Here is a 56710-nt window from a genome sequence, read left to right as displayed (position 1 = left end):
GAGCGTTATGGCGCGCCCGCGGTGGCCGGGCATGTGGCGGCCCAGTTCGGTATCACCCATAGCTTCATTGATATCGATAACCCGGCCTGACATCCGGTGCAGCGCCACGCGCCTGGCGGGGGCTCAGGCGGCAGATTTGCGGTGCCGCAAATGGTGCGGCGCGCGCACATGATGAGGCCGCGACGCGCGCAATGCGTGCCAGCTGGTGCCGAGCTCGGCGTTTTCCACGGGCACAGGTTGGCCACTGAGTTCGTCCAGCAAGGCGGCGCGTGAGCGCATGCCGCGCGCTGCGCTGGCCATGGTTTCGGCGTCATGCAGCGCTTGCGCCACGTCTTTGCCTGCGCCGGTCAGGTGCACCATGCCGACGCCGATGTCCACGTTGAGCTTGATGCGCTCACCACCGATAGAGGCGACTTCCATCGGCCTGCGCAGGCTGGACGCGACGCGCAAGCCCAGCGTGCGAATCCAGCCCGGCGAGTGCAGGCTTTCAATCAGCACCACAAAGCAGCGGTCGTAATATCTGCCGGCCGGGTTAACGACACCCGTGTGGCGCTGCATGCGCCTGGCCAGCTGGGCGTAAATTTCGTTCAGGCCGTGCTGGCCAACCTGAGCCAGCAGACGCTCGGGTTCAAACACCAGCACCGCCATCAGCGCGCCGTCGCGCCGGGTTCGCGCCAGACGGCGCTGCGCCCTTATGATTTTTTGCACCATCACCACGCTGCTGTAGAGCTGTGTGGTGGGGTCACGCCGCGATTGTCCGGCGTGGCGGATTTGCAGATCCTGGTGGTTGCGCAGCCACAGGGTCACGCCGATGACCGAGACGCTGAGCAAGCCCAGCAAGGCCACTCCAGCCTGTAGCAAGATCGATTGCTGGCCAGGTTGCAAGGTCAGCCAGTAAAGACCGAGTTGCAGTGGTAGCGCCAGCATGCAGCCGGCGGCCAGCCCCCAGGCCAGGCGGTCACCCTGCTGTGTGGCGCGTACCGCTGCCCACAGCGCTACCGACAGGCTCAGCACGGTCAGCGCGCCCGAGGCGGGAAGCTGCAAGCCCGACGGCAGCAGCAGACACAGTGGCCCGCCCGCCAGGCAAACCGCGCTGATGCTGCGAAAGCTGACATCGGTCAACCGGTCACGTTTGGCGGCTGCGAGCCAGTGGCCGGCGCCGTAGGTGCCCAGGCTTCCACACAGCGGCCCTACCAGCACCTGGGCGGTGTGCAGCCAGGACTGTCCGGTGGCGCTGGCCAGGCTGGCCGGCAGTCCACTGAACAGGGTGAAAAAAAGCCAGCAGGTACTGAGGTAAATCAGGCTTTGCACGCTGGCCTTGCTGCGGCTGTAGAGCGCGTCAGCAGCGCCCAGCAAGACCACCAGGCCAATGGAGCCGGAAGCTGCGCTCCAGACCATGGTCTCTGCGGCGTTCATGGAGAGGGCCACCCGTTCGCAGACGCAAAGGCAAGGGTTTGCGCGAGAATACCGACAGAATGCATTTCTTCGCTTCTCCCTGTTCGGTGGCTTTGCCGCCCATCCGTGTTCGTAGCTACTGGATGCTGGGCATTTGGGCGCGCCCGCGCCCTGCAAATCATTATGGGCTGTTCCCATGGCATGTGGAAGGCATGAGAAACCCTCTGATCAACCTCCGGGGTTCTCCGTGGCTGTAGCCCTGCCGCTGGTCATCACCATGGGCGATCCGGCAGGCATAGGCCCGGAAACCATTGCCAAAGCCTTTCGCGATTGCCCCGCCGACCTGATGGGCTGCGTGGTGGTTGGCGATGTGGCCAGCCTGCGCCGGGCAGCCGCGCTGGTTGGCGCCGGCCCGGTGGCCGTGCTGGATGCGGTCGCCGACTGGCAGTCGGTGCCGCCGCACTGCCTTCCTGTGCTTCAAAAATGTGAGCTGCCGGCGCTTGTCCCGTATGGACAAATCAGTGCTTTGGCTGGCAGGGCGGCGGCCGAGTGTATTGTCTGGGCGGCGCAGGCTGCGCTGCGCGGTGAAGTGGCCGCCTTGGTCACAGCGCCCATCCACAAAGAGGCGCTGGCCGCTGCTGGCGGGGCGTGGTCGTTTTACCCCGGCCACACCGAACTGTTGCAGGCCCAGGCCGCAGCGTTTGTGGGCAAAGCGCTTTCGGCGCTACCCGTGCGCATGATGCTGGCCAACGATGAACTCAAGACCGTGCTGGTGAGTATTCATTTGTCGCTGCGTGACGCCATCGAAGCAGTCACTTTGGAGCGCGTGCTGCAGACCTTGCGGATCACACACCAGTCGGTGCGCAGCGCCTCGGGCGGCCCGCCCCGTATTGCGGTGGCCGGGCTTAATCCGCATGCCGGTGAAGGCGGGCTGTTTGGCCGCGAAGAGCAGGATGTGATTGCCCCGGCCATCGCCCAGGCGCGCCAGGAAGGCATGGACGTGAGTGGCCCCTTCGCGCCCGACACTGTGTTCATGCGGGCCCGTGCCAAGGCGGGCCAGCCCGGTGAGTTTGATGTGGTGGTGGCGATGTACCACGACCAGGGTTTGATTCCGGTCAAATACCTCGGGGTCGAGCAGGGCGTCAACGTGACGCTGGGCTTGCCGATGGTGCGCACCAGCCCGGACCACGGCACCGCGTTTGACATTGCCGGTACGGGCCGGGCCGACGCAGCCAGCCTGATCGCCGCGATTCGCATGGCGCGCCAGCTGGTCGCGTCCCGGTTTAAAGCCAAACAGGGCCTCGGCCTAATCGGGACAGGCGCAGAAAGCTATTAATTCGATAGCCTTGCGCCAGTTTTACCGGGCTTTCAGGCTGTCACGAATTTCACGCAGCAGCACCACGTCTTCGGGTGTGACCACCGCAACCGGCGCCGGTTCGGGCTGCTGGCGCTTGAGCCGGTTGATCTGCTTGACCATCATGAAGATGATGAACGCCAGAATGAAAAAATTGAGCGACACAGTGAGGAAGTGGCCATAAGCAAACACAGGCACACCGGCTTTTCGCAGCGCGTCCAGCGACATGTCCGTACCAGGAGGCACCGAGCCCAGCAGTATGTACAAGCTGGAAAAGTCAAGCTTGCCGAAGACCAGGCCGACCACCGGCATGATCAGGTCACTGACAGCCGCATCGACAATCTTGCCAAAGGCGGCGCCAATGATCACGCCCACGGCCAGATCCACGACGTTGCCCTTGACAGCAAATTCCCTGAATTCCTGCATCATGCCCATGGTGTGCTCCTTGTAGTGCGGCGGTGAAATATCAGTTATTGTGCCGTGCTTGAGAGCCGCGCTTTTTGCCCGCCCATGCCGCAGCCGCCGGGTCGGAATGGACGGGGCAGCTTGAAAATGCCATGCGCGCTCCGTTACAATCCCGGGTTGACCCCAATAAGCCCTTTTCAAGTTTTTCAAGCCCTGTTCTTGTAGGACATCCATGACGCAAGCAAGTATCAACGTGCCACCCGGCGCTCCGATTGACAAAGACAAAAGAAACTGGATCGTGACCACCGGCGTGATCGGCGGTGCCGGTGTGGCCGCTGCGGCGGTGCCGTTTGTCAGCACTTTTCAGCCCTCCGAGCGCGCCAAGGCCGCCGGCGCTTCGGTAGAGGTGGATATTTCGACCATGAAACCGGGCGAAAAGCTCACGGTGGAGTGGCGCGGCAAACCAGTCTGGATTGTCAGGCGCACGCCGGAGCAGCTGTCCGGCCTGTCCAAGCTGACCCCGCTGCTTGCCGACCCCAAGTCCGAGCGCAAACCCGATGAATTCACACCTGAGTACGCCCGCAACGAAAACCGCTCCATCAAGCCCGAATATTTTGTAGCTGTCGGCATCTGCACGCACCTTGGTTGCTCGCCCAGCGACAAATTCACCACGGGTGCCCAACCTTCGCTGCCGGACGAATGGGCCGGCGGTTTTCTGTGCGCCTGCCACGGCTCGACCTTCGATATGGCCGGCCGTGTGTACAAAAACAAGCCGGCGCCGGACAACCTCGAAGTGCCGCCCCACATGTACCTGTCAGACGCCAAGCTGCTGATTGGTGAGGACAAAAAAGCCTGAAGCTTTGCTGGACCCAGCCGGCGCCTTGTGCTGCCCGTACGGTCCCCCATCGACTAGCAATTAGGACCCTTTATGGCTGAATTCAAAGAACTTTCCCCCGACGCGCCAGCTGCAGCGAAGCTGATGAACTGGGTCGATAACCGCTTTCCGGCGAGCAAGCTCCTGAAGGAGCATGTGACCGAGTACTACGCACCAAAAAACTTCAACTTCTGGTATGTGTTTGGCTCGCTCGCAATGCTGGTGCTGGTCATCCAGATCGTCACTGGCATCTTTTTGACCATGCACTACAAGCCCGATGCCGCGCTGGCCTTCGGCTCGGTCGAATACATCATGCGGGACGTGCCCTGGGGCTGGCTCATCCGCTATATGCACTCGACCGGCGCTTCGGCATTTTTTGTGGTGGTCTATCTGCACATGTTCCGTGGTCTGATCTACGGCAGCTACCGCAAGCCGCGCGAGCTGATCTGGATTTTTGGTTGCGCGATTTTCCTGGCCCTGATGGCCGAAGCCTTCATGGGCTACCTGTTGCCCTGGGGTCAGATGAGCTACTGGGGCGCCCAGGTGATCGTCAACCTGTTTGCTGCCATTCCCTTCATTGGCCCCGATCTGGCGCTGCTGATCCGTGGTGACTACGTGGTGGGTGACGCCACACTGAACCGCTTTTTTGCCTTTCACGTGATTGCTGTGCCGCTGGTGCTGCTGGGCCTGGTGGTCGCGCACCTGATTGCGCTGCACGAAGTGGGCTCCAACAATCCGGATGGGGTAGAGATCAAGGCCAAAAAAGACGCTGCAGGTCATCCTCTGGACGGCATTCCCTTCCATCCCTATTACACGGTGCACGACATTTTTGCAGTCAGCGTGTTCCTGATGATTTTCTCGGCCATCATCTTCTTTGCGCCTGAAGCCGGTGGTTATTTCCTGGAGTACAACAACTTCATTCCAGCCGACCCGCTCAAGACCCCGCTGCACATCGCTCCGGTCTGGTATTTCACGCCGTATTACTCGATGTTGCGTGCCATCACCAGCGAGATGATGTATGCGTTGATCGCCTGCGTGCTGCTGGGCGCGGTACTGGGCGTGCTCAAGGCAAAAATCGCCAGCATCTTCAAGGCTGTCATTGTCGGCGCTGCTGTGGTGCTGATTGCCGCCATGCTGATGATCGATGCCAAGTTCTGGGGTGTGATGGTCATGGGTGGCGCGGTCATCATCCTGTTTTTCCTGCCTTGGCTGGACAACAGCGAGGTCAAGTCCATCCGCTACCGACCTGACTGGCACAAATACCTGTACGCCATTTTTGTCGTCAATTTTGTGGTGCTTGGTTATCTTGGCATCAAGCCACCGTCGGCGATCAACGAGCGTGTCTCGCAAGTCGGTACGCTGTTTTATTTCGGCTTCTTCCTGCTGATGCCGTGGTGGAGCCGTCTCGGGACGTTCAAGACGCCCCCTGATCGCGTCACCTTTGATCCCCATTGAGCCGGAGATTCCTGAAATGATGATGAAGACACTGAAAAAACTGGCCTTGGGCTGTGTTGCTGTGCTGGCTCTGGCGGGCAACTGCGCTTTTGCTGCGAGCGAAGGTATCGCCTGGGACAAGGCGCCCAACAAGACCAACGACCTGGGCGCCCTGCAAAACGGCGCCAAGCTGTTCGTGAACTACTGCCTGAACTGCCATTCGGCAGCCTTCATGCGCTACAACCGCCTGACAGACATTGGCCTGACCGAGCAGCAGATCAAGGACAACCTGCTGTTTGCCACCGACAAGGTGGGCGAAACCATGAAGGCGGCCATAGATCCGAAGCAGGCCAAGGACTGGTTTGGCGGCAACCCGCCCGATTTGACACTGATGGCCCGTTCACGCGCCGGGGCGGGGGGCAGCGGAGCCGACTACCTGTACACCTATCTGCGCACCTATTACCGCGACGAAACCAAGGCCACCGGCTGGAACAACCTGGCCTTTCCCAACGTCGGCATGCCGCACGTCCTCTGGGAGTTGCAGGGCGCGCGCGAGCCGGTGTATGACACCATCGAAGAACACGGCCAGAAAGTGGCTGTTTTCAAAAGCTGGAAGCAGATCAGCCCGGGCACCATGACACCCTTGCAGTACGACCAGGCGATGGGCGATCTGGTGGGGTATATGCAATGGATGGCCGAACCGGCACAGAACACGCGGGTCAGGGTGGGCGTGTGGGTGTTGATGTTCCTGCTGATCCTGACGTTTGTTGCCTGGCGCCTGAACGCTGCCTTCTGGAAAGACGTCAAGTAATTTTTCGCCGGGACGTCGTTCCCGGCATCTTCTGGAGTGGACGCCGTCAACGCTTCCACTCCTTTGCATTTAGGAGTTCTCACCATGATGGTCCTTTATTCAGGCACAACCTGCCCGTTCTCGCACCGCTGCCGCTTTGTGCTGTTTGAAAAAGGCATGGACTTCGAAATCCGTGATGTCGACTTGTACAACAAGCCCGAAGACATCAACGTCATGAACCCCTACGGCCAGGTGCCGATTCTGGTCGAGCGTGACTTGATTCTGTATGAGTCGAACATCATCAATGAGTACATCGACGAGCGCTTCCCGCACCCGCAATTGATGCCCGGCGACCCGGTGGACCGCGCGCGCGTACGCCTGTTTTTGCTCAACTTCGAAAAAGAGCTGTTTGTTCACGTCAACACGCTCGAAGCGCGCGCTTCCAAGGGCAATGACAAGGCGCTGGAAAAAGCCCGTTCGCACATCCGTGACCGCCTGACCCAGCTTGCCCCGGTTTTCCTGAAAAACAAGTTCATGCTGGGCGACAACTTCTCCATGCTGGACGTGGCGATTGCCCCACTGCTCTGGCGTCTGGACTACTACGACATTGACCTGTCGAAAAATGCGGCGCCACTGCTTAAATACGCTGAGCGTATTTTTTCGCGTCCGGCCTACATCGAAGCGCTGACCCCTTCCGAGAAGGTCATGAGGAAGTAAATGGAGCCCCCACGCTCGCTCACTGCGTGTAGCTCGCTGCCCCCCGGGGGGGCGCTGCGCCTGCGGCCCGGCCCTTCGACAGGCTCAGGACAGGCCGAAGCCGGTTCCGCGGCCCCGGCTGGTGAAGAGCGCGCGCACACAATGGTGTGGGTTTCCATTGGCTGATTTCATGAACGCGCTCGATTCCACGTCGACCCGCCCCTACCTGATCCGTGCGCTGTATGACTGGTGCACCGACAACGGTTTGACGCCTTATGTGGCGGTGGCGGTAGACGAGACCGTGCAGGTTCCGCGTGAATATGTGAAGAACAACGAGATCGTGCTGAACATCAGTTTTGATGCCACCAGTTCGCTCAAACTTGGCAACGATTTCATCGAGTTCAAAGCCCGCTTTGCCGGAAGCGCACGCGAGATCATGGTGCCCATAGGCCGCGTGATTGCCATTTATGCGCGCGAAAACGGCCAGGGCATGGCGTTTCCACTGGCGACGTCGCCTTCAACCGGCGTGCAGTCGCCGCTTGAGACCGGCGCGACGCTGGCACTGGCACCTGCCGCGCCAGCGCCGCCAGATGCGGTCTCGGGGCAGGACGCGAGGATCGTACAATTGGTGCTATCCAACAGTACCGGGTCGGGCCGTGAAGAAGAGCCGGAGCCGCCCGATCCACCCAAACCGCAGCAAGGCAAACGCCCCTCGCTCAAACGCATCAAGTAAAATAAGTTTTGTGCCGCTTTAGCTCAGTTGGTAGAGCAACCGCCTTGTAAGCGGTAGGTCGTCAGTTCGAATCCGACAAGCGGCACCACCCCTCAGATCCAGCGCCTCCAGGCACAGCGACTCCCAGTTTCATAGCAACGCCCCGAGGCCTGCAAAGCGCTGGCGGCGGATTGTCCTTGCGGCGCCTCATTTCCTGCTGATTAGTATCTTCAGCCGAATTGAGGTAACCTTCCAACCTTTGCTGATCAGTCGGGCCTGTATCAGGGGCAACAACTGGCGAACTTTTGCTGCCGCTGCATTGCTGCTGATCAACAGGCACCAGGCCTCGCCGTCGATGGGTCCGGCCTGAATGGCGGAGCGCAGTGCTTCAGGAATCAGCGACTCGATGTCCTTGAGCCTGCTGCTGGATTCACGAACCAGCTCGGTCAGGCGGGCCAGCGACGGGGAGTTGTCAGCGGCCTGGCTGAAGCTGACGGCCCGGTTCAGGCGGGGACTGGAGTTCACGGCAGTTGGCTCATGTAGTTAAGGAGATGGACCAGTGCATTTGATTATCACGGATGCGTGGCTTGCCCAAAGCCGTGCCATCTATCTCAGCGGCACCAAGCTGGTGGTTGCGGGTTTTGTGGCAGCGCTGGCGCTGATGCTGGTGGCGGCTGGCATGTACCACTGGGTTTTCCTCAAGGGCGCGCGCGAGGGCTGGCCGGTGATTGGCGGCCTCGTCAAACTGATGGTCAGGGACGAGTTCGAGCAACGCGACCGCTTTCTTCGCGAAAACCTCGATGCCATGGCCAAACGGCTGGGGGAAATGCAGGCCAAGATGATGCAATTGGAAGCGCTGGGTGAGCGGGTGTCGGGGCTGGCCGGTGTCAATCCGAACGAAATCAAAACCATGCCAGGGCGCGGTGGTGCACTGGTAACCGGGCGATCCCTCACCATGGAAGAGTTACAGGCCACCCTCGCCGATCTGGACAAGTTGACGGACCAGCGTGTGGATTTGATGACCGTCATGGAGTCCCGCCTGTTTGACCAGAAGATCAAGAAAATGATGGTGCCTACCCAGCAACCGGTAGCCAGTGGCGCCTTGGGCTCGTCGTTTGGCTGGCGCATTGATCCGCTGAACGGGCGTTCGGCACTACACACCGGCCTGGACTTTCCGGCCGAGCCCGGTACCCCCATACTGGCTGCTGCCGGTGGTGTGGTGGTGACGCAGGAGTACCACCCGGCCTACGGGAACATGGTCGAGGTTGACCATGGCAATGACCTGGTATCGCGTTACGCCCATGCGTCCCGGGTCTGGGTCAAAAAAGGCGATCTGGTTAAACGCGGCCAGAAAATTGCCGATGTCGGCACCACCGGCCGGTCCACCGGCCCGCATCTGCATTTTGAGGTGCTGGTACAGGGTGTGTTCCAAGACCCGCAAAAGTTTCTCACGGCGGGCCAGAAACTGCCGAACTCGGTGGCGCTTGCCGCGCCCCGGCCGGCGCCGGCACCGCTGCTACAGACGGCACGACCGAAATAGCCCTGCGGCACAGGTAAAATGCGCAGCTTGCGCGCGGTTGAAATCAGCCGGCAGCGCCCACATCTCAGTCGATACTCAACAAGGGATTTCGGCCCCCCTGCCGGCTCAAGCGAGCTGTCAGCGCGGCTTCGCATGTATGGCTTCCAATTTCCTGACCAAAATCTTCGGCAGCCGCAATGACAGGCTGCTCAAAACCTACCGAAAATCCATAGAGCGCATTGCCGCCCTGGAAGCGCCGATGGAGAAGCTCGACGATGTCGCCTTGCGCGCCAAAACCCGGGAGTTCATAGACCGCATTGCCCAGGGAGAGACGCTGGACGCCATCCTGCCTGAAGCTTTTGCAGTGGTGCGCGAGGGCAGCAAACGCGTCATGAAAATGCGCCACTTCGACGTCCAGATGCTGGGCGGCATGGCCCTGCACAACGGCAAAATTTCAGAAATGGGAACCGGTGAGGGCAAAACCCTGACGGCCACCTTGCCGGTTTACCTCAATGCACTGACTGGCAAGGGTGTGCATGTAGTGACAGTCAACGATTATCTGGCCGGCCGCGATGCGCGATGGATGGGCAAGCTGTACAACTTCCTCGGCCTGACCGTTGGCGTCAACCTGCCCAACATGTCACGTGGGGAAAAGCAGGAGGCCTACCGCGCCGACATCACGTATGGGACCAACAACGAATTTGGTTTCGACTACCTGCGCGACAACATGGTGTATGAGGTGGCCGACCGGGTGCAGCGTGGCCTGAATTACGCGATCGTCGATGAGGTCGATTCCATCCTGATCGATGAAGCCCGCACACCGCTGATCATCAGCGGCCAGGCCGAAGACCACACCGAGATGTACCTGGCCATTAACAAAGTGGTGCCGCTGCTCACGCGCCAGGAAGGAGAGGCCGATCCGCGCACCGGTGAGGGCGTCATCAAGCCAGGCGACTTCACGCTGGACGAAAAAACACACCAGGTTTTCCTGACAGAGCAGGGCCATGAAAACGCCGAGCGCATCCTGTTCAGCCTGGGCCTGATCCCCGAGGGCGCCACGCTCTACGACCCTGCGAATATCTCGCTGGTGCATCACCTGTACGCCGCGCTGCGCGCCAATCACATCTACCACCGTGACCAGCATTACGTGGTGCAGGAAGGCGAGATTGTGATCGTTGATGAATTCACGGGGCGACTGATGGCCGGTCGTCGCTGGAGCGAAGGCCTGCATCAAGCCGTCGAGGCGAAAGAGGGCGTTCAGATCCAGGCCGAAAACCAGACGTTGGCATCGATTACCTTCCAGAACTATTTCCGGCTGTATGGCAAGCTGGCCGGCATGACCGGTACCGCCGATACCGAGGCCTACGAGTTTCAGGAGATCTACGGTCTTGAGACCACGGTGATTCCACCGAACCGCCCGAGCCGGCGCGAAGACCAGCTGGACCGGGTGTACAAAACCACGCGCGAAAAATACGAGGCTGCGATCCAGGATATCCGCGAGTGTCACGAGCGCGGCCAGCCGGTGCTGGTAGGAACCACTTCGATTGAAAATTCAGAAATCATCGATCAGCTGCTGGAGAAGGAAAAGCTGCCGCACCAGGTGCTCAATGCGAAGCAGCATGCACGCGAAGCCGACATCGTGGCGCAGGCGGGGCGCCCCGGCATGATCACGATTGCCACCAACATGGCGGGTCGGGGCACAGACATCGTGCTTGGCGGCAATGTGGAAAAGCAGGTTGAAGCGGTCGAAGCGATGGAGGAGGTGCCCCAGGAGGGCAAGGCTGCAGAAATCGCGCGCCTGCGCGCCGAATGGGCGAAAGAGCATGAAAAAGTCAAATCGCTCGGAGGCCTGCGCATCATCGCGACCGAGCGCCATGAGTCGCGCCGTATCGACAACCAGTTGCGCGGCCGTTCGGGCCGCCAGGGTGACCCGGGCTCGTCGCGCTTTTACCTGAGCCTGGACGACACCTTGATGCGCATTTTTGCCGGTGACCGGGTGCGGGCCATCATGGAGCGATTGAAGATGCCGGACGGCGAGGCGATTGAGGCCGGCATTGTGACGCGCAGCATCGAGTCTGCCCAGCGCAAGGTGGAAGCGCGCAACTTTGACATCCGCAAGCAGCTGCTGGAGTATGACGATGTCGCCAACGACCAGCGCAAGGTGATTTACCAGCAGCGCAACGACATCATGGACGCGGTCAGTCTGCAGGATCAGATTGCATCGCTGCGTGAGGGCTGCTTCACCGATCTGGCGCGGCAATACATTCCGGTGGAAAGCGTTGAGGAGCAATGGGACATCGCCGGGCTGGAAAAAGTGCTGCGTGACGAGTGGCAGATCGAACTGGCGCTTCAGGCGGAGGTGCAGGCGGCCAGCGCGATCACCGATGAAGACCTGCTGGAAAAGGTGATCGCCGCTGCCAATGCAGCGTTTGATGCCAAGGTCGAGAAAATTGGCGAGGAAAATTTCACCCAGTTTGAGCGCATCGTGCTGCTGCAAAGCATAGACACGCACTGGCGTGAGCACCTGAGCTCGCTGGACTACCTTCGCCAGGGCATCCACTTGCGCGGTTATGCACAGAAGCAGCCCAAGCAGGAGTACAAACGCGAAGCTTTCGAGCTGTTTGGCCAGTTGCTCGACAGCGTGAAGAACGAGGTCACCAAGATACTGATGACGGTCCAGGTGCAGTCCAGCGAACAGCTCGGCCAGGCCGCCGAAGAAATGGAAGACCGGGCCGAGCGCATCTCCAACGTGACTTACACCGGGCCAACAGAATCCGGCGATGTGGAAACCACGGTGGACGACAGCGCCTACCAGCACAAGCAGCCCTTGCCCGCAGGCGCTGTGGCCCGCGTGGGCCGCAACGACCCTTGTCCGTGCGGCTCGGGCAAAAAATACAAGCTCTGCCACGGCAAGCTCAGCTAATTCCCGCGGCATCAACCGCAATCAACCGCTATCCGGGGAGTCCACAGACCATGCCTGTCAATCTGCTTGCCACGCCTGAGGCTGAGCTTTATCCGGTGTCGGGTGTGCGCTGGGGTATCGCCGAGGCCGGTATTCGCAAGGCGGGCCGCAAGGACCTGTCGGTGCTGCTGCTGGCCGAAGGCGCTTCGGTCGGTGCGGTGTTCACGCAAAACCGTTTTTGCGCCGCGCCGGTACAAATCTGCCGCGAGCACCTGGCCAAAAATGGCGGTAAAAGTCTGGGCATACGCGCGCTGCTGATCAACACCGGTAACGCCAACGCCGGCACCGGTACAGATGGCCTGAGCCGCGCCCAGTCCAGCTGTATCGCGCTGGCGCGCGAGCTGAATATTTCACCTGAACAAATCCTGCCGTTTTCTACCGGCGTGATCATGGAGCCCCTGCCGCACGAGCGTATTGCGGCGGGCCTGCCTGCCGCATTGGCCGATGCCCAGGAAAACCACTGGGCCAGGGCGGCTGAAGCCATCATGACCACAGACACGGTGGCCAAGGCATTTTCCAGCCGCATCACGCTGGGCGGCGCGGCGGTCACCATCACCGGCATCAGCAAAGGCGCTGGCATGATACGGCCAAACATGGCGACCATGCTCGGTTTTCTGGCCACCGACGCCTGTGTAGCGCAGCCGCTGATGGCGCGACTGGCCAGCGAGCTGGCCGAAGGTTCCTTCAACCGCGTCACGGTGGACGGTGACACCTCGACCAACGATTCTTTTGTCGTGATCGCGACGAATCAGGCCAAACATGCGCCCATCACCTCGCTGGACAGCGCGGACGGGCAGACCCTTAAGGCGGCAATGCTGGACATCGCCCGCAAGTTGGCGCAGGCCATCGTGCGTGACGGTGAAGGTGCCACCAAGTTCATCACCATCACGGTTGAAGGGGGCAAGACAGGCGCAGAATGCCGCCAGGTGGCTTATGCGATTGCGCATTCTCCGCTGGTCAAAACCGCGTTTTTTGCCAGCGACCCGAATCTGGGCCGCATCCTGGCCGCAGTCGGCTACGCCGGCATCAGCGATCTTGACCAGACGAAGATCGATTTGTACCTGGACGACGTGCTGGTGGCCAAAAACGGCGGTCGGCACGAAGCTTATGTTGAGGCCGATGGCCAGCGCGTCATGAAACAAAGCGAAATCACCGTGCGCGTGCTGCTGGGCCGGGGCACGACATCGGACACCGTCTGGACCTGCGACCTGTCTTATGACTATGTCAAGATCAATGCCGACTACAGATCATGAGCCGCCCCCGAATCGCCTGCGGCGCCTCCCCCTCGAGAGGGTGCCATCCGCGGCCCGGCAGAGCCGGTTCCGCGATAGCCCGCGCAGGGGGTAGCCTGTGAACGAAAAGTTTGAGCGATTGATAGACCGTGCGGAGCAACTCCTAGCGCGGATAGAGTCCGTGCTGCCGCAGCCCCTGACAGCGCCCGACTGGGGCCAAACCGTCGCCTGGCGCTACCGCAAACGCAGCTCTGGCCACGGCGCGCTGGAAGCCATCAAATACCTGGGAGTGATGCATCTGGCAGACCTGAAAGAGATCGACGGCCAGAAAGAAAAAATCCAGCGCAACACGCGCCAGTTTGTGGAGGGTCAGCCGGCCAACAACGTACTGCTCACCGGCTCGCGCGGGACCGGCAAATCCTCACTGATCCGCGCCTGCTTGAACGAATATGCTCCCCAGGGTTTGCGCCTGATCGAGGTGGACAAGGCCGATCTGACCGACCTGCCCGACATTGTCGATATCGTCACCGGACGGCCCGAAAAATTCATTGTGTTTTGTGATGACCTGAGTTTTGACGAGGGGGAGTCCGGCTACAAAGCGCTCAAATCGGTGCTCGACGGCTCGGTCGCTGCCAGTGCGCCCAATTTGCTGATTTACGCCACCAGCAACCGGCGCCACCTGTTGCCTGAGTACATGAAAGAAAACCTCAGCTACACCCACACCGACGACGGTGAAGTGCATCCGGGCGAAGTGGTCGAAGAAAAGATATCGCTGTCCGAGCGCTTTGGCCTGTGGGTCAGTTTCTACCCCTTCAGCCAGGAGGAATACCTGACCATCGTGGCGCAGTGGTTGTCGTCTTTTGGTGTGTCTCAGGAAGCCATTGCGGCGGCCAAACCGGCATCGCTGGTCTGGGCATTGGAGCGCGGCTCACGCAGTGGTCGTGTGGCCTACCAGTTCGCCCGTGATTACGCCGGCACTGACAGCGCCAGCCGGCCCGTGGTGGCGCCTGCCATCGCCGCCTATGAGCGGCCTGGCGCGGCAGTGTTGCCCGGCGAAGGCGATCAGGCCCCTGATCACTCAACATGAAGGTGCTGGTCGCCGATGCAGAGCGGCCGCGCGAGGGCGGCGCGGACCGCGCTGTGGTGGACGTCGCGGTCGGCGTGCTGGTGCGTGCCAACGGTGATTTCCTGCTGACGTCGCGGCCAGCGGGCAAGGTGTACGAAGGCTACTGGGAGTTCCCGGGCGGCAAGCTGGAAGCCGGCGAAACGGTAGAGCACGCCCTTCGCCGCGAGCTGCACGAAGAAATCGGCATCACGATAGACGCCGCCCATCCGTGGAAGGTGGAGCTGGTGGACTATCCACACGCGCTGGTGCGGCTCAATTTCTGCAAGGTCTTTCACTGGGCTGGTGAATTGCACATGCGGGAGGGCCAGCAGTGCGCCTGGCAGCGTTTGCCGGTGGAGGTTCAGCCGGTCCTGCCCGGTACGCTGCCAGTGCTGACATGGTTTGCCGAAGAGCAGCGCCTCACGCAGGCAACGCTGTCGCCTGTTTCACTGAAGACCTCCTGAGCCCCTTTGGGGGCGTAGTTTGCTATGTAATTTATAGCTGCTTGCTCAGGTGGGGTAAGGGCTGGGAGCAGATTTGACATGATAGTCCGCGTGCCCACCGGGTCATCTGGCTTTTTTTCTGCCGGTGAGACATCACGACCACGCGCATTCAGGGATGCGGCACCGACATGCAGGGCCGTTGCCAAGTCAGCGGCAGTGTGCAAGGATTGCCCGCATGACAGGCCACCAATTCAGCCACACCCTGGGCACGACGACCTATCGCTTTCATGACCTGAAAGACCTCTTGGCCAAAGCCTCGCCCCTGCGTTCGGGCGATGTGCTGGCCGGTGTGGCGGCTTCCACCGATGAAGAAAGGGTGGTGGCGCAGATGACGCTGGCTCAGTTGCCGCTGGTCACCTTCCTCAGCGAAGTCTTGGTGCCTTACGAAGATGACGAGGTCACGCGCTTGATCATAGATGGCCACGATGCCGCTGCGTTTGCGCCCATCAGCCACCTGACGGTCGGCGACTTTCGCAATTGGTTGCTGAGCGATGGGGTGGACAGCGCTGTGCTGGCCCGCGTCGCTCCCGGTATCACGCCTGAAATGGCGGGCGCAGTTTCCAAGCTCATGCGCAACCAGGACCTGATTCTGGCAGCGCAGAAATGCCGTGTGGTCACGGCGTTTCGCAACACCATAGGCCTGCCGGGGCGGCTGTCCACCCGGCTGCAGCCGAATCACCCGACCGATGACACGGCCGGCATTGCTGCCAGCCTGCTAGACGGGCTGCTGTACGGGAGCGGTGATGCGGTATTCGGTATCAACCCCGCCACCGACAACGTGCCGCAAGTGGTCCGGCTGCTGGGCATGCTTGACGAGATCATCCAGCGTTATGCGATTCCGGCGCAATCGTGTGTGCTGACGCATGTCACCAACACCCTGGCGGCGATCGAGCGGGGCGCGCCGGTAGACCTGGTGTTTCAGTCGATTGCCGGGACCGAGGCCGCCAATCGCAGTTTCGGCATCGACCTGGCGTTGCTGGCCGAGGCCCGCAGCGCCGCATTGTCATTGGGCCGCGGCAGCGTGGGCAACAACCTGATGTATTTTGAAACCGGGCAGGGTAGCGCACTGTCGGCCGGTGCCCACCACGGCATGGATCAGCAGACTTGCGAGGCGCGGGCCTACGCCGTGGCGCGCCACTTCAAGCCCCTGCTGGTCAACAGCGTGGTCGGTTTCATCGGGCCCGAGTACCTGTACGACGGCAAGCAGATCATCCGCGCCGGACTCGAAGACCATTTTTGCGGCAAGCTGCTGGGCCTGCCCATGGGCTGCGACACCTGCTACACCAACCATGCCGAGGCCGACCAGAACGACATGGATGTGTTGCTGACGCTGCTGGGCGTGGCCGGCTGCACTTTTGTGATGGGTGTACCGGGATCGGACGACATCATGCTGAACTACCAAAGCACTTCGTTTCACGACGCACTGTATGCGCGGCGCGTGCTGGGCCTCCGGCCGGCGCCGGAATTTGAGGCCTGGCTGGAAAAAATGCAGATTCTCAAGCCAGGCAAGGCCGGCGGGTTGCCCCAGCTTGTCGAGCAAATACCGCCAGCGTTTCGCGATGCCCTGCTGCGCGTGTCCTGAATCACATCAGCGCCATGAAGCCTGTCCCCGCCCCCGTGCCGACCTCGGTGATCGACAACCCCTGGCAGCAGCTGCGCCAGTTCACGGCGGCACGTATTGCGCTTGGCCGCAGCGGGGTCAGCCTGCCGACGCAGCCGCAGCTGGCGTTTCAACTGGCCCATGCGCGAGCGCGCGACGCGGTGCACCTGGCGCTGGATGTGCCGCAGCTTTTGCAAGAACTTGAAAGCGCGGGTCTGACCCAAGCCGGGGAGGCTTTGGTGCTGGAGAGCGCAGCAGCTGACCGCCTGCAGTATTTGCAGCGGCCCGATCTGGGCCGTCGCCTGAGCGATGCCTCGCGCGGGCGCCTGAAAGCATTTCCAGACGAGGCAATGGCGCACGGGTTCGATCTGGCGGTGGTGGTTGCCGATGGTTTGTCCGCGCTGGCTGTGGCGCAACAGGCGGTACCGCTGTTGCGGGCCCTGCAGCCGCACTTAAGCGCTGCGCAGTGGTCGCTGGCGCCGCTGGTCATCGTCAGGCAGGGGCGCGTGGCGGTGGGCGACGAAATCGGCCAGTTGCTGGGGGCCAGGGCGCTGTTACTGCTGATCGGCGAGCGCCCCGGTCTGAGCTCACCCGACAGCCTGGGCGCCTACCTGAGCTGGATGCCGCGCGTGGGCCTGACGGACGCCAGCCGCAACTGCATTTCCAACATCCGGCCCATGGGCCTTTCCTGTGAAGAGGCGGCCATCAAGGTGCACTACCTGATCTCGGAAATGCAAAGGCGCCAGCTGTCGGGTGTACTGCTCAAAGACGAAAGCAGTGCCGATTCGGGCTTGCCGGGCAAAACAGCACGCGGCAACTTCCTGCTAGCCGGTCCTAGCTGAAGTCCCAGACTTTTTTGGCGCCCAGTACCGCGTCAGGGTAGGGCGCCTTGCCGCGCGAGCCGTTGTAGCGGCCCAGTCCCATGAACAGGTCGCCTTTTTCCCGGTCCAGGTAGTGGCGCAGGATCACGCAGCCAAAACGCAGGTTGGTCTGCATGTGAAACAGCTTGCCGGCGTCGCCGTCGCCGATCACACGCGTCCAGAAGGGCATGACTTGCATGTAGCCGCGCGCACCTACGCGGCTGACGGCGAACTTGCGGAAGTTGCTCTCGACCTGAATCAAGCCCAGCACCAGCGCCACGTCAAGGCCGGCGCGTTTGCTTTCGTACCAGACGGTCTGCAAAAACTCCTTGCGGATCTGCCACTCGGGTTTTTTCTTCTTCAGCCGGTCGCTCATCGCGCCGAGCCAGCGCAGGTAAACCAGGCGGGTTTCGGTGTCACGAAATTCAGGCACCGGCGGCGCCTGGTTGGCCACAGCCGAGCTCAGCGCCGTACGAACCGAGTCAATCAGCGGCTCCTCTATCTGTGCACCAGCCCAGAGTTGCTCTGAAAATAATAGCGATCCGCCCAGTACTGACAGGGACTGGAGGCACTTTCTTCTTGATATCTCCGCTGCATCGGTAGCTGGCGTGGCGGCACCGCCGGGCCAGCACAAGAGTGAGTCGTAAGCAGCCATGTATCTCAGACGGCCAGCTTTCCCTTGAGAAAGGTGAATGCTTCGGCAACGCCTACCTTGGTGGAAGCCTCATCACGGCGGTGCTGGTATTCGAGCTGCCCGTCTTTTATGCCCCGGTCGCCAATCGTGATGCGGTGTGGCACACCAATCAGCTCCCAGTCGGCAAACATGGCACCGGGCCTCTCGTTGCGGTCATCAAGAATAACGTCCACGCCCGCAGCCAGCAGTTCTGCGTAAAGTTTGCTGGCGGCAGCCGCGACTTCGGGGAAGCGGTCCGGGCTGATTGGGCAGAGCACCACGGTGAAAGGCGCAATCGCGTCCGGCCAGACGATGCCGCGCTCATCGTGGTTCTGCTCAATCGCCGCAGCGGGCAGGCGCGTGATGCCGATGCCGTAGCAGCCCATTTCAAAAAATTGCGGCTTGCCGTTTTCGCCAAGAAAGGTCGCGTTCATGGCCTGGCTGTATTTGGTGCCGAGGTAAAACACATGACCGACTTCAATACCACGCTCGATCGCCAGTACCCCTTGGCCGTCGGGTGAGGCATCACCTGCGACCACGTTGCGGATGTCGGCGATCAGCTCAGGCTCGGGCAGGTCGCGGCCCCAGTTGACGCCGGTGAGGTGAAAGCCCGCTTCATTTGCGCCACAGACCCAATCGCTCAATACCGCTACCTCCCTGTCAACCACTAGATGAATAGCTGTTTGGTCCTGAAGGAGACCGGTAGCCCATCCTCCTTGACGATTGATAGGCCCCAGATAACCTGGTCTACAGCCGAAACAACCTTCAATTTCGTCTGAAGTAGCCATGCGGAAATTGCTCAGACCTTTAATCTTGCGCACTTTGACTTCGTTCATATCGTGATCTCCCCTTAGGAGAAGCAGATAAATGGAGGGTCGTGCGGTCGTGGCTCCGGATAAACCCAAATCCATTCGAACCGTAGGCTCACCGGGATCCACTGCTAAGACCAACGATTTCACCGTACGTTGAATTGGTATATCTAGCAACTCAGCGACGTCGGTGCAGGTCGCCTTGCCGGGCGTCGGAGTTTTGGTGAGTGGCTGTAAAGCAGCCTGGCGCGCACCCTGGGGCGCCAGTGCTTCGGCCTTTTCCATGTTGGCGGCGTAGTCACTCGTTGGGCAATAAACAATCGCGTCTTCGCCGGTGGCGGCAATCACCTGAAACTCTTCACTGAGGTCGCCGCCGATCGCGCCGCTGTCGGCTGCCACCGCGCGGTAGCGCAGGCCGAACCTGTCGAAAATCCGGCGGTAGGCGGCCGCCATAACCTGGTAGCTGGCCTTGGCCGCAGTCTGGTCCCGGTCAAAACTGTAGGCGTCCTTCATGATGAACTCGCGCCCACGCATCAGCCCGAAGCGCGGCCGGCGTTCGTCGCGGAACTTGGTCTGGATCTGGTACAGGTTTTTCGGCAGCTGCTTGTAGCTCTTGATGTCCTGGCGCACCACATCGGTGACCACTTCCTCACTGGTGGGTTGCACCACAAAATCGCGGCCGTGGCGGTCCTTGATACGCAACAGCTCCGGGCCCATGGACTCGAAGCGGCCGGTTTCCTGCCAGAACTCGGCCGGCTGGATCACCGGCATGGTCATCTCGACGGCACCAGCGCGGTTCATTTCGTCCCGGACGATGGCTTCCACCTTGCGGATCACGCGCAGGCCCATAGGCATGTAGTTGTAAATGCCGGCGCCCAGTTTTTTGATCATGCCGGCACGCATCATCAGCTGGTGGCTGGCCACTTCGGCGTCGGCGGGCGCTTCCTTGAGGGTGGAAATGAAGAACTGGGAAGCTTTCATGGGCGATTTATGGGGTTCTGGACAGGAGTCGCCGCGGCAGGCGTGGCACGCGCTTGGCGCCGGGGCCTGCGCTGTGCATAATGGACTCAGTTAAAAAAATTTGAGGTTTGATTATGCTCGACCGGGACGGCTTCAGGCCCAACGTCGGCATCATCTTGCTCAACCAGAGAAGTCAGGTATTTTGGGGCAAGCGCATTCGAACCCACTCCTGGCAGTTTCCGCAGGGTGGCATTGACCGGGGCGAAAATCCCGAGCAGGCCATGTTCCGTGAGCTGCATGAAGAAGTGGGGCTGATGCCGCAGCATGTGCAGGTGCTTGCCCGGACCCGGGACTGGTTGCGTTATGAGGTGCCTGACCGGTTTATCCGCCGCGATGCGCGCGGCCACTACAAAGGCCAGAAACAGATCTGGTTTCTGCTGCAACTGGTCGGTCACGACTGGGACTTGAACCTGCGCGCCACCGACCACCCGGAGTTCGACGCCTGGCGCTGGAACGACTACTGGGTGCCGCTGGATGTGGTGGTGGAGTTCAAGCGCGGTGTGTATGAAATGGCCTTGACCGAGCTGTCGCGTTTTGTGCCGCGCTTTGACAACCGTTTCGAGCAACGTCCCGATCACCGCAACCGCTATCTGCGAGGCGGCATGCGTCAGCGCGACGCGCCAGGCCCTGAAGACCTGGCTATGCACGGCATGCCAGGCCCCTCGTTCGAGCTACCACCAGGGGCCAGCTTTGAGCCCGATCCGCAAACCGCCCAGATCAACCAGGTGGCCGCTTCCAGGAATGACAATCATGACGTTTAGATTTTGGGTGGCAGCGGGCCTGCTGGGCCTGTCGTGCTCGGTGTGGTCGCAGTTCAATCCCGATGCGCTGGACTGGAAAGAGGGAGAGGTGCCGCCGGCGCCCGCATTTGATGTGGGCAAACTGGTGGAGTTTGACGTTTCAACCGGCTCGTCTCTGGTGTATGGTGTTGACCCGGCCACTTTGCGCATTGGCAACGATGGCATTGTTCGTTATGTAGTGGTGGCCACCAGTCGTACAGGCGTGCGTAATGTGTCGTACGAAGGCATACGCTGCTCCAGCGGGGAATTCAAAACCTATGCCCGCCACTCTGCCGAAGGCGGCTGGCGTCCGGTGGACAAGCCTGAGTGGCGGTCGCTGTTTGGCAATATGCCCTCGCGGCACGCGGTACAACTTGCGAAGGCCGGGGCCTGCAACAACTCCGCCCCGACTTCATCAGTGGATGAAATTGTCAACCGCCTTAAAACTCACGGGTTCATCCAGTAAGGACCAGGTTGGTGCGGTGAATCATTTCGGCTTCACCGGTATAACCCAGCAAACCTTCAAACTCTGACGACGGTTTGCGGCAGATCAGCCGGGCTTCAGCGCTGGAATAATTGGCCAGGCCGCGGCCCAGCTCTGTGCCGTCCCCGGCGCGTACGGCTATCACATCGCCCCGGGAAAAGTCGCCAGCCACCGCTGTCATGCCAATCGGCAGCAGGCTTTTGCCCTCTTTCTGAACCTTGGCCGCGGCGCCGTCATCCACAGTGACCGCGCCGCGCACCTGTAGATGGTCGGCAATCCATTGCTTGCGTGCCTGTACCTTGGCGGTTTGTGCGACCAGCAAGGTACCAATGGCCTCGCCCTGCGACAGGCGGATCAGGACCTGGGGCTCGCGGCCCCAGGCAATCACGGTAGATGCGCCGGAGCCGGCAGCGCGCTTGGCTGCCAGGATTTTGGTGATCATGCCGCCCTTGCCAATGCTGGAGCCAGCGCCGCCAGCCATGGCCTCCAGCAAGGGGTCGCCAGCCTTGGCCTCATGCACAAAGCTGGCCTCAGGGTCCTTGCGCGGGTCGGCGGTGAACAGGCCCTTCTGGTCGGTCAGGATGATCAGGGCGTCAGCATCCACCAGATTGGCAACCAGCGCACCCAGGGTGTCGTTGTCGCCAAACTTGATCTCGTCGTTGACCACGGTGTCGTTTTCATTGATCACCGGGACCACGCCAAACTGGAGCAGACTCAGCAGCGTGGAGCGGGCGTTGAGGTAACGCTCGCGGTCGGCCAGGTCTGCATGGGTCAGCAGCACCTGCGCGCTGCCGACGCCGTTTTCCCGCAGCTGGCTCTCATAAACCTGCGCCAGGCCCATTTGTCCAACGGCCGCCGCCGCCTGCAACTCGTGGATGGCTTTGGGTCGGGTGACCCAGCCCAGGCGCTTCATGCCCTCGGCGATGGCGCCGCTGCTGACCATGATCACCTCACGGCCGCCTTGAACCAGCGCAGCCAGTTGCTGGCACCACTGGCCTATGGCCTCTGCGTCCAGCCCACGCCCCTCATTCGTGACCAGGCTGGAGCCCACCTTGACGACGATGCGTTTGGCGTTGAGGAGGACGGTGGAAGCTGGTTTTTCCTGCATATTCAGGTGATTTTTTGGCTCGTACCCTTTGGGGGTGTGCGTGGGTAGCTATGAATCAAATAGCGGCCGATGCGGGCTGGCAGGCGGTTCAGTCGGCTGCTGGCGGCTCTAAAGGCAGTTCGGCAAAACGCGGGTCGATCTCTTCCGGCGCCTGCTCGCTTTTCTGGACTGATTTGACATGCTGGTAAATGGTCTTGACCAGGTGCTCGCAGCCTTCGCGCGTCAGGGCAGAAATTTCAAACACCGGGCCCTTGAACTTGAAACGCTTGACGAAATCCTTGACCAGCGCGGCGCGTTTGTCGTCGTCCACCATGTCGAGCTTGTTGAGCAACAGCCAGCGCGGCTTGTCGTAAAGTGCCGCATCGTATTTTTTGAGCTCGCCCACAATGGCTTTGGCCTGGGCGACCGGGTCTACGCTGTCGTCAAAAGGTGCCATGTCAACAATGTGCAGCAGCAGGCGGGTGCGCTGCAGATGCCGCAGAAACAGGTGGCCCAGCCCGGCGCCTTCGGAAGCGCCCTCAATCAGGCCCGGCAAATCGGCAACCACAAAACTCTGCTCCGGGCCCACCCGTACCACGCCCAGATTGGGGTGCAAGGTGGTGAAAGGGTAGTCGGCAATACGTGGCCGCGCGTTGGAAACGGCGGTGATGAAGGTGGATTTGCCCGCATTGGGCATGCCGAGCAGGCCGACGTCGGCCAGTACCTTGAGCTCCAGCTTGAGGCTTTTGCGCTCACCGGGCCAGCCCGGTGTTTTGCTGCGCGGCGCCCGGTTGGTCGAGCTTTTGAAACGCAGGTTGCCAAAACCGCCATCGCCGCCCTTGGCTATCAACACCTCTTCACCTGGCACCAGCAGTTCAAACAGTACCTCGCCGGTCTCTGAGTCGGTGAGTATGGTGCCGACTGGCATCTTGAGGATGACGTCATCACCTTTGGCGCCGAACATGTCCGAGCCCATGCCGTGCTCGCCGTTGCGGGCCTCATGGCGGCGCGAAAACCGGAAATCGACCAGGGTGTTCAGGTTGACATCAGCCACCGCATACACATGCCCGCCACGCCCGCCGTCGCCACCATTGGGGCCGCCGAACTCTTTGTACTTCTCGTGGCGGAAGGAGACGCAGCCACTCCCGCCATCGCCAGCAGCGATGTCAATATAGGCTTCGTCAACAAATTTCATGAGGATTCTGGTTGGGGCCTGGGTGTGGCCGAGAGAGAGCTTAGTTTACAAACAACGGGGACCCAAACAACAAAGCCCCGACCAAGCGGGGCTTCGATGCCATCGAAGTGATCAGCTTACGCCGGGGTCACATTGACGGTGTGTTTGTTCATCGCGCCTTTGACTGCAAAGGACACCGAACCGTCCACCAGGGCAAACAGGGTGTGGTCTTTGCCGATGCCGACATTGACGCCCGGGTGAAACTTGGTGCCGCGCTGGCGCACAATGATGCTGCCTGCGTTGATCACTTCGCCGCCGAACTTCTTGACACCCAACATCTTGGGCTGCGAATCGCGCCCGTTTCGCGTAGAGCCGCCGCCTTTTTTCTGTGCCATTTTTCAATACTCCTTGGTGAGTCCTGGACCTTCTGTGCTTAACCGACGATAGCGCCGATTTGCAGTTCAGTGAAGTTTTGCCGGTGACCCTGGCGTTTTTGGTAATGCTTGCGACGACGCATCTTGAAAATGCGCACCTTGTCGTGCCTTCCCTGGGAAAGGACAGTAACCGTAACAGTGGCGCCGGACACCAAGGGCGTACCAACCGTGATTGTGCTGCCGGTTCCGACAGCCAATACCTGGTCAATAACGATCTCTTGGCCTACGTCCGCAGCAATCTGTTCTACTTTAATTTTTTCACCAGTAGCAACCTTGTATTGTTTGCCACCGGTTTTTATGACCGCGTACATGTAAGACCTCTTATGTGAGTTCTGCGGACGGATTTCCACAGAGCCTTCCATTCTAGCATGAGGCCTTAAAAACCGTGGTTCCGCCAGTCCGGCGAGGCCATGAACCGGGGCAGGCCGCGCCGCTTCCTATAATCAGAGCATTTCCTTGTCTGGACCGCCTTGACCGCTCACTCTTCTAGCACCGCCGCCGCGCTTGCCCTGATTTCCAGCGACATGCAGGCCATGGATGCGGTGATCGCGCGGCGACTGAGCTCTGAAGTACAACTGGTCAGCCAGGTGTCCCAGTACATCGTGGCAGCTGGCGGCAAGCGTTTGCGACCGGCTTTGCTACTGCTGATGTGCGGCGCGCTGGATTACCGCGGCGATCAGCGATTCAACCTTGCAGCTGTGGTGGAATTCATACATACCGCCACTTTGTTGCATGACGATGTAGTGGACGAGTCGACCTTGCGACGGGGCCGGGCAACGGCCAACGCGGCTTTCGGCAACCCTGCCAGCGTATTGGTGGGGGATTTTCTATATTCGCGGGCTTTTCAGATGATGGTGGATGCTGGCGACATGCGCATCATGAAAACCCTGGCCGAAGCGACCAACGTGATTGCTGAAGGCGAGGTGCTGCAGCTGATGAACATGCACGACGCTGGCTTGACTGAAGAGGGCTATTTGCGCGTGATTCGCTCCAAAACAGCGAAATTGTTTGAAGCAAGCGCCCGCCTGGCCGCCTTGCTGGCCCAGTCGTCTGCTGAGGTGGAGCAAGCTTGCGCCGACTATGGACAGGCATTGGGCACGGCCTTTCAGGTGATCGACGATGTGCTCGACTATGACGGCGACGCCACGGAAATGGGTAAAAACCTGGGGGACGACCTGCGCGAAGGCAAGGCCACTTTGCCGCTGATCATCGCGATGCAACGCGGCAACCCCGCCGAGCAGCAATTGATACGCCAGGCCATAGAGGCCGGGCAAACCGGGCAGTTGCCCGACATCATCGCCATCGTGCGGCAGACTGGCGCCTTGCAGGCCACTCGGGAAGCTGCCGCGGCGGAGGCAGAGCGCGCCGTTCAGGCGCTGAGCGTTCTGGGGCGCAATGCCTACAGCGAGGCATTGCTACAATTGGCTTCCCAGCTGCTGCAGCGTCGTTCCTGACGCCGGACCGGGCACCTGTCGGGGTGTAGCTTAGCCTGGTAGAGCGCTACGTTCGGGACGTAGAGGCCGGAGGTTCGAATCCTCTCACCCCGACCAAATTCACGTTTCCTGCTTTTTCGGTCGCTTCTGGTTCGACGTGCTTCCTTGCCCGCGCCATTTCGATTTACACCGCATGCGCTATCGGCGATGATGTCAATTTTGTCAATTTGAGGTAGATTCGCAAAACCCATGGCAGCTGTCGATACCGTTACCAACGCGCCCCCACCCGTGGCCTTGCCTGGCTTGGGCAGGGCTTTGGTCATTGCCGGCAAGCTGGGGCAGAAAGCGGCCGAAGACATATTCCGCAAAGCTCAGAGCGGGCGTACCAGCTTTATTGCCGAGCTCACCGGCTCAGGCGCTGTTTCTGCTTCGGATCTGGCACACACCATGTCCACCGCTTTTGCGGCGCCTCTGCTGGATCTCTCGGCCATCGATACCCAGCGCCTGCCCAAAGGGCTGCTGGATGCCAAAATCTGCCAAGCCTACCGCATTGTTGTCCTGAGCAAACGCAGTAATCGTTTGATTGTGGCCACCGCCGACCCCTCGGATCAGGAGGCGGCTGAAAAGATCAAGTTTTCCACCCAGATGGGTGTCGACTGGGTCATCGCGGAGTACGACAAACTGTCCAAGATGGTGGAAGCTTCGGCTACCACTGCTTCGGAGGCAATGGACAGCATCATTGGCGATGATTTTGAGTTTGACGAGTCAACGGCCGAAGCGGCAAGCACGGAGAGTAATGACACCGGCGTTTCTGAGGTGGAAGACGCGCCGGTCGTCAAATTCCTGCACAAGATGCTGCTGGATGCGTTCAGCATGCGCGCCTCTGACCTGCACTTCGAGCCCTATGAGCACACCTACCGTGTGCGGTTCCGGGTTGACGGCGAGCTGCGCGAGATTGCGTCGCCGCCGGTGGCGATCAAGGAAAAGCTGGCGTCGCGCATCAAGGTCATCTCGAAGATGGATATTTCCGAAAAGCGGGTGCCGCAAGACGGAAAAATGAAGCTGAAAATCGGCCCGGACCGCGTGATCGATTTTCGTGTCAGCACCCTGCCCACGATGTTTGGCGAAAAAATCGTGATCCGGATCCTCGACCCGAGCAGTGCGAAGCTGGGCATTGATGCGCTGGGTTACGAGCCGGTAGAAAAGGAACGTCTGCTCAACGCGGTCCAGCGCCCCTATGGCATGGTGCTGGTGACAGGACCTACCGGCTCCGGCAAAACCGTGTCTCTCTACACCTGCCTGAATATTCTGAACAAACCCGGCGTCAACATTTCGACGGCGGAAGACCCGGCCGAGATCAATTTGCCCGGCGTCAACCAGGTCAGCATGAACGACAAGGCCGGCCTGACATTTTCCGTTGCCCTGAAAGCCTTTTTGCGGCAGGACCCCGACATCATCATGGTCGGCGAAATCCGCGACCTGGAGACCGCAGAAATATCGATCAAGGCGGCCCAGACCGGCCACCTGGTGCTTTCCACTCTGCACACGAACGATGCGCCGGCTACCCTGACCCGTTTGCGCAACATGGGCATTGCGCCTTTTAACATCGCTTCCAGCGTGATCCTGATCACCGCCCAGCGGCTCGCCCGGCGCCTGTGCCCCGCATGCAAGGCGCCCGCCGACATTCCACGCGAGACCCTGCTCGAAGCCGGTTTCAAGGAAGAAGACGTGGATGGTTCCTGGACACCTTTCCGTCCGGTGGGGTGCTCGATGTGCAACAACGGCTACAAAGGCCGGGTTGGCATCTACCAGGTCATGCCTATCACGGAGGAGCTCCAGCGCATCATCCTGCGTGACGGGAGTGCGCTGGAGATCGCTGCGCAGGCAGAAACGGAAGGCGTCAAAAGCCTGCGCGGAGCCGGCTTGCACAAGGTCAAACTGGGCATGACTTCGCTTGAAGAAATCCTGGCCTGCACCAACATGTAGATACAGATCCATCAGCATTTGAAGAAGGCAATATGGCAACCGCAACATCCGGCATCAAGGAATTCGTCTTCGAATGGGAGGGCAAGGACCGCAACGGCAAACAGGTTCGTGGCGAAACCCGGGCTGTGGGAGAAAACCAGGTCAAAGCCGCTTTGCGCCGGCAGGGCGTGCTTCCGACCAAGATCAAAAAACGCAGCATGCGTTCGGGCAAGTCCATCAAGCCCAAAGACATCGCCATATTTACCCGGCAGCTGGCGACCATGATGAAGGCCGGTGTACCGCTGCTCCAGTCCTTCGATATCGTCGGTCGCGGCAACCCCAACGCCAGTGTGACCAAGTTGCTCAACGACGTGCGTACCGACGTGGAAACCGGCACCTCTTTGAGTGCCGCTTTCCGCAAATACCCGCTGTACTTCAACGCCCTGTATTGCAACCTGGTGGAGGCCGGGGAGGCCGCGGGTATTCTGGAGGCCTTGCTCGACCGCCTCGCGGTTTATATGGAAAAAACCGAGGCCATCAAGTCGAAGATCAAGTCTGCCTTGATGTACCCGGCGTCGGTAGTGGTGGTGGCTGGCGTGGTGGTTGCAGTGATCATGATTTTCGTGATCCCGGCGTTCAAGAGCGTCTTCTCCTCATTTGGCGCTGATCTGCCGGCGCCTACCTTGTTTGTCATGGCGATCAGCGAGTTTTTTGTGGCTTATTGGTGGCTGATTTTCGGAGGTATTGGTGGCGGCTTGTATTTTTTCATGCAAGCGTGGCAGCGCAGTGAAAAGATGCAGCGTTTCATGGACAGAGTCCTGCTGAAAATTCCTATTTTTGGTACCCTGATTGAAAAATCGTGTATCGCACGCTGGACCCGCACCCTGTCCACGATGTTTGCCGCTGGCGTGCCGCTGGTCGAAGCGCTGGACTCGGTCGGTGGTGCGTCGGGCAACTCCCTGTACGCCGATGCCACGCTGAAAATCCAGCAGGAAGTCTCCACTGGCACCAGCCTCACGGCGGCCATGGGCAACGCGAACCTGTTTCCCACGATGGTGCTGCAGATGTGTGCGATTGGGGAGGAATCCGGTTCAGTGGACCATATGCTCGGCAAGGCAGCCGACTTTTATGAAGCCGAAGTTGATGAGATGGTGGCCGGCCTTTCCAGTCTCATGGAGCCCATCATCATCGTGTTTCTGGGAGGCCTCATAGGCGGAATTGTGGTGTCGATGTACTTGCCGATCTTCAAGATGGGCCAAGTGGTTTGATGACTGGGGGATGGACCGGGTTGCCTGCCGAGTTGGATGCTGTGCTGGCTGCCCTGCTGGGCTTGCTGGTCGGCAGCTTCCTGAACGTGGTCATTTACCGCTTGCCAAAAATGATGGAGCGGCAATGGGCCGCTGAATGCGCCGAGCTTGCTGGTGAGGCGCCGCCAGCCGCCGAAAAATTCAATTTGATGGTTCCCCGCTCACGCTGTTCAAGCTGCGGACATCTGATCGTCTGGTACGAAAACATCCCGGTCCTGAGTTACCTCTTCCTGAAAGGCCGGTGTTCCGTCTGCGGCACCAGGTTCGGCTGGCGATATCCGGTGGTTGAGATGGTCACTGGCGCTCTTTTCTTCTTCTGCATCTGGCGCTGGGGGCTGAGCGCCACCGGGCTGGCCTGGTGTGGATTTTCCGCCGCCTTGCTCGCGCTTGCACTGATCGACTGGGACACCACCCTTTTGCCGGACGACATCACCTTGCCGCTGTTGTGGGCCGGGCTGGTCGTTTCCGCCCTGGGCTGGAACCCGGCGGTGTCCTTGGGCCAGGCCGTGTGGGGTGCGGTTGCGGGCTACATGTCACTCTGGCTGGTGTACTGGGCCTTCAAGCTGGTGACCGGCAAAGAGGGCATGGGGTACGGCGACTTCAAGCTTTTTGCCGCGCTTGGCGCATGGATGGGCTGGCCCGCGCTGGTGCCCATGATTCTGATGGCCTCTGTGATTGGTGCCGGCGTGGGTATTGCGATGAAATTTTCCAGCGGTCTGCGCGAAGGGGGCTACGTGCCTTTTGGTCCCTTTTTGGCTGGCGCTGGCCTGACGGCCATGGTGTTCGGTCCGCAATCCATACTTCGTGCTGTCGGGCTGTAAGTTGAAAAAAATGGCGCTGCGTGTGGGTCTGACGGGGGGCATCGGCAGTGGCAAAACCACGGTGGCCGGATTGCTGGCCGAGTGCGGCGCGGCGGTGGTGGATGCCGATGCCATTTCACGCCGGTTGACCGCGCCAGGCGGAGCGGCCATGCCGCTGATTGCCGCATCCTTTGGGGAGCGTTTTGTCAATGCCGAGGGGGCACTGGACCGCGATCTGATGCGTGAGCTGGTGTTTGCCGATCCGGGTGCCAGAAAAAAACTCGAAGCCATTGTGCATCCGCTGGTGGCTGCCGAAACTGCCCGCCAGACGGACCGCGCCACCAGCCCGTGTATTGTTTTCGATATTCCGCTGCTGGTGGAGTCCGGCCGTTGGCGCCAGCAGCTCGATCAGGTGCTGGTGGTTGATTGCAGCGAGGACACCCAGGTAAGTCGCGTCATGGCGCGTAACACGTGGGCCCGCGAGGCGGCTCTTCAAGTACTTGCCGTTCAGGCGACACGGGAGCAGCGCCTGGCTGCGGCAGATGTCTGCATCTACAACGAGGCGCCTCTTACGCTGACTGCGCTGGCGGTGATGGTGCGGCAACTGGCCCTGCGCTTCGGGCTATGATGCGCAAACTATCCATCCGCTGAAAAAGATATATCGCAGTGATTCTTTACGAGTATCCCTTCAACGAACGCATACGCACCTATCTGCGCCTAGAGCACTTGTTCCACCGGCTGGGTGAACTGGCTTTGCGCGAGCACTCCACGGACCACCATTTCGCCATCACCACGATCTTTGAAGTGATGGATGTCGCGGCCCGCGCTGACCTGAAAACCGATGTACTCAAAGACCTCGACCGGCAAAAACACATCCTCAATGGCTACCGCGGCAACCCGGCGATTTCCGAGGCGGTGCTGGACGAAGTGACCGGCCAGCTGGACGCCTGTTTTGCCGGTTTGAACGGTCTGCCTGGAAAAGCCGGGCAATCCCTGACCGAGAACGACTGGCTGATGAGCATACGCAGCCGCATTGGCATTCCCGGTGGAACCTGCGAGTTCGATTTGCCAGCCTACTTTGCGTGGCAGCACTTTGAGGCGAACGTGCGCCAGCAGGATTTGCAGCGCTGGATTGCCCCCCTGGTGCCACTGGCGGAATCCGTGCGCATGCTGCTCAAGTTACTGCGCGATTCCGGCTTGCCCCAGAAGGTACTTGCGGCTGGCGGGCAATACCAGCAAACCCTGCCGCAGGGGCGGACTTTCCACCTGCTGCGTCTGCGGATTGATCCGGCGCTGGGTTTGATTCCCGAGATCAGTGGCAACCGCCTGATTGCTTCGGTCCGCCTCATGCGGCTGGAAAATGACGACCGGCTGCACCCATCGGTCGACGATGCGGCCTTTGAGTTAACTCTTTGTTCCTGACATCGCGGCCACAGGGATTTTTTTGCTGGAATCGCCACAATGAACGCGGATATGCCAAGCCCCAGAACGGTGGTCTGCCCCACCTGTGGCGGCTCCAGCGTGTATGCGTCGGAAAACCTCTACCGGCCTTTTTGCAGCGAGCGTTGCAAAAACGTGGATCTGGGTGCTTGGGCCAGTGAAGGCTTTCGCATGCCGGCTGATGCGCCGCCTGATGACCAGGTGTATGGCGACGCCAGGCTGCAATAATTGCATGCGCTGACCGGGAACATGCGTTCACGACGGCCAATCAGTGTGGAGGGACCAACATGACAACGAAGCAATCTTCACTTGCAGGGTCGGCGCTCGCTGTGCTGGCGCTGGTCTTGTCACTGGGGCTTGGCGCCACAGGCGCGCATGCCGACAGCAAGAAAGACAAGAAAGCGGCAACGGCCTCAAGCGCCAAAAAAGCGCCGCCCGGGAAAGTCAAATTTGTACCCGGCTCCCAGGAGAGTGCCAAAGAGCGCGCCACGCGCCTGAAGCGTGAGTGCAAGGGGGCTGTCAACGCCGGTGCCTGCCAGGGCCACACCGGCTGACAGTTGCGGGGTCCGGGGCGGACCCGCTCAGGCTTCCGGCGTGCCCAGCACCTGCTGCAGTTCGCCGTTCTGGTACATCTCCATCATGATGTCCGAGCCGCCGACAAACTCGCCTTTGACGTACAGCTGCGGAATGGTGGGCCAGTTGCTGTATTCCTTGATGCCGTGGCGGATTTCCTCGTCTTCCAGAACGTTCACGGTGGCTGGTTTGTTCACGCCGCAGGCTTTGAGCACCTGAATCGCGCGGCCGGAAAAGCCGCACATCGGAAATTGGGCTGTCCCCTTCATGAAAAGGACGACCTCGCTGGATTTGACGATCTGGTCAATACGTTGCTGGGTATCGTTCATGTGTGGTCCTTGCGTATGTTGTTCAGCAAATGGCGCTTGACGCCGTTTTATCAATACAGGATTATCCCGCTGTTTTTATACCTGCGCCGCCAAGCCCCTGCCAGCACCCGCCGCTGCAGCGCAGCACGCCGGCCAGATCGGCGCGGCTTTGAACCTCGGTAAAACCGTGCTGCCTCAAAAGATTGCACACCTCAGCCGCCTGGTCGTAGCCATGCTCCAGCAACAGCCAGCCTTGGGGGTGCAGGTGGCTGGGGGACTGGGTGATGATCTGGCGGATGTCGTCCAGTCCGTCCGGCCCGGCGCTCAAGGCCTGCAGGGGCTCATGCCGCAAAGCTGCCAAATGCGGATCGGCCTGCGCCACATAGGGCGGATTGCTGACGATCAGGTGAAAGTGACCACCAACTTTGTCGAACCAGCTGCCCTCGATGAAAGACACGGCCAGGCCATGACGGGCCGCGTTGCTGCGGGCCACCGCCAGGGCCTGCTCACTGGCATCCACCGCCGTCATATCCAGTCCTGGCGCGGTTTTTTTCAGCGCCAGCGCAATCGCGCCGCTGCCGGTGCCCAGGTCCAGCACCTGGGGTGCTGGTGGCATGCCAGAGCGCGCGAGCCGGTCCAGTGCCCATTCCACCAAGGTTTCCGTGTCCGGACGCGGCACCAGCACACGCGCATCGACGTGTAATGGCAGGCCAAAAAATTCCTTGCCTTCGGTGAGGTAGGCCAGTGGCTCACCGCTGGCGCGTCGCTGGCTCAGCGCATGAAAGTGCTGCCACGTTGCGGCGGCCAGGCTGTCGGTGTCGTGTGCCAGCAACCAGGCCCGATCGGTATCCGGTTTGCCCAAGGCATGCAGCAGCAGCAGCTGGGCGTCCAGCCGCTCCAGGCCAAGGCCCTGCGCGGTGGCCAGCGCCTGGCCGCAGGTCAACCCATTCAAGACCAACACCCTGTCCATAATTTGCTATTAAAAAAGGAGCTACTTGCGCAATCTGCATAAGGGCTGAAAGCCGATTTCATCTGTGATTCTGGACAATTCAGCTGCTGGAGGCCGTTTCCAGCTCCGCCAGCAGTTCGGCGCCACGCGCCACCTGCAGCGCGGTGACCACATCGTCCATGTCACCTTCCATGATGGCCAGCAGCTTGTACAGGGTCAGGTTGATGCGGTGGTCGGTCAGACGCCCCTGCGGAAAGTTGTAGGTCCGTATCCGGTCGCTTCTGTCGCCACTTCCAATCAGGCCCTTGCGCATGGCGGCGTCCTTGGCGGCGCGCTCCGAGCGGTCTTTTTCATGGATGCGTGCGGTCAGCACTTTCATGGCTTGGGCCTTGTTGCCGTGCTGGCTGCGGCCCTCCTGGCATTCGGCGACGATGCCGGTGGGCAGATGGGTGATACGCACGGCCGAATCGGTCTTGTTGATGTGCTGGCCACCCGCGCCGCTGGCGCGGTAGGTGTCGATGCGCAGGTCGGACGGGTTGATCTGGATCGCCACTGCCTCGTCCGGCTCGGGCAACACCGCCACCGTGCAGGCACTGGTGTGGATGCGGCCCTGGGTTTCCGTGACCGGCACGCGTTGCACCCGGTGGCCGCCCGATTCAAAACGCAACTTGCCGTAGACACCCACGCCCATGGGATCGGTCGCACCGTCGACGCGGATCACCACCTCCTTGTAGCCGCCGAGTTCACTGGAAGACTCGCTGACGATCTCCACCGCCCAGCGCTTGCGCTCGGCAAAACGTGTGTACATGCGAAACAGGTCGCCAGCGAACAGCGCCGACTCGTCGCCGCCGGTGCCGGCGCGAATTTCGATAAAAGCCGGGCGCGCGTCGTCTGGATCCTTGGGGATCAGCATCAGCTGCAGGTCCGCGTCCAGGCTGGCGATGTCGGCCTGCGCGGCGCTGATTTCCTCTTCTGCCATGGCCGCTATTTCCGGGTCGTCCTTCGCCTCGGCCAGCATCGCCTGCGCGCCGGCCAGATCGGCCTCGCGCGCCGTCATGCGCTGGTACTGGCCCACCACGATGCTGAGCTCGGCATGCTCGCGCGTCAGGCTGCGGAAGCGGTCCATGTTGCTGACCACGTCGCTGGCCGACAGCAGCGCGTCGAGTTCATGCAGACGGAAAATCTGGCGGTCCAGGGTCTGACGGAGAAAAGGTTTCATGGGAGAGAACGCCCGAAGGCAAAACGAGGGAGACAAAGTCCAGCCTGGGCCGGCACTGCGGTTGCCATCAGCCTGACGCTCAGGCGGCGCCAGCGCCGCTAACGCTCTTTGTCCGGTCTGGCCAGGTTGCCGCGTAAAAACAACCGGGACACGGTCTGCGCGGTGGCTTCGCGGCTTTCCGCGTCGCCGGCATGTAACTCGGCCAGGGCGCCGTGCAGCATTTTCTGGGTCAGGCCGCGCGACAGTGCTTCCAGCACGGTATCGACCGACTCTCCTTTTGCCAGCAGCTTTTTGGCGCGCATGATCTCGGCGCTGCGCCACTCGTCGGTCTGTGCATTGAGCTGCTGGATCAGCGGCACCGTGTGGCGCTGGCCCAGCCAGTGCATGAAGTTCTGCACACCGGCGTCGATGATGACCTCGGCCTGCGCCACCGCCGCCTGCCGGCTGTCCTTGCCGGTCTGCACCACATGGGCCAGGTCATCGACGGTGTAAAGGTAGATATCGGGCAGGGCCTTGACCTCGGGTTCGATGTCGCGCGGCACGGCCAGGTCCACCATGAACATGGGGCGGTGCTTGCGCAGCTTGACGGCGCGCTCAACCGCGCCCAGGCCGATGATGGGCAGCGTGCTGGCGGTGCAGCTGATGACGGCATCGAACTCGTGCAGGCGGCTGGGCAAATCCGCCAGTCGCATCACTTCGGCACCGAAGCGGCTGGCGAGTTTTTCCCCGCGTTCAAGCGTGCGGTTGGCCACCGTCATGGATCTGGGGTGTTTGGCGGCAAAGTGGGTTGCGGCGAGGTCGATCATCTCGCCTGCGCCCACAAAGAGCACCTTGATATCGCTGAGATCCTCAAACAGCTGTCCGGCCAGCCGGACGGACGCTGCCGCCATGCTGATGCTGTGCGCGCCTATCTCGGTGCTGCTGCGCACTTCCTTGGCCACCGCAAAAGAGCGCTGGAACAGCTGATGCAGCGTGCTTCCCATGGCGCCTGCGTCTTCCGCCGCACGCACCGCGTCCTTCATCTGGCCGAGGATTTGCGGCTCACCCAAGACCATGGAATCGAGCCCGCTGGCGACGCGGAAGGCGTGGCGCGCGGCCTGCCCGCCTTCCAGGGCGTAGGCATGTGATCGCAATAGCGCCGGCGACACGCCGCCGCGGTGGGCCAGCCACTCCAGCGTGTGGTCCAGGTCTGACCGGTCACTGGCGCAGTAAATTTCGGTCCGGTTGCAGGTAGACAGCAGGGTGGCTTCGGGCTGACGTGCCAGCGACTCGCGCAAACCCTTCAGGGTTGGCTCGATCTGGTCGATGGCGAACGCAAACCGCCCGCGTAAATCGAGCGGTGCGGTGGTATGGTTGATGCCCAAGGCCCAGACTGACATTCGCTGATTATAAAATTGAAGAGGGTCTCAGGCTCCGGCATGGACGCAATCTCCTTGATGCGGGACAAGTGCCGCGGTGCTGCCGACGTCAGGGCAGAGCCTTTTTTCCTTCAATCACACGCCGCATGACAGCACTCAATCTGGCCAACCAGTGGCTCAATTTCATGGCACCAGCCGCTTTTGTGGCCTTGCTGCTGGTGCTGGCGAGCCGGGCAGCTCCCCGATTCTTTGGATCAAAAAAGCCGCTAGCCCTTTCCGTGCTTGCGCAAACAGCTATTATTTTTGTAGCGGGCTTGTTGCTGTTGCTGGTTGGACTGGTGGTTTTTGGCCGCGACGGCAAGATGGCCAGTTATGCGCTGATGGCACTGGGCGCGGCGACCTGTCAGTGGTTTGTATTGCGTGGCTGGCGGCGCTGAGCCAGATGAAAGCGGTCTCAGGCGTCGGGCGAAAACATATCAACCCGGTCGGTGATGATGCCGTCCACGCCCAGATCCCACAGCCGCTCTGCCGCCCATTCGTCATTGGCGGTGTAAGCCAGACAACGAAAGCCGGCACTTTGGGCCTGTAACACGCTGGAGCTGTCCCACAGGGCGTGGTTGCACACCACGGCCACGCAATCGAGGGTCAGCGCCGTCTCCAGCCAGCCCGTCCAAAGACTGTCGAGCAGCAAACCCCGTGGCAATTGTGGTTGTGCCGCCTGGGCCGCTTGCAGCGATTCAGGCCGAAAAGAGGTCAACAGCGGGGGCACCGCGGCGTGTTCCCAAAGGCGCGCGGCGGCGTTGGCAACGGCGGTGCCGGTCACCGCCTCTGCGCCTGGCGTGGGTTTGATCTCGATGTTCAGGTGGTAACCATTGCGCTGGCAAAAGCGGGCGACGTTGCCCAGGCTGGCGAGTGGCTCCCCGGCGCAGCTGCGTGAATGCCAGCTGCCTGCGTCGAGCTGCGACAGCGTTTGCCAGGGCAGGTCACCCCCGATGCCTTGACCACTGGTGGTGCGTTCCAGCGTTGCGTCGTGGAGCAGAAAAGGCACACCATCGGCACTTAGTTTCACGTCGCACTCGAACATGCGGTAGCCGTGCGTCGCGCCCAGGCGAAAAGCCGCCAGTGTGTTCTCAGGGGCCAGCTTGCCAGCCCCCCGGTGCGCAATCCAGCGCGGATAGGGCCATTGGGCGAGTGTCATGGTTTCAGTCGGTGCGGTGCGCGGGGGCAACGCAGGCCTACAGCCGCATGCCGCTGCTTGCGTCAAACCAGTGCATGCGCTCAGGCCGTGGCGTGACGTGGATGGTGGCGCCCAGGGCGGGGCAGGCGTCACTTTCGTCGGTGCGCACGATCAGGGGTTCGTCACCCAGCCTGCAATACACCAGCCGTTCGGCACCCAGCATTTCCACGGTTTCAACCTGTACCTGCCAGCCCGATGCGGCGATCTGCAGGTGTTCCGGGCGAATCCCCATGATGGCGCCCGGCGTGCCGCCGAAGTCGGCGTTGGGCCCCTGCCGAATCAAGTTCATGGGCGGTGAGCCCATGAAGCTCGCCACAAATGTTGTTGCGGGCCGGTTGTACACCTCTGCCGGCGTGCCAAACTGTTCCATGCGCCCGGCGTTCATGACCATCATGCGTTGCGCCAGCGTCATGGCTTCAACCTGGTCATGGGTGACAAACAGGGACGTGATGCCAAGTTCGCGGTGCAGCTTCTGGATCTCCAGCCGGGTTTGCACGCGCAGCTTGGCATCCAGGTTGGACAGCGGCTCGTCGAACAAAAACACCTGCGGCTGGCGCACGATGGCGCGGCCCATGGCCACGCGCTGACGCTGGCCGCCCGACAGTTCACGCGGTTTGCGCTCCAGGTATTTGCCCAACTCCAGAATTCCGGCGGCTTTGTCTACGCGCTGCCTGATTTCTTCCACCGGCACTTTTTTGATCTTCAGGCCGTAGGCCATGTTGTCAAACACGCTCATGTGCGGGTATAGCGCGTAATTCTGAAACACCATGGCGATGTCGCGCTCGGCCGGCTCCAGCTGGTTGACGACCCGCGCGCCAATGCTGATCTCGCCACCGCTGATTTCTTCGAGGCCCGCCACCATGCGCAGCAGCGTCGATTTGCCGCAGCCCGACGGCCCGACGATGACGATGAATTCATGGTCTGCAATGGCGGCGGTGACGCCATGAATGACTTGCAGGGCTTTGGCACCATGGCCGTAGCTCTTGGTGACGTTGTTGAGGTTGATTGAAGCCATTACTTTATTTTTCAGTGTCCACAAGGCCTTTGACAAACCACTTTTGCATCAGTATCACCACCAGCGCAGGCGGCAGCATCGCCAAAATGGCGGTGGCCATGACCACATTCCACTCGGTGTAGGCCTCACCCGCAATCAAGCGCTTGATGCCCAGCACCACCGGGTACATGTTTTCGTTGGTCGTGACCAGCAAGGGCCACAGATACTGGTTCCAGCCGTAAATGAACTGGATAACAAACAGCGCAGCAATCGAGGTTTTCGACAGCGGCAGCAGAATGTCCCAAAAAAACCGCATCGGGCTGGCGCCGTCCATTCGGGCCGCCTCGACCAGTTCGTCCGGCACGGTCAAAAAGAACTGGCGAAACAGGAATGTGGCGGTGGCGGAAGCAATCAGCGGGATGGTCAGGCCCGCGTAGCTGTTGAGCATGCCCAGGTCAGACACCACGGCATAAGTCGGGCCAATGCGCACCTCGACCGGCAGCATGAGCGTGACAAAAATCATCCAGAACACGATGCCCTTGGCGGGAAAGCGAAAGTAGACAATCGCAAATGCCGACAACAGGGAAATCGCGATTTTTCCAACTGCAATGATGACTGCGGAGACAAGGCTGACCCACATCATCGGCAGAGCGGGCGGAAAGGTGCCGCCCCGACTGTTTTCTCCCCCGAACAGCGCAATGCGGTAGGTTTCGAGAAAGTTGGTGCCGGGAATCAATGACAGCGGATTCGATGCTGCAATTTGTTCTTGAGACTGCGTTGAGGCGATAAACGCCAGGTACAGCGGAAAGGCGACGATGGCCACGCCGAGAATCAGCACGGCGTGCGAGAAAAAATTGGCGATGGGGCGGCGTTCTATCATGCGGTGACCATCAGTAGTTCACTTTTTTCTCGATAAAACGAAACTGCAAAACCGTCAGCGCAATCACAATCACCATCAGCACCACCGACTGGGCCGCCGAGCCACCGATGTCCATGGCCTTGAAGCCATCAAAGTACACCTTGTAAACCAGAATGGCGGTGTCCTTGCCGGGCCCGCCCTGGGTGGCGGCGTCCACAATGCCGAAGGTGTCGAAAAACGCATAAATCACGTTGATCACCAGCAGGAAAAAGGTGGTCGGCGACAGCAGCGGGAAAACAATGGTCCAGAAGCGCCGGGTGGGCGACGCGCCATCAATCGCGGCGGCTTCCAGCAGCGATTTGGGAATCGACTGCAAACCCGCCAGAAAAAACAGGAAGTTGTACGAAATCTGCTTCCAGACCGCCGCCACCACGATCAGTGTCATCGCGTGGTTGGCGTTGAGCAAGTGGTTCCACTCCACGCCAACGGACTGCAGTGCAAACGAAATCACACCCATCGGCGAGGAAAACATGAACACCCACAGCACACCCGCAACGACAGGCGCGACCGCGTAAGGCCAGATCAGCAGGGTCTTGTAAGTCGCTGCAGCACGAATCACGCCGTTGGCCATGACCGCCAGCGACAACGCAATCGCCAGCCCGCAACCGGCCACCAGCACTGAAAAAAGCGCAGTGGTTTTGAACGACTCCAGGTAGGTGCTGTCGTTCCACAGCCGTTCAAAGTTCAGCAGGCCGACAAACTCGCTGGAAGTGCCGAACGCATCCTCGGTCAGCACGCTTTGGTACACGGCCTGGCTGGCGGGCCAGAAGAAGAAGACCAGCACGATCAGCATCTGCGGCGCTACCAGCACCCACGGCAGCCAGGGCGATTTGAACAGGACTCTTTTTTCCAATGTATTTCTACTTTTGATTCAACGACACAAGCGGAAGAAAAATAAAGTCGCTATGAATTAAATAGCTGCTCAAGCCCATTCCAATTGGGCTTGAGCGCTATTTGACTCGATAGAAAGGCCGTTCAGCCTTTGTTGGCTTTCTGGAAACGCTCCAACTGCTCATTGCCGCGTTTGACGGCGGTGTCCAGCGCGTCTTTGGCTGACTTCTTGCCAGCCCAGACCTGTTCCAGTTCTTCGTCGTTGATGGCGCGAATCTGTACAAAGTTACCCAGACGAATACCGCGCGACTTGTCGGTGGTTTTGCGGATCATCTGGGTTACAGACACATCGGTGCCAGGGTTCTGCTTGTAGAAGTTGGACTTCTCGGTCAGCTCATACGATGCCTTGGTCAGGGGCAGGTAGCCGGTGCGCTGATGGCTTTTGGCCGCTTCGTCGGCCTTGGACAGGTGCGCAAAGAACTGGGCTACCCCTTTGTACTCGTCGGCCTTTTTGCCCGACATGACCCACAGGCTGGCACCACCAATCACGGTGTTTTGGGGCGCGCCGGGGACGTCCGGGTAATAGGGCAGGGCGCCAATGCCGGAGGCGAACTTCGCGTTGCGCTTGATATTGCCGTACAGGGCCGACGATCCCGTGGTCATGGCGCATTCGCCCGACACAAAGGTTGCATCAGCGGCGTTGCCGCGGCCTTTGTATACAAACAGTCCCTGCTTGGACATGTTGGCCAGGTTTTCAATGTGGCGCACATGCAGCGGTGTGTTGAAGGTCAGGCGTGTGTCCAGGCCTTTCATGCCGTTGCCCTTGCTCGCAAACTCGACGTTGTGCCAGGCCGAAAAACTTTCCAGCTGTGTCCAGCTGACCCAGCTGGTGGTGAACGGGCATTTGTGACCATTGGCTTTGAGCTTGGCCGCTGCCAGGGCGACTTCCGGCCAGGTGGTCGGCACGTTGTCCACGCCCGCCGCTTTCAGCGCATCCTTGTTGTAGTGAAACACGGTGGTCGAGCTGTTGAACGGAAAGCTCAGCATTTGCCCGTTGGGTGCCGTGTAATAACCGGCAACTGCCGGCACATAGTCGTTCGAGTCGAAGGTCACGCCAGCTTTCTTCATCACTTCGCCGACTGGCACGATGGCGCTTTTCGATGCCATCATGGTGGCGGTACCCACCTCAAACACCTGAAGGATATGCGGCGCATTGCCGGAGCGAAAAGCGGCGATGGCAGCGGTCATGGACTCATCGTAGCTGCCCTTGAATGTGGGAACCACCTTGTAGTCTTTCTGGGTGGCGTTGAAGTCCTTGGCCAGGTCATTGACCCACTCGCCGAGGGCGCCGCCCATCGAGTGCCACCACTGGATTTCGGTCTGCGCGTGGCTGGAAAGGGGCACTACAAGTGCACAGGCCGCCAGGGTGATAGCAGTCAAGCTCTTTTTCATTACAACTCCTGAATAAAACGAAGGAAAACGGACGGAGGGACGAAATCGTCAAACCGTGACCGTCAAGTCTAAAAATGATTTGTGACAGTTCGATTTAAGCCATCTGGTCACGTCTTCGCAAGCGGGTTTCCACGAGGTGTACTGTGACTGCCGGGACACGTGTTGCACTGCGGTAACATAAGGGCCTCAGCGCCGTATGCAGGTCTGCAGCAGGCGATTTCCCACGATGAACGCTCCTACTCCCCTTCAAGAACTCAACGCTTTCGCCGGCGGGGCCAAAGCCGACGAAGCCCGCATTCGCGAGATTCCGTATAACTACACCTCGTTTTCCGACCGGGAGGTGGTCATCCGGCTGCTGGGCGCACGTGCCTGGGACCTGCTGAACCTGCTGCGCGACGAGCGCCGCACCGGCCGCTCGGCCCGCATGTTGTACGAGGTGCTCGGAGACATCTGGGTGGTGCAGCGCAACCCCTATCTGCAGGACGACCTGCTGGACAACCCGAAGCGCCGCAAGATGCTGGTCGATGCCCTGCAGCACCGGTTGGGGGAGGTAGAAAAACGTCGTACGCCAGAGGCCGATGCGCAGCGCGACGCCATAGTTGGCGAACTGCTGAAATCCGCCCGCGCCGCTGTCAGCAGTTTTGCAACTTCATTTGAGAACATGTACGACCTGCGGCGCCTGGCGGCGCGCAAGCTGGGCAAGTTCACGCTCAAGGACAACATCAAGTTTGACGGCTTGTCCCGTGTCTCGCATGTGACCGATGCGACCGATTGGCGTGTCGAATACCCGTTTGTGGTACTTACGCCCGACACCGAAGTGGAGATGGCCGGACTGGTCAAAGCCTGTATTGAACTGGGATTGACCATCATCCCGCGCGGCGGCGGCACCGGCTACACCGGCGGCGCGATACCGCTGAGCTGGAAGTCGGCGGTCATCAACACCGAAAAGCTGGAGGCCATGACCGAAGTCGAGATGGTCACGCTGCCTGGCCTGGACCAGCCTGTGGCTACCGTGTGGACCGAAGCGGGCGTGGTCACGCAGCGGGTGGCCGATGCTGCCGAGCGCGGCGGCTTTGTATTTGCGGTCGATCCGACCTCTGCCGAAGCATCGTGCATAGGCGGCAATATCGCCATGAACGCCGGTGGCAAAAAGGCCGTGCTCTGGGGCACGGCCCTGGACAACCTGGCGTCCTGGCGCATGGTCACGCCTGAGGCGCAGTGGCTGGAAGTCACGCGCCTGGACCACAACCTCGGCAAGATCCATGACGCCGCGATGGCCAGCTTCGAGCTGAAATATTTTGAAGCCGATGGCAAGACGCACCTGCGCACCGAGCGGCTGGACATTGCCGGCAACACTTTCCGCAAGGAGGGTCTGGGCAAGGACGTGACCGACAAATTCCTCAGCGGCCTGCCCGGCATCCAGAAAGAGGGCTGCGACGGCCTGATCACCAGCGCGCGCTGGATTGTGCACCGCATGCCGGCGCACACCCGCACCGTCTGCCTGGAGTTTTTTGGCAATGCCCGGGATGCGGTGCCCAGCATCGTCGAGATCAAGGACTTCATGTTCGCCGAGCAAAAGCGCGGCGGCGCCATCCTGGCAGGCCTGGAGCACCTGGATGACCGTTACCTGAAAGCGGTTGGCTACGCGACCAAGTCCAAAAAACACGGTGGTTTGCCGAAGATGGTGCTGTTTGGCGACATTGCCGGTGACGATGCCGATGTGGTGGCCAGAGCCACCTCTGAGGTGGTGCGTATTGCCAATTCGCGCCAGGGCGAGGGTTTTGTGGCCATCAGCCCCGATGCGCGCAAGAAATTCTGGCTGGACCGCAAACGCACGGCGGCGATATCGCGGCATACCAACGCCTTCAAGATCAATGAAGATGTGGTGATTCCCCTGCCGCGCATGGCCGAGTACACCGACGGCATTGAGCGCATCAACATCGAGCTCAGCCTGGCCAACAAGATCAGCTTGTGCGACGCGTTGGAGACCTTTTTCCTCAAGGGAAATCTGCCTCTGGGCAAGTCCGACGACGCGGGCGAGATACCTTCGGCTGAACTGCTGGAAGACCGTGTCAGCCAGGCGGTGGCGCTGATCCGAGAGGTTCGCGCCCTGTGGGCCGGCTGGCTGCGCGATGTGGACAGCCTGTTTGTGCAGTTGCAGGACCACTCACTGCGGGCCAGCTGGAAAGCCCAGTTGCGCGGCCCCTTGCAGGCAATTTTCTCGGGCGGGGCCTTTGTGCCCATCCTGGAGCATTGCAATACCATCCACAAGCAGGTGCTCAAGGGCCGCGTCTGGGCGGCGCTGCACATGCACGCGGGCGACGGCAATGTGCACACCAACCTGCCGGTCAACAGCGACGATTACGACATGCTGCAAACCGCGCACCAGGCGGTCGCCCGCATCATGGTGCTGGCGCGCTCCTTGGGCGGCGTGATCTCTGGCGAGCACGGCATTGGCATCACCAAGCTGGAGTTTTTGACCGACGCCGAACTGCAGCCTTTTGCCGACTACAAGACCCGGGTCGATCCTGAGGGGCGTTTCAACAAGGGCAAATTGCTACGAAATCAGGAGCTGCCTGCGCATGCCAGCCAAGGGCTGGAGGCCAAAAAGACCTCTAAAAACAGCGCGGACGAAAGCTTGTTCGCTGATTTGACCAACGCCTACACGCCCAGCTTCGGCCTGATGGGCCATGAGTCGCTGATCATGCAGCAGTCCGACATAGGCGCGATTGCCGACAGCGTGAAAGACTGCCTGCGCTGCGGCAAGTGCAAACCAGTGTGTGCCACCCATGTGCCGCGCGCCAACCTGCTGTACAGCCCGCGCAACAAGATTCTGGCGACTTCGCTGCTGGTGGAGGCGTTTCTGTATGAAGAGCAGACCCGCCGCGGCATCAGCATCAAGCACTGGGAAGAGTTTGAGGACGTGGCCGACCATTGCACCGTCTGCCACAAGTGCCTGAGCCCATGTCCGGTGGATATCGACTTCGGCGATGTCTCCATGAACATGCGCAACCTGCTGCGCAAGATGGGCAAAAAGAGCTTCCGGCCGGCCGCTGCCTTTCAGTCCTGGTTTATTGGTACGGCCAATCCGCAGGCGATTCAGGTAGCGCATGCGCTGACGGGCATCAGTTTCAAGGCCCAGCGCCTGGCCAATGACCTGCTGAAGGTGTTGACGCGCAAACAGACGCAGGCGCCGCCCGCCACAGTCGGCACCGCGCCCATCAAAGAGCAGGTCATCCACTTCATCAACAAGAAAATGCCCGGCAACCTGCCCAAGAAGACGGCGCGCGCCTTGCTGGACATTGAAGACAAGGACTACGTCCCGATCATTCGCAACCCGAAAACCACCACCGCAGAGACCGAGGCGGTTTTCTACTTCCCGGGTTGCGGTTCCGAGCGGCTGTTCAGCCAGGTGGGCCTGGCGACGCAGGCCATGCTATGGCATGCGGGCGTGCAGACTGTGCTGCCGCCGGGTTACCTGTGCTGTGGTTACCCGCAGCGCGGCAGCGGTCAGTTTGACAAGGCCGAGAAAATCATCACCGACAACCGCGTGTTATTTCACCGCATGGCCAACACCCTGAACTACATGGACATCAAGACCGTGGTGGTCAGCTGCGGTACCTGTTACGACCAGTTGCAGGGCTATGAGTTTGACAAGATATTTCCCGGTTGCCGCATCATCGACATCCACGAGTACCTGCTGGAAAAAAACATCACCCTGGGCGCTGCTGCGGGCGGCGGTTATCTGTACCACGATCCCTGCCACAGCCCGATGAAGCTCCAGGCGCCCATGAAAACCGTCAAGGCGCTGGTGGGCGACCAGGTGCTGGAAAGCAAACGCTGCTGTGGGGAGAGCGGTGGCCTGGCCACCTCGCGCCCCGACGTGTCCACACAGATCCGTTTTCGCAAGGAAGAAGAAATCCGCAAAGGCGAGGCCAGCTTGCGTGAGACCGGCGCGGCAACACCCAAACAAAACATCAAGATCCTGACGTCCTGCCCCAGTTGCCTGATGGGTTTAAGCCGTTATGAGGACGACCTGAAAACCGGCTTGCTGGAAGCCGACTACATCGTGGTCGAAATGGCCAACCAGATTCTGGGCAAAGAGTGGTTGCCGACGTATGTGGATGCGGCCAACAATGGCGGCATCGAGCGCGTGCTGGTCTGATTCGCTGAAAAGAAAATATTCACCATGGCAGGCCTGCAACCCGAAACTCCCACCCCGACGGCATTGACGGTGCACGCCCAGTCGCGTGTCCTTGAAATTTCGTTTTCAGATGGTGCCGGGTTCAAGATCCCGTTCGAGCTGATGCGGGTGTATTCGCCATCGGCCGAAGTCCAGGGCCACGGCCCGGGGCAGGAAGTGCTGCAGACCGGCAAGCGCGAGGTCGGGGTGATTGAGCTGGAGCCGATTGGCAACTACGCGGTCAAGCCGGTTTTTTCGGATGGCCACGAAAGCGGCATTTTTTCCTGGGACTACCTGTACTTTCTGGGGTCGGAGCAGGCGCGTTTGTGGGCCGACTATCTGCAGCGCCTGCAAGCCGCTGGCATGCAGCGCGACGCGCCCATGGTGGTGGCGGGCGGCCATGGCTGCGCCAGCCATTGAAGCCGCTTTTGCCGCGCGGCCCGTACCGCCAACCCGAAGTGCTATTGCAGGCGCTATTGATTTCATAGCTGGCTGCGTGCGACGCGCATTGGCGAGTGTTGTTTTTTCGACCTAAATCCCGGCCAATGCCCCGACGCAGGCAGGGTTGTCGCTTGAATTGCGGGCTTTCGCCCCTAGCATAGGATCATGAGCAGTACCCACTTCGGATTTGAATCGGTTGACGAGGCTGAGAAGGCCAGCCGCGTGCGCAGCGTGTTCGATTCCGTGGCGCCCAAGTACGATGTGATGAATGACCTCATGTCCATGGGCTTGCACCGCGCCTGGAAGGCTTATGCGGTGATGGTCGCCGATGTCAGGCAAGGTCAGATGGTTCTCGACATTGCCGGAGGTACCGGGGACCTGGCCCTGGCCTTTGCGCCCAAAGTGGGTCCCACGGGCTGCGTGGTACATACCGACATCAACGAAGCCATGCTGCGCGAAGGCCGCAACCGCATGCTCGACGCCGGCAAAGTCCTGCCGACCACCGTTTGTGATGCCGAGCACCTGCCGTTTGCGGACGCCAGTTTTGACCTGGTGACAGTGGCTTTTGGGCTGCGCAACATGACGCACAAAGACCAGGCGCTTCAGGAAATGAGTCGTGTGCTCAAACCCGGCGGCAAGCTGCTGGTGCTGGAATTTTCAAAAATTGCCAAGCCACTGACAAAAATCTACGACTGGTATTCCTTCAATGTCCTGCCCAAGCTGGGCAAGCTGGTGGCCAATGACGACGCCAGTTACCGCTACCTGGCAGAGTCGATTCGCATGCATCCGGACCAGAACGAGCTAAAGGCCCTGATGCACAAAGGTGGTTTCGGTCATGTGGACTATCACAACCTGACCGGCGGCGTCGTGGCATTACATGTTGGAATCAAGTGTTGAGAAACCCATTAGAGGAGACGTTATGAAATTCTGGTCTGCAATTCTCGCGGCTGTGCTGGCCGCCACCATGCTGTTGGCCTATTCGCCCGCAGAAGCCAAACGCATGGGCGGTGGGGGCTCTGTCGGCCGCCAGTCGTCCAATGTGACGCAGCGTCAGGCAACGCCGCCGGCGCAAGCGCCCGCAGCCCCTGCCGCACAGGCGCCCAAGCGTCCGTGGGGCGCCATGCTGGGCGGTCTGGCTGCCGGCCTGGGCCTGGCCTGGCTGGCTTCTTCGCTGGGTCTGGGCGGTGCTTTCGGTCAAATCATCATGTTTGCCTTGCTGGCCCTGGTGGTGATGGTCGTGGTGGGTTTCATCATGCGCCGGCTCAAGGGCGGCGCCGCACAGCAAACTCCCTATGCGATGCAGGGGGCGGGCAACGCCAGCACGCCGCGCAACTACAGCCCTGAAAACGTCGGCAACGACGCCTCGGCCCGGCCCTGGGAGCGAAACAGCATGGCTTTTGAGGCCGGCAAGGTGGGCGCCGCAGCGACCGGAGGTTCCATGATTGGCTCTGCGTTGACCGGCTCGCAAGCCTGGGGCGTGCCAGACGGTTTTGATGCCGAAGGTTTCCTCAAGGCCTGCAAGGCCAATTTTGTGACCTTGCAGGATGCCTGGGACCATTCTGACGTCAACAGCCTGCGCGCCATGATGACCGATGACATGCTTGAGCAGATCAAGGCCCAGCTGGCGGATCGCGAGTCGCACACCGGTGGCGTGGCCAACAAGACCGATGTCGTGATGCTGGACGCCAAGCTGCTGGGCATTGAAGAGCTCAGCGATGTGTACATGGCCAGCGTCGAGTTCTCCGGCATGATCCGCGAAGACGCCTCGGCCGGCGCCAGCCCGTTCCGCGAAGTCTGGAACATGACCAAGCCGCGCAGCGGTGGCGGTTGGTTGGTGGCAGGCGTCCAAGCTCTTCAATAAGCGCGAACCAGAGGCCCCTGCCTTTTCAAGCAGGGGCCGCAGGCGCAGCGGCCCCCTCGGGGGCAGGGAGCTACACGAAGTCAGCGACCGTGGGGGCCATGTTTATGCTGCAAAATCGGGGACGTATGAATAACACGTCCCCTTTTTCTTTTCTGCAATCCTTCGCCAGCCGCTTTCAGCCACCCGCCTGGTTTGTTGATGAAGGCCAGCAGAAGCTGGTTCTTTTTCTGAACCACGTCCTGATGCAGGAAAAAGAAGCACAGAGCCGCCTGCTGCGTAAAAAGGGCAGTGTCATCCACGTCCGCTGGGGCGTCTTTGCGCTGGATCTGCTGGTCACACCGGCTGGCCTGCTGGATCGTGCGGCGCCGGGTGCCACTCCCGACCTGTTGCTGGCTGTGGCTACCGAATCACCCGGTGTGGTGCTGCAGTCGGTGCTGGCTGGCAAGGCGCCACCGGTGAAGATTGAGGGCGACGTGCAGCTCGCGGCCGAAATCGGCTGGCTGGCCGACAATTTGCGATGGGACGTTGAGGAAGACCTTTCGCGCATGATGGGGGACGCCCCGGCGCACACACTGGCCAGCGCAGCGCGCCAGGCGCTGACCGGTTTGCGGCAGTTTCTGGCCCAGTCGCCGGGTGCTGCGACTACAGCGATGTCAGAGCCTCCCAGGGCTTTCCCATGATGCGGCTTTTTCGCGGAGTGTTCATCGTCTGGACAGTGCTGCGGTTCGGGCTGGACGAACTGGTCCTGTCGAGTTTCAGCAAGCCATGGATCCGCGTGCTGACGCGTATCGTGTCGGTCGGACGCAACCTGAAGGCGCCGCGTGGCCAGCGCCTGCGGGAAGCCCTGGAAAGCCTGGGCCCCATTTTCGTCAAGTTTGGCCAGGTGATGTCCACGCGGCGAGACTTGTTGCCGCTGGACATTGCCAACGAACTCGCGCACCTGCAAGACCGGGTGCCGCCGTTCGATCCTGACATCGCCATCGCCATCATTGAAAAAGCCTTTGGCCGGCCGCTGGGGCAGATTTTCGAGACCTTCGAGCGTGTGCCGGTGGCCAGCGCATCCATCGCGCAGGTGCACTTTGCCACTTTGCCCGGTGGCCGCGAAGTGGCCGTCAAGGTGCTGCGCCCCAACATGCTGCCGGCCATCGAAAAAGACCTGGCGCTGATGCACATGATGGCGGGGTGGGTCGAAGGCCTGTCAGCCGATGGCAAACGCCTGAAGCCGCGCGAAGTCGTGGGCGAATTTGACAAATACCTGCACGATGAACTGGACCTGCTGCGCGAAGCGGCCAACGCGGCCCAGTTGCGCCGCAACATGCAAAACCTGAACCTGGTGCTGATCCCCGAGATGGTCTGGGATTTCTGCATGCCCGACGTGATGGTGATGCAGCGCATGACGGGCGTGCCCATCAGCCAGGTGCAGCGCCTGCGCGACGCCGGTGTGGATATGAAAAAGCTGGCACGCGATGGCGTGACCATTTTCTTCACCCAGGTGTTTCGCGACGGGTTTTTCCACGCCGACATGCACCCAGGGAACATCCAGGTCAGCCTGGATCCGGCCACCTTCGGGCGTTACATCTCGCTGGACTTCGGCATCGTCGGCACACTGACCGAGGTGGACAAGGAATACCTGGCGCAGAACTTCAGCGCGTTTTTCCAGCGCGACTACAAACGGGTGGCCGAACTGCACATAGAGTCCGGCTGGGTGCCGCCGCAGACCCGCGTGGATGAGCTGGAGTCGGCCATACGCGCCTGCTGCGAACCCTATTTCGACCGTCCACTCAGGGAAATCTCGCTGGGCATGGTGCTGATGCGCCTGTTCCAGACCTCGCGCCGTTTTCATGTGGAAATCCAGCCGCAACTCGTATTGCTGCAAAAAACCCTGCTCAACATCGAGGGCCTGGGCCGCGAGCTCGATCCGGACCTGGACTTGTGGAGCACGGCCAAGCCGTTTCTCGAAACCTGGATGCTGGAGCAGGTCGGTCCTGAAAAACTACTGCAGCAGCTCAAAGCCGAGGCGCCGACCTACGCCAAACTGCTGCCCGGCCTGCCGCGCCTGCTGCAGCAATATCTGAAAAACCAGGCCGGTGGCCAGCACCGGGAGCTGCACGAACTGCTGCAGGAGCAAAAGCGCACCAACAAGCTTCTGCAGGGCATTATTTATGGTGGCCTGGGTTTTGCTTTGGGCCTGCTGGCCATGCAGCTGGTGCTGCGGATACGGCTGTTTTAAAAAGCCGGAATTTGGTGATAATCACGCATTCCTGAGGAGAGCTTGCCGTGTTGTTGACCCTGGTTTTTGTTTACCTGCTGATCACCATCATCATCGGGCTGTACGCAGCCAGACGAGTGAAAAACACCGCCGACTACGCGATCGCCGGTCGCAATTTGCCGCTGATCATGATTGTCACCACCACCTTTGCCACCTGGTTTGGCTCGGAGACCGTGCTCGGTATCCCGGCCAAATTTGTCCAGAGTGGCCTCAATGGCGTGGTGGAAGACCCTTTTGGTGCGGGCACCTGCCTGATCCTGGTGGGCCTGTTTTTTGCAGGCAAGCTCTACAAAATGTCGCTGCTGACGATCAGCGACTACTACCGAGAGCGTTATGGCCGAACCATCGAGGTGGTGTGCTCCATCATCATCATGATCAGCTACCTGGGCTGGGTGGCGGCGCAGGTGACGGCATTGGGGCTGGTATTCAACATCCTGTCGGGCGGGGCCATCAGCACGACGACGGGCATGTTGATTGGTACCGCCTCGGTGCTGGCCTACACACTCTTTGGCGGCATGTGGTCGGTGGCCATCACGGATTTCATACAGATGATCGTGTTGGTGGTTGGCCTGGCGGTGCTGGCCGTGTTTGCCGGCAACCTGGCCGGCGGCGCCGACAAGGTCATCGCGCTGGCCACCAGCCAGGACCTCTTCAAGTTCTGGCCAGAGCCCAACTTGCGGGACATGGTGTTTTTCTTTGCTGCAGCCATCACCATGATGTTCGGCTCCATTCCGCAACAGGACGTTTTCCAGCGGGTGATGTCGGCCAACAGCGTTGGCGCCGCAAGGAAAGGCCCGGTGATAGGCGGTGTCTGCTACATCCTGTTTGCCTTTGTGCCCATGTTTCTGGTGGCCAGCGCGCTGATCATCATGCCGGAGCAGACGGCTATCTTGCTCAAGGAAGACCCGCAAAAAATCCTGCCTACACTGGTGCTTGAAAAAATGCCCTTCATCATGCAGGTGCTGTTTTTTGGTGCATTGCTGTCGGCCATCAAATCGACCGCATCGGCCACCTTGCTGGCACCCAGCGTGACGTTTGTCGAAAACATATGGCGCCAGTTCAAGCCGCGCATGAGCGACAAGCATGAGCTCAAGCTGATGCGCACCAGCGTGCTCGTGTTCAGCGCTTTGGTGCTGGCCTACGCCATCTTCATGCAGGGCACTTCGATTTACGAGATGGTGTCTGGCGCTTACCAGGTGCCTCTGGTGGGTGCTTTTGTACCGCTGGTTTTCGGCCTGTACTGGAAAAAAGCCAGCACGCAGGGTGCTGTTTTTTCGGTGGTATGCGGCATCGGCACCTGGTTGCTGTTTACTTTCAGCACGTTGGGGGAGCAGTTTCCTGCGCAACTGGCGGGCGTGCTGGCAGCCACACTGGGCATGCTGATCGGCTCACTGACTCCTCAGACCATCGAGAACATACGCGGCAGCCACCACAAGCTGTCCACCGAAGGCTGACGGGCCAACACGGCTTGCCCTGCGGGGCTGAGAGGGCCTGAGCCTATAATTGAAGGTTTTGCATCCTGCGTGCCTGTCTGGGCCGTAACAGCTCCGCCAAAACCTCTGAAACCATGCCAATTTACGCCTATAAATGCGAGTCCTGCGGGTACAACAAGGACGTTTTGCAAAAAATGTCTGATGCACCGCTGACCGACTGCCCCCAGTGCGGCGCGCCCGCTTTCAAAAAGCAGCTGACTGCCGCTGGTTTTCAGCTCAAGGGTTCGGGCTGGTACGTGACTGATTTCCGCGGCGGTGCCGCTGCCGCTGCGCCGGCGGGTGGCCCGGACGCGTCTGCCGCAAGCGCAGTGGACGCCAAACCGGCCAAATCGGCCGAGCCAGCCGCGACAACGGCGGCTCCTGCTCCTGCGCCAGCGTCTGCGCCGGCGAGCAGCAGTTCTACGCCCAAGGCGAGCTGATGGCCGCGATACGCCGATGGCTGCTGGCTGGCCTGCTGGTGCTGGTGCCTTTGGCGGTGACCGTCTGGCTGCTGAACTGGATCATCAGCACGCTGGACCAGACTCTGCAAATTCTTCCTGGCGACTGGCATCCTGACAAATTGCTTGGTGTCCACATTCCGGGTTTTGGTGTTCTGCTCGCGCTGGCGATCGTGCTGTCGATTGGGGCCGTGGCCTCCAATTTTTTCGGGAAAAAACTGGTGCGCTGGTGGGATGCCCTGCTCAGCCGCATCCCCATCGTCCGGTCGATTTATTCAAGCGTCAAACAGGTGTCCGACACCCTGTTTTCGGAGAACGGCAATGCCTTTCGCAAGGCCTTGCTGGTGCAGTGGCCGCGCGAAGGCGTCTGGACCATCGGATTTCAGACCGGCATGCCGGGCGGCGATGTGATCAACCACCTGAAGGGTGAGTACCTCAGTGTTTATGTTCCGACCACCCCCAACCCTACGGGCGGGTATTTCGTCATGCTGCCCAGCGCGGACTGCATCGAACTCAAAATGAGTGTGGATGAGGCCCTGACCTATGTGATTTCCATGGGTGTGGTAGTGCCTGGCAGTGCCGCCAATTACAAACCCAAGTGACTGTTTTCCGAGGCGCGCAAGCCCTCACTTCACACGTTCCAGCGAAACAAGCGACTTATCTATGACTTCCCAAATGCGTTCCCACTATTGCGGTCTGGTGACCGAAGCCCTGCTGGGCCAAACCGTCAGCCTGTGCGGCTGGGTCAACCGCCGGCGCGATCACGGTGGCGTGATTTTTATCGACCTGCGCGACCGCGAAGGTTATGTGCAGGTGGTCTGTGATCCGGACCGTGCCGACATGTTTGCCACGGCCGAAGGCGTGCGCAACGAATTTTGCGTGCAGATCAAGGGCCTGGTGCGGGCGCGCCCCGAAGGTACCGTCAACGAGGCGCTGAAAAGCGGCAAGATCGAGGTCTTGTGCCACGAACTGATCGTGCTCAACCCCAGCGTGACGCCGCCGTTCCAGCTCGACGACGACAACCTGTCCGAGACCACCCGCCTGACGCACCGCGTGCTGGACCTGCGCCGCCCTTACATGCAGAACAACCTGATGCTGCGTTACCGCGTGGCGATGGAAACCCGCAAGTTTCTCGATGCCAACGGCTTCATCGACATTGAAACCCCGATGCTGACCAAAAGCACGCCCGAAGGCGCGCGTGACTACCTGGTGCCCAGCCGCGTCAACGAAGGCCAGTTCTTCGCACTGCCGCAAAGCCCGCAGCTGTTCAAGCAGCTCTTGATGGTGGCCGGCTTTGACCGCTATTACCAGATCACCAAGTGTTTTCGCGACGAAGACCTGCGTGCCGACCGCCAGCCCGAGTTCACGCAGATCGATATCGAGACCTCCTTCATGGGCGAGCAGGACATCCGCGACATGTTCCAGGGCATGATCAGCAACATTTTCAAAACTGTGCTGGCCACCGATCTGGGGGAGTTCCCGGTCATGACCTACGCCGACGCCATGCATCGTTTTGGCTCTGACAAGCCCGACTTGCGCGTCAGTATGGAGTTCACCGAGTTGACCGATGTCATGGTCGACGTCGATTTCAAGGTTTTCAGCGCACCGGCCACAGCGCTGGGCGGCCGCGTGGTGGCGCTGCGCGTGCCTGGCGGCTCCGAGATGAGCCGCGGTGAGATCGACGGCTACACCGAGTTCGTCAAAATTTATGGTGCCAAAGGCCTCGCCTGGATCAAGGTCAACGACGTCAGCAAGGGCCGCGAGGGCTTGCAAAGCCCCATCGTGAAGAATATCCACGACGCGGCTTTGACGGAAATACTCAAGCGCTGTGGCGCAGCCAATGGCGACCTGATTTTCTTTGGCGCTGACAAGGCAAAAGTGGTCAACGACAGCATTGGCGCGCTGCGCCTGAAAGTTGGCCTCAGCCCCCTGGGTAAAAAGCTGGGCCTGTTCACTGCCGGCTGGAAGCCGCTGTGGGTGGTGGACTTCCCGATGTTCGAATACGACGAAGGCGGCCAGCGCTGGAGTGCAGTGCACCATCCGTTCACAGCCCCCAAGGATGGCCATGAAGACTGGATGGACACCGATCCTGGCAAGTGCATCTCCAAGGCCTACGACATGGTGCTCAACGGCTGGGAACTCGGCGGCGGTTCGGTCCGTATCCACCGCGCCGACGTGCAGAACAAGGTGTTCACGGCGCTGAAGATCGGGCCCGAAGAGGCGCAGGAGAAATTCGGCTTCCTGCTCGAAGCGCTGCAGTACGGCGCGCCGCCGCACGGTGGTCTGGCCTTTGGCCTGGACCGCATCGTCACCATGATGACCGGCGCCGAGTCGATTCGCGATGTGATTGCCTTCCCCAAGACCCAGCGCGCGCAGTGTCTGCTGACTCACGCCCCCAGCCCGGTTGATGAGAAGCAGCTGAAAGAGTTGCACATTCGCCTGCGCAATCCGCAGCCGGCCTGAGGCTGTCACCGCTTCCTGAGCGGCCCAGTTATGCTACTTTATTGATAGCTGCTTGCGCATGATCTGAATGGGTCGGCGGCTGATTGGGCTTGTAAATACCGGCGGCAAGGCAGGCTTGCCGCCTGGCCGATACCCAAGGATCAGGATGTGAAGCCATTGAAGATTCCCGAGTCGGTGCTGGTGATCATCCATACCCCGGCGCGGGAGGTGCTGCTGATCGAACGCGCGGACCACCCGGGCTTCTGGCAAAGCGTGACCGGCTCACGCGACAGCCCGGACGAGCCCCTGGTGCAGACCGCAGCGCGTGAGGTGCTGGAGGAGACCGGCATCGCCGCTGATGCGGTCGATCTGCGCGACTGGGCGGTTTCCAACATCTACGACATCTATCCGCAATGGCGCCACCGTTATGCGCCGGGCGTCGCGCGCAATACCGAACATGTCTTCAGCCTGTGTGTGCCGCGTGGCACCACCGTCACGCTGAGCCCGCTTGAACACACGTCGTATCAGTGGCTGCCCTGGCTGGAAGCCGCCGACCAGTGCTTTTCGGCATCCAATGCCGAGGCTATTTTGCTGTTGCCTCAATTCATGGCTTGAGTCCCCTCCATGAACCCCTTGCACCGATCGGAAGCCCTGAAGTTGCTGGAAGGTGGGCAGCAGTACTTCCCCGCTCTGATTCGAGCGATCGACGGCGCCAGCGCCTGGGTGCAGTTTGAGACTTATATTTTTGATGTGCACCGGGCGGGCGAGGGTGTGGCCGAGGCACTGCTGCGCGCCGCGCGCCGCGGTGTGCGTGTCGAGGTGCTGGTGGACGGCGTTGGCTCTGACCCCCTGCCGCCGGCCTGGCAGCAAAAAATGAAAGAGGCTGGTGTGCAGTGGTTGGTGTATTCACCACTGGCGTCTGGTCTGGGTGGGCTGGGCCTGCTGGCACCGGACCGCTGGCGCCGCCTGCACCGCAAGCTGTGTGTGGTGGACCAGCACACCGTGTTTTGTGGCGGCATCAATGTGCTGGATGATTTTTACGACCCGAATCACGGCGACCTGCAGGCCGCCCGGTTTGACTTTGCGGTAGCGGTCACCGGGCCCATGGCCGTCGAAGCGGCCGAGGCCATGGCGCTGTTGTGGTGGCGCGTGCAGGCCGGCTACAGCGCGCGCCAAAACCATCTGGCCGCCGCCTGGGAAAAGTTCAAGGCCGCCGGTTATGGCCGCCGCACCGAGGCGACCGGCCTGTCGGCGCGGGCGCCAACTGCTCGGCCGGGCGGCGCCAGCGTGCCGGGCGGCAAGGCTGCGCTGGTGCTGCGCGACAACCTGCGCAACCGCAGCAGCATTGAAAAGGTGTACCGCCAGGCGATTGGCCGGGCGCACCATGAGATATTGATTGCCAACGCCTACTTTGTACCGGGCGGCAAACTGCGGCGCGCGCTGATCAGGGCCGCCAAACGCGGCGTGCAGGTGACCTTGCTGCTGCAGGGCCGCTACGAATACTTCATGCAGTACCACGCGGCGCGACCGGTGTATGGCGCCTTGTTGGCCGCAGGCGTGGAGATTCACGAGTACGAGGCGAGTTTTCTGCATGCCAAGGTGGCGGTGATTGACGGGCACTGGGCCACGGTGGGCTCGTCCAACCTCGACCCGCTGAGCCTGCTGCTGGCGCGCGAGGCCAATGTCGTGGTCGAGGACAAGGCTTTTGCCGGTGAACTGCGTGACAGCCTGTGCGCCGCGATAGCCGGACACGGACGCCTGCTTGATCCCGTGGCCTACAGCCAGCGCCCATGGGGCCAGCGTATTCTCGATCACATCGCCCATGCGCTGATGCGCCTGGCCATTTTTGTGGCGGGACAGCGTTACTGACCTTTCGCTGCATGTGCAGCCCCTTCCATGCAGGACCTGATTGTTCAACGACCCGAAGGCCTCTACTGCCCGCCCGGTGATTTCTACATCGACCCCTGGCGGCCGGTGGACCGGGCCGTCATCACGCATGCGCACGCCGACCATGCCCGCTCTGGCCACGGCCAATACCTTGCGGCCAGCCAGGCTGAAGGTGTGTTGCGCTCGCGCCTGGGTCAGGGCATCAGCCTGCAAACCCTGGACTACGGTCGGCAGATCACTCACCACGGCGTGACGCTGTCGCTGCACCCGGCCGGGCATGTTCTGGGTTCGGCCCAGGTGCGGCTGGAGCATGGCGGTGCCGTGTGGGTGGCCAGCGGCGACTACAAGGTGGCGCCGGACCCGACCTGCGACGCCTTCGAGCCCGTGCCCTGCGACGTCTTCATCACCGAATCGACCTTCGGCCTGCCGATCTACCGCTGGTGCCCCGATCCCGAGATCTTCGCCGGCATCAACGGCTGGTGGCAGCGCAATGCGGCCGCGGCCAAGGCCAGCGTGCTGGCCTGCTACAGCTTCGGCAAGGCCCAGCGCATCCTGAGCGGCGTCGACCCATCCATCGGCTCGATCGTGGTGCACGGCGCGGTGGAGCCGCTCAATCGGGCCTACCGCGCCGCCGGCGTCCCGCTGCCGCCCACCCGCATGGTGAGCGAGGTGAGCGACAAGGCCGACCTGCGCCGGGCGCTGGTGATCTGCCCGCCCAGCGCCGTGGCCAGCCCCTGGGTGCGGCGCTTCGGCGAGGCCAGCACCGCCTTTGCCAGCGGCTGGATGCAGCTGCGCGGCGCGCGCCGGCGCGGCGGCTACGACCGCGGCTTCGTGCTCTCGGACCATGCCGACTGGCCCGGCCTCATGAGCGCGATCGCCGGCACCGGGGCGCAGCGGGTGATCGTCACCCACGGCAGTATCCCGGTGATGGTGCGTTACCTGGGCGAGCAGGGACTGCAGGCCGAGTCCTTCGAGACCGAATACGGCGGCGATGCGGTCGAGGCCGACGTG

General features: G+C 60.9%; 56 protein-coding genes and 2 tRNA genes (1 of these 58 cut by a window edge). 40 read left to right on the top strand and 18 right to left on the bottom strand.

The genetic code is table 11. The annotated features are described in order from the left end of the window. A protein-coding gene (locus tag Q8L50_RS12350; protein ID WP_305348926.1) for a Nif3-like dinuclear metal center hexameric protein crosses the window boundary here: on the top strand, window positions 1-90 show its final stretch. The gene continues 675 nt to the left of window position 1, outside the view; 90 of the gene's 765 nt are visible here — the last part of the coding sequence; the start codon falls outside the window, past its left edge; the stop codon is at window positions 88-90. A gap of 33 nt (window positions 91-123) precedes the next feature. Here Q8L50_RS12350 and Q8L50_RS12345 read toward each other — a convergent pair whose 3' ends face one another. Further along, window positions 124-1416 carry a diguanylate cyclase gene (locus tag Q8L50_RS12345; protein WP_305348925.1) on the bottom strand — a complete coding sequence of 431 codons (1293 nt, stop codon included), beginning with the start codon at window positions 1414-1416 and terminating at the stop codon, window positions 124-126. 226 nt (window positions 1417-1642) lie between these two features. Here Q8L50_RS12345 and pdxA point away from each other — a divergent pair, with 226 nt between their 5' ends. Continuing rightward, window positions 1643-2731, top strand: coding sequence for a 4-hydroxythreonine-4-phosphate dehydrogenase PdxA (gene pdxA, locus Q8L50_RS12340; protein WP_305348924.1), 1089 nt, complete (start codon window positions 1643-1645; stop codon window positions 2729-2731). 21 nt (window positions 2732-2752) lie between these two features. Here the strand turns inward: pdxA and mscL are convergent, their stop codons facing one another. Then, window positions 2753-3184 (bottom strand): large conductance mechanosensitive channel protein MscL, encoded by a 432-nt coding sequence (gene mscL / locus Q8L50_RS12335; protein ID WP_305348923.1) that lies wholly within the window; start codon window positions 3182-3184, stop codon window positions 2753-2755. 202 nt (window positions 3185-3386) lie between these two features. Between mscL and petA the strand changes: the two genes are divergently transcribed. The 6 genes from petA (at window position 3387) to Q8L50_RS12305 (ending at window position 7769) form a co-directional block, all read left to right on the top strand. After that, window positions 3387-4010 carry a ubiquinol-cytochrome c reductase iron-sulfur subunit gene (gene petA, locus Q8L50_RS12330; protein ID WP_305348922.1) on the top strand — a complete coding sequence of 208 codons (624 nt, stop codon included), beginning with the start codon at window positions 3387-3389 and terminating at the stop codon, window positions 4008-4010. A 72-nt stretch (window positions 4011-4082) separates the two neighbouring features. After that, window positions 4083-5483, top strand: coding sequence for a cytochrome bc complex cytochrome b subunit (locus tag Q8L50_RS12325; protein ID WP_305348921.1), 1401 nt, complete (start codon window positions 4083-4085; stop codon window positions 5481-5483). A gap of 22 nt (window positions 5484-5505) precedes the next feature. Next, on the top strand, window positions 5506-6273 hold the full coding sequence (locus tag Q8L50_RS12320; protein ID WP_305349028.1) for a cytochrome c1: 768 nt from the start codon (window positions 5506-5508) through the stop codon (window positions 6271-6273). Window positions 6274-6357: 84 nt separating this feature from the next. Then, entirely contained in the window at window positions 6358-6969 is a 612-nt protein-coding gene (locus tag Q8L50_RS12315; RefSeq protein ID WP_305348920.1) for a glutathione S-transferase N-terminal domain-containing protein, read from the top strand. A 169-nt stretch (window positions 6970-7138) separates the two neighbouring features. Next, window positions 7139-7681, top strand: coding sequence for a ClpXP protease specificity-enhancing factor (locus Q8L50_RS12310; protein ID WP_305348919.1), 543 nt, complete (start codon window positions 7139-7141; stop codon window positions 7679-7681). A 12-nt stretch (window positions 7682-7693) separates the two neighbouring features. Next, a tRNA-Thr gene (locus Q8L50_RS12305) sits at window positions 7694-7769 on the top strand. 98 nt (window positions 7770-7867) lie between these two features. On the opposite strand, the gene Q8L50_RS12300 is transcribed toward Q8L50_RS12305, so the two are convergent. Next, a complete protein-coding gene (locus Q8L50_RS12300) occupies window positions 7868-8185 on the bottom strand; it encodes a hypothetical protein (protein WP_370869792.1) in 318 nt (105 codons plus the stop codon). A gap of 34 nt (window positions 8186-8219) precedes the next feature. On the opposite strand from Q8L50_RS12300, the gene Q8L50_RS12295 reads away from it, so the two are divergent. From Q8L50_RS12295 to eutC, 7 genes are all read left to right on the top strand, one after another. Next, a complete protein-coding gene (locus tag Q8L50_RS12295) occupies window positions 8220-9200 on the top strand; it encodes a M23 family metallopeptidase (protein WP_305348918.1) in 981 nt (326 codons plus the stop codon). Between the two features lie 136 nt (window positions 9201-9336). After that, window positions 9337-12102: a preprotein translocase subunit SecA gene (secA, locus tag Q8L50_RS12290; protein WP_305348917.1), complete on the top strand. Its 2766-nt coding sequence runs from the start codon at window positions 9337-9339 to the stop codon at window positions 12100-12102. Between the two features lie 50 nt (window positions 12103-12152). After that, the gene (gene argJ, locus Q8L50_RS12285) at window positions 12153-13394 is read left to right on the top strand and encodes a bifunctional glutamate N-acetyltransferase/amino-acid acetyltransferase ArgJ (RefSeq protein ID WP_305348916.1); all 1242 of its coding nucleotides are present in this window, start codon (window positions 12153-12155) and stop codon (window positions 13392-13394) included. Between the two features lie 97 nt (window positions 13395-13491). Then, window positions 13492-14460 (top strand): ATP-binding protein, encoded by a 969-nt coding sequence (locus Q8L50_RS12280; RefSeq protein ID WP_305348915.1) that lies wholly within the window; start codon window positions 13492-13494, stop codon window positions 14458-14460. Continuing rightward, window positions 14457-14942 (top strand): NUDIX domain-containing protein, encoded by a 486-nt coding sequence (locus tag Q8L50_RS12275; protein ID WP_305348914.1) that lies wholly within the window; start codon window positions 14457-14459, stop codon window positions 14940-14942. Before Q8L50_RS12280 ends, Q8L50_RS12275 begins: the two co-directional genes overlap by 4 nt. Before the next feature lie 214 nt (window positions 14943-15156). Beyond that, on the top strand, window positions 15157-16563 hold the full coding sequence (locus Q8L50_RS12270) for an ethanolamine ammonia-lyase subunit EutB (protein ID WP_305348913.1): 1407 nt from the start codon (window positions 15157-15159) through the stop codon (window positions 16561-16563). A gap of 14 nt (window positions 16564-16577) precedes the next feature. Beyond that, entirely contained in the window at window positions 16578-17423 is an 846-nt protein-coding gene (gene eutC, locus Q8L50_RS12265; protein WP_305348912.1) for an ethanolamine ammonia-lyase subunit EutC, read from the top strand. Here eutC and Q8L50_RS12260 read toward each other — a convergent pair. Together Q8L50_RS12260 and Q8L50_RS12255 are read right to left on the bottom strand one after the other, a co-directional pair. Then, the gene (locus tag Q8L50_RS12260) at window positions 17416-18096 is read right to left on the bottom strand and encodes a lytic transglycosylase domain-containing protein (protein ID WP_305348911.1); all 681 of its coding nucleotides are present in this window, start codon (window positions 18094-18096) and stop codon (window positions 17416-17418) included. The two genes, eutC and Q8L50_RS12260, sit on opposite strands and share 8 nt — an antisense overlap. Window positions 18097-18101: 5 nt before the next feature. Continuing rightward, entirely contained in the window at window positions 18102-19904 is a 1803-nt protein-coding gene (locus Q8L50_RS12255) for a proline--tRNA ligase (protein WP_305348910.1), read from the bottom strand. Window positions 19905-20017: 113 nt separating this feature from the next. Between Q8L50_RS12255 and Q8L50_RS12250 the strand changes: the two genes are divergently transcribed. Together Q8L50_RS12250 and Q8L50_RS12245 are read left to right on the top strand one after the other, a co-directional pair. Then, complete coding sequence (locus tag Q8L50_RS12250; RefSeq protein WP_305349026.1) at window positions 20018-20704, top strand: RNA pyrophosphohydrolase; 687 nt, start codon at window positions 20018-20020, stop codon at window positions 20702-20704. Beyond that, entirely contained in the window at window positions 20694-21188 is a 495-nt protein-coding gene (locus Q8L50_RS12245) for a CNP1-like family protein (protein ID WP_305348909.1), read from the top strand. The genes Q8L50_RS12250 and Q8L50_RS12245 overlap by 11 nt, the downstream gene beginning before the upstream one ends. Here Q8L50_RS12245 and proB read toward each other — a convergent pair. The 4 genes from proB to rplU all read right to left on the bottom strand — a co-directional run bounded on the left by proB (window position 21178) and on the right by rplU (window position 24212). Further along, window positions 21178-22314 (bottom strand): glutamate 5-kinase, encoded by a 1137-nt coding sequence (gene proB / locus Q8L50_RS12240; protein WP_305348908.1) that lies wholly within the window; start codon window positions 22312-22314, stop codon window positions 21178-21180. The two genes, Q8L50_RS12245 and proB, sit on opposite strands and share 11 nt — an antisense overlap. 88 nt (window positions 22315-22402) lie before the next feature. Next, window positions 22403-23488 (bottom strand): Obg family GTPase CgtA, encoded by a 1086-nt coding sequence (gene cgtA / locus Q8L50_RS12235; RefSeq protein ID WP_305348907.1) that lies wholly within the window; start codon window positions 23486-23488, stop codon window positions 22403-22405. A 116-nt stretch (window positions 23489-23604) separates the two neighbouring features. Beyond that, complete coding sequence (gene rpmA / locus Q8L50_RS12230; RefSeq protein ID WP_305348906.1) at window positions 23605-23862, bottom strand: 50S ribosomal protein L27; 258 nt, start codon at window positions 23860-23862, stop codon at window positions 23605-23607. A 38-nt stretch (window positions 23863-23900) separates the two neighbouring features. After that, window positions 23901-24212, bottom strand: coding sequence for a 50S ribosomal protein L21 (gene rplU, locus Q8L50_RS12225; protein ID WP_077593996.1), 312 nt, complete (start codon window positions 24210-24212; stop codon window positions 23901-23903). A gap of 159 nt (window positions 24213-24371) precedes the next feature. Here rplU and Q8L50_RS12220 point away from each other — a divergent pair, with 159 nt between their 5' ends. The 9 genes from Q8L50_RS12220 (at window position 24372) to Q8L50_RS12180 (ending at window position 31400) form a co-directional block, all read left to right on the top strand. Next, window positions 24372-25355, top strand: a complete 984-nt coding sequence (locus Q8L50_RS12220; RefSeq protein WP_305348905.1) for a polyprenyl synthetase family protein — start codon at window positions 24372-24374, stop codon at window positions 25353-25355. 19 nt (window positions 25356-25374) lie between these two features. Continuing rightward, window positions 25375-25451: transfer RNA gene (locus Q8L50_RS12215), tRNA-Pro, on the top strand. A gap of 132 nt (window positions 25452-25583) precedes the next feature. Continuing rightward, window positions 25584-27320 carry a type IV-A pilus assembly ATPase PilB gene (gene pilB / locus Q8L50_RS12210; RefSeq protein ID WP_305348904.1) on the top strand — a complete coding sequence of 579 codons (1737 nt, stop codon included), beginning with the start codon at window positions 25584-25586 and terminating at the stop codon, window positions 27318-27320. 32 nt (window positions 27321-27352) lie between these two features. After that, entirely contained in the window at window positions 27353-28567 is a 1215-nt protein-coding gene (locus Q8L50_RS12205) for a type II secretion system F family protein (RefSeq protein WP_305348903.1), read from the top strand. After that, complete coding sequence (locus Q8L50_RS12200; RefSeq protein ID WP_305348902.1) at window positions 28567-29427, top strand: A24 family peptidase; 861 nt, start codon at window positions 28567-28569, stop codon at window positions 29425-29427. The genes Q8L50_RS12205 and Q8L50_RS12200 overlap by 1 nt, the downstream gene beginning before the upstream one ends. A gap of 10 nt (window positions 29428-29437) precedes the next feature. Continuing rightward, window positions 29438-30034 (top strand): dephospho-CoA kinase, encoded by a 597-nt coding sequence (coaE, locus tag Q8L50_RS12195; protein WP_305348901.1) that lies wholly within the window; start codon window positions 29438-29440, stop codon window positions 30032-30034. Between the two features lie 38 nt (window positions 30035-30072). Beyond that, entirely contained in the window at window positions 30073-30828 is a 756-nt protein-coding gene (gene zapD / locus Q8L50_RS12190) for a cell division protein ZapD (protein ID WP_305348900.1), read from the top strand. 51 nt (window positions 30829-30879) lie between these two features. Continuing rightward, on the top strand, window positions 30880-31074 hold the full coding sequence (locus Q8L50_RS12185; protein ID WP_305348899.1) for a DNA gyrase inhibitor YacG: 195 nt from the start codon (window positions 30880-30882) through the stop codon (window positions 31072-31074). Between the two features lie 59 nt (window positions 31075-31133). Next, the gene (locus Q8L50_RS12180) at window positions 31134-31400 is read left to right on the top strand and encodes a hypothetical protein (protein WP_305348898.1); all 267 of its coding nucleotides are present in this window, start codon (window positions 31134-31136) and stop codon (window positions 31398-31400) included. A 27-nt stretch (window positions 31401-31427) separates the two neighbouring features. On the opposite strand, the gene grxD is transcribed toward Q8L50_RS12180, so the two are convergent. The 4 genes from grxD to hemA all read right to left on the bottom strand — a co-directional run bounded on the left by grxD (window position 31428) and on the right by hemA (window position 35274). Next, a complete protein-coding gene (gene grxD / locus Q8L50_RS12175) occupies window positions 31428-31748 on the bottom strand; it encodes a Grx4 family monothiol glutaredoxin (RefSeq protein WP_305348897.1) in 321 nt (106 codons plus the stop codon). A 61-nt stretch (window positions 31749-31809) separates the two neighbouring features. Next, complete coding sequence (prmC, locus tag Q8L50_RS12170; RefSeq protein ID WP_305348896.1) at window positions 31810-32679, bottom strand: peptide chain release factor N(5)-glutamine methyltransferase; 870 nt, start codon at window positions 32677-32679, stop codon at window positions 31810-31812. Window positions 32680-32776: 97 nt separating this feature from the next. Then, window positions 32777-33895 carry a peptide chain release factor 1 gene (gene prfA / locus Q8L50_RS12165; protein WP_305348895.1) on the bottom strand — a complete coding sequence of 373 codons (1119 nt, stop codon included), beginning with the start codon at window positions 33893-33895 and terminating at the stop codon, window positions 32777-32779. A 98-nt stretch (window positions 33896-33993) separates the two neighbouring features. Continuing rightward, complete coding sequence (gene hemA, locus Q8L50_RS12160; RefSeq protein ID WP_305348894.1) at window positions 33994-35274, bottom strand: glutamyl-tRNA reductase; 1281 nt, start codon at window positions 35272-35274, stop codon at window positions 33994-33996. 125 nt (window positions 35275-35399) lie between these two features. Between hemA and Q8L50_RS12155 the strand changes: the two genes are divergently transcribed. Further along, complete coding sequence (locus Q8L50_RS12155) at window positions 35400-35690, top strand: hypothetical protein (RefSeq protein WP_305348893.1); 291 nt, start codon at window positions 35400-35402, stop codon at window positions 35688-35690. Window positions 35691-35707: 17 nt separating this feature from the next. Here the strand turns inward: Q8L50_RS12155 and ugpQ are convergent, their stop codons facing one another. From ugpQ to ugpB, 5 genes are all read right to left on the bottom strand, one after another. Continuing rightward, window positions 35708-36451: a glycerophosphodiester phosphodiesterase gene (ugpQ, locus tag Q8L50_RS12150; protein WP_305348892.1), complete on the bottom strand. Its 744-nt coding sequence runs from the start codon at window positions 36449-36451 to the stop codon at window positions 35708-35710. Between the two features lie 37 nt (window positions 36452-36488). Next, window positions 36489-37505: a sn-glycerol-3-phosphate import ATP-binding protein UgpC gene (locus Q8L50_RS12145; RefSeq protein ID WP_305348891.1), complete on the bottom strand. Its 1017-nt coding sequence runs from the start codon at window positions 37503-37505 to the stop codon at window positions 36489-36491. Window positions 37506-37509: 4 nt separating this feature from the next. Continuing rightward, window positions 37510-38364: a sn-glycerol-3-phosphate ABC transporter permease UgpE gene (gene ugpE / locus Q8L50_RS12140; protein ID WP_305348890.1), complete on the bottom strand. Its 855-nt coding sequence runs from the start codon at window positions 38362-38364 to the stop codon at window positions 37510-37512. 10 nt (window positions 38365-38374) lie between these two features. Then, window positions 38375-39256 carry a sn-glycerol-3-phosphate ABC transporter permease UgpA gene (gene ugpA, locus Q8L50_RS12135; RefSeq protein ID WP_305348889.1) on the bottom strand — a complete coding sequence of 294 codons (882 nt, stop codon included), beginning with the start codon at window positions 39254-39256 and terminating at the stop codon, window positions 38375-38377. Window positions 39257-39378: 122 nt separating this feature from the next. Next, entirely contained in the window at window positions 39379-40686 is a 1308-nt protein-coding gene (gene ugpB, locus Q8L50_RS12130) for a sn-glycerol-3-phosphate ABC transporter substrate-binding protein UgpB (protein WP_305348888.1), read from the bottom strand. A gap of 226 nt (window positions 40687-40912) precedes the next feature. Between ugpB and Q8L50_RS12125 the strand changes: the two genes are divergently transcribed. The 13 genes from Q8L50_RS12125 to Q8L50_RS12065 form a co-directional block, all read left to right on the top strand. Then, a complete protein-coding gene (locus tag Q8L50_RS12125; RefSeq protein WP_305348887.1) occupies window positions 40913-44851 on the top strand; it encodes a DUF3683 domain-containing protein in 3939 nt (1312 codons plus the stop codon). A 24-nt stretch (window positions 44852-44875) separates the two neighbouring features. Next, a complete protein-coding gene (locus Q8L50_RS12120; protein ID WP_305348886.1) occupies window positions 44876-45289 on the top strand; it encodes a DUF971 domain-containing protein in 414 nt (137 codons plus the stop codon). Between the two features lie 186 nt (window positions 45290-45475). Continuing rightward, window positions 45476-46207 carry a bifunctional demethylmenaquinone methyltransferase/2-methoxy-6-polyprenyl-1,4-benzoquinol methylase UbiE gene (gene ubiE, locus Q8L50_RS12115; RefSeq protein WP_305348885.1) on the top strand — a complete coding sequence of 244 codons (732 nt, stop codon included), beginning with the start codon at window positions 45476-45478 and terminating at the stop codon, window positions 46205-46207. Window positions 46208-46229: 22 nt separating this feature from the next. Then, complete coding sequence (locus Q8L50_RS12110) at window positions 46230-47171, top strand: Tim44 domain-containing protein (protein WP_305348884.1); 942 nt, start codon at window positions 46230-46232, stop codon at window positions 47169-47171. A 125-nt stretch (window positions 47172-47296) separates the two neighbouring features. Then, on the top strand, window positions 47297-47851 hold the full coding sequence (locus Q8L50_RS12105; protein ID WP_305348883.1) for a hypothetical protein: 555 nt from the start codon (window positions 47297-47299) through the stop codon (window positions 47849-47851). Then, window positions 47848-49401, top strand: a complete 1554-nt coding sequence (gene ubiB / locus Q8L50_RS12100) for a ubiquinone biosynthesis regulatory protein kinase UbiB (RefSeq protein ID WP_305348882.1) — start codon at window positions 47848-47850, stop codon at window positions 49399-49401. The genes Q8L50_RS12105 and ubiB overlap by 4 nt, the downstream gene beginning before the upstream one ends. Before the next feature lie 47 nt (window positions 49402-49448). Beyond that, entirely contained in the window at window positions 49449-50894 is a 1446-nt protein-coding gene (locus Q8L50_RS12095; RefSeq protein ID WP_305348881.1) for a sodium:solute symporter family protein, read from the top strand. Between the two features lie 113 nt (window positions 50895-51007). Then, entirely contained in the window at window positions 51008-51352 is a 345-nt protein-coding gene (locus tag Q8L50_RS12090; protein ID WP_305348880.1) for an FmdB family zinc ribbon protein, read from the top strand. Further along, window positions 51352-51972 carry a DUF502 domain-containing protein gene (locus Q8L50_RS12085; protein ID WP_305348879.1) on the top strand — a complete coding sequence of 207 codons (621 nt, stop codon included), beginning with the start codon at window positions 51352-51354 and terminating at the stop codon, window positions 51970-51972. The genes Q8L50_RS12090 and Q8L50_RS12085 overlap by 1 nt, the downstream gene beginning before the upstream one ends. A 73-nt stretch (window positions 51973-52045) precedes the next feature. Next, window positions 52046-53833: an aspartate--tRNA ligase gene (gene aspS / locus Q8L50_RS12080; protein ID WP_305348878.1), complete on the top strand. Its 1788-nt coding sequence runs from the start codon at window positions 52046-52048 to the stop codon at window positions 53831-53833. A gap of 147 nt (window positions 53834-53980) precedes the next feature. Next, on the top strand, window positions 53981-54427 hold the full coding sequence (gene nudB / locus Q8L50_RS12075) for a dihydroneopterin triphosphate diphosphatase (protein WP_305348877.1): 447 nt from the start codon (window positions 53981-53983) through the stop codon (window positions 54425-54427). Window positions 54428-54436: 9 nt separating this feature from the next. Further along, window positions 54437-55681: a cardiolipin synthase ClsB gene (gene clsB, locus Q8L50_RS12070; protein ID WP_305348876.1), complete on the top strand. Its 1245-nt coding sequence runs from the start codon at window positions 54437-54439 to the stop codon at window positions 55679-55681. Window positions 55682-55708: 27 nt separating this feature from the next. Next, window positions 55709-56710 (top strand): ligase-associated DNA damage response exonuclease (locus Q8L50_RS12065; RefSeq protein ID WP_305348875.1); only part of this gene is annotated, 1002 nt, incomplete at its 3' end.

Source organism: Polaromonas sp. (assembly GCF_030680935.1).
Taxonomy (GTDB): domain Bacteria; phylum Pseudomonadota; class Gammaproteobacteria; order Burkholderiales; family Burkholderiaceae_C; genus Polaromonas.
This window is presented reverse-complemented; position numbering and strand designations above follow the sequence as displayed.

Bases quoted from the DNA above. Each gene is read 5' to 3' on its own strand.
- Q8L50_RS12345 (WP_305348925.1), bottom strand. From the start codon at position 1,416: ATGAACGCCGCAGAGACCATGGTCTGGAGCGCAGCTTCCGGCTCCATT.
- mscL (WP_305348923.1), bottom strand. From the start codon at position 3,184: ATGGGCATGATGCAGGAATTCAGGGAATTTGCTGTCAAGGGCAACGTC.
- petA (WP_305348922.1), top strand. From the start codon at position 3,387: ATGACGCAAGCAAGTATCAACGTGCCACCCGGCGCTCCGATTGACAAA.
- Q8L50_RS12325 (WP_305348921.1), top strand. From the start codon at position 4,083: ATGGCTGAATTCAAAGAACTTTCCCCCGACGCGCCAGCTGCAGCGAAG.
- Q8L50_RS12320 (WP_305349028.1), top strand. From the start codon at position 5,506: ATGAAGACACTGAAAAAACTGGCCTTGGGCTGTGTTGCTGTGCTGGCT.
- Q8L50_RS12315 (WP_305348920.1), top strand. From the start codon at position 6,358: ATGATGGTCCTTTATTCAGGCACAACCTGCCCGTTCTCGCACCGCTGC.
- Q8L50_RS12310 (WP_305348919.1), top strand. From the start codon at position 7,139: ATGAACGCGCTCGATTCCACGTCGACCCGCCCCTACCTGATCCGTGCG.
- secA (WP_305348917.1), top strand. From the start codon at position 9,337: ATGGCTTCCAATTTCCTGACCAAAATCTTCGGCAGCCGCAATGACAGG.
- argJ (WP_305348916.1), top strand. From the start codon at position 12,153: ATGCCTGTCAATCTGCTTGCCACGCCTGAGGCTGAGCTTTATCCGGTG.
- Q8L50_RS12275 (WP_305348914.1), top strand. From the start codon at position 14,457: ATGAAGGTGCTGGTCGCCGATGCAGAGCGGCCGCGCGAGGGCGGCGCG.
- Q8L50_RS12270 (WP_305348913.1), top strand. From the start codon at position 15,157: ATGACAGGCCACCAATTCAGCCACACCCTGGGCACGACGACCTATCGC.
- eutC (WP_305348912.1), top strand. From the start codon at position 16,578: ATGAAGCCTGTCCCCGCCCCCGTGCCGACCTCGGTGATCGACAACCCC.
- Q8L50_RS12260 (WP_305348911.1), bottom strand. From the start codon at position 18,096: ATGGCTGCTTACGACTCACTCTTGTGCTGGCCCGGCGGTGCCGCCACG.
- Q8L50_RS12255 (WP_305348910.1), bottom strand. From the start codon at position 19,904: ATGAAAGCTTCCCAGTTCTTCATTTCCACCCTCAAGGAAGCGCCCGCC.
- Q8L50_RS12250 (WP_305349026.1), top strand. From the start codon at position 20,018: ATGCTCGACCGGGACGGCTTCAGGCCCAACGTCGGCATCATCTTGCTC.
- Q8L50_RS12245 (WP_305348909.1), top strand. From the start codon at position 20,694: ATGACGTTTAGATTTTGGGTGGCAGCGGGCCTGCTGGGCCTGTCGTGC.
- proB (WP_305348908.1), bottom strand. From the start codon at position 22,314: ATGCAGGAAAAACCAGCTTCCACCGTCCTCCTCAACGCCAAACGCATC.
- cgtA (WP_305348907.1), bottom strand. From the start codon at position 23,488: ATGAAATTTGTTGACGAAGCCTATATTGACATCGCTGCTGGCGATGGC.
- rpmA (WP_305348906.1), bottom strand. From the start codon at position 23,862: ATGGCACAGAAAAAAGGCGGCGGCTCTACGCGAAACGGGCGCGATTCG.
- rplU (WP_077593996.1), bottom strand. From the start codon at position 24,212: ATGTACGCGGTCATAAAAACCGGTGGCAAACAATACAAGGTTGCTACT.
- pilB (WP_305348904.1), top strand. From the start codon at position 25,584: ATGGCAGCTGTCGATACCGTTACCAACGCGCCCCCACCCGTGGCCTTG.
- Q8L50_RS12205 (WP_305348903.1), top strand. From the start codon at position 27,353: ATGGCAACCGCAACATCCGGCATCAAGGAATTCGTCTTCGAATGGGAG.
- Q8L50_RS12200 (WP_305348902.1), top strand. From the start codon at position 28,567: ATGACTGGGGGATGGACCGGGTTGCCTGCCGAGTTGGATGCTGTGCTG.
- coaE (WP_305348901.1), top strand. From the start codon at position 29,438: ATGGCGCTGCGTGTGGGTCTGACGGGGGGCATCGGCAGTGGCAAAACC.
- Q8L50_RS12185 (WP_305348899.1), top strand. From the start codon at position 30,880: ATGCCAAGCCCCAGAACGGTGGTCTGCCCCACCTGTGGCGGCTCCAGC.
- Q8L50_RS12180 (WP_305348898.1), top strand. From the start codon at position 31,134: ATGACAACGAAGCAATCTTCACTTGCAGGGTCGGCGCTCGCTGTGCTG.
- grxD (WP_305348897.1), bottom strand. From the start codon at position 31,748: ATGAACGATACCCAGCAACGTATTGACCAGATCGTCAAATCCAGCGAG.
- prfA (WP_305348895.1), bottom strand. From the start codon at position 33,895: ATGAAACCTTTTCTCCGTCAGACCCTGGACCGCCAGATTTTCCGTCTG.
- hemA (WP_305348894.1), bottom strand. From the start codon at position 35,274: ATGTCAGTCTGGGCCTTGGGCATCAACCATACCACCGCACCGCTCGAT.
- Q8L50_RS12155 (WP_305348893.1), top strand. From the start codon at position 35,400: ATGACAGCACTCAATCTGGCCAACCAGTGGCTCAATTTCATGGCACCA.
- ugpQ (WP_305348892.1), bottom strand. From the start codon at position 36,451: ATGACACTCGCCCAATGGCCCTATCCGCGCTGGATTGCGCACCGGGGG.
- Q8L50_RS12145 (WP_305348891.1), bottom strand. From the start codon at position 37,505: ATGGCTTCAATCAACCTCAACAACGTCACCAAGAGCTACGGCCATGGT.
- ugpE (WP_305348890.1), bottom strand. From the start codon at position 38,364: ATGATAGAACGCCGCCCCATCGCCAATTTTTTCTCGCACGCCGTGCTG.
- ugpB (WP_305348888.1), bottom strand. From the start codon at position 40,686: ATGAAAAAGAGCTTGACTGCTATCACCCTGGCGGCCTGTGCACTTGTA.
- Q8L50_RS12125 (WP_305348887.1), top strand. From the start codon at position 40,913: ATGAACGCTCCTACTCCCCTTCAAGAACTCAACGCTTTCGCCGGCGGG.
- Q8L50_RS12120 (WP_305348886.1), top strand. From the start codon at position 44,876: ATGGCAGGCCTGCAACCCGAAACTCCCACCCCGACGGCATTGACGGTG.
- ubiE (WP_305348885.1), top strand. From the start codon at position 45,476: ATGAGCAGTACCCACTTCGGATTTGAATCGGTTGACGAGGCTGAGAAG.
- Q8L50_RS12110 (WP_305348884.1), top strand. From the start codon at position 46,230: ATGAAATTCTGGTCTGCAATTCTCGCGGCTGTGCTGGCCGCCACCATG.
- Q8L50_RS12105 (WP_305348883.1), top strand. From the start codon at position 47,297: ATGAATAACACGTCCCCTTTTTCTTTTCTGCAATCCTTCGCCAGCCGC.
- ubiB (WP_305348882.1), top strand. From the start codon at position 47,848: ATGATGCGGCTTTTTCGCGGAGTGTTCATCGTCTGGACAGTGCTGCGG.
- Q8L50_RS12090 (WP_305348880.1), top strand. From the start codon at position 51,008: ATGCCAATTTACGCCTATAAATGCGAGTCCTGCGGGTACAACAAGGAC.
- Q8L50_RS12085 (WP_305348879.1), top strand. From the start codon at position 51,352: ATGGCCGCGATACGCCGATGGCTGCTGGCTGGCCTGCTGGTGCTGGTG.
- aspS (WP_305348878.1), top strand. From the start codon at position 52,046: ATGCGTTCCCACTATTGCGGTCTGGTGACCGAAGCCCTGCTGGGCCAA.
- clsB (WP_305348876.1), top strand. From the start codon at position 54,437: ATGAACCCCTTGCACCGATCGGAAGCCCTGAAGTTGCTGGAAGGTGGG.